This is a genomic window from Sorangium sp. So ce363 (assembly GCF_051520435.1).
GTDB classification, from domain to species: Bacteria; Myxococcota_A; Polyangia; order Polyangiales; family Polyangiaceae; genus Sorangium; species Sorangium cellulosum_B.
This window is the reverse complement of record NZ_CP150333.1, coordinates 12,089,410-12,147,080: the sequence shown is the minus strand read 5'-3', so window position 1 is coordinate 12,147,080 and position 57,671 is coordinate 12,089,410. Positions and strand designations below refer to the sequence as shown.

Annotated in this window: 38 protein-coding genes and 1 tRNA gene (2 of these 39 only partly in view); 9 read left to right on the top strand and 30 right to left on the bottom strand. The window is 72.6% G+C overall.

Going from position 1 to position 57,671, the window contains the following annotated elements:
• The 6 genes from WMF12_RS45625 to WMF12_RS45600 all read right to left on the bottom strand — a co-directional run.
• Positions 1-328, bottom strand: the 5' portion of a protein-coding gene (locus WMF12_RS45625; RefSeq protein ID WP_437855089.1) for a hypothetical protein. It extends 104 nt beyond the left edge of the window; the window shows 328 of its 432 coding nt (coding positions 1-328); it begins with the start codon at positions 326-328; its stop codon lies beyond the left edge, outside the window.
• Between the two features lie 329 nt (positions 329-657).
• The gene (locus WMF12_RS45620) at positions 658-2,082 is read right to left on the bottom strand and encodes an SIR2 family protein (protein WP_437855087.1); all 1,425 of its coding nucleotides are present in this window, start codon (positions 2,080-2,082) and stop codon (positions 658-660) included.
• Positions 2,083-2,183: 101 nt separating this feature from the next.
• Positions 2,184-3,308: a hypothetical protein gene (locus WMF12_RS45615; protein ID WP_437855085.1), complete on the bottom strand. Its 1,125-nt coding sequence runs from the start codon at positions 3,306-3,308 to the stop codon at positions 2,184-2,186.
• Between the two features lie 205 nt (positions 3,309-3,513).
• The gene (locus WMF12_RS45610; protein ID WP_437855083.1) at positions 3,514-5,640 is read right to left on the bottom strand and encodes a biotin carboxylase N-terminal domain-containing protein; all 2,127 of its coding nucleotides are present in this window, start codon (positions 5,638-5,640) and stop codon (positions 3,514-3,516) included.
• A gap of 217 nt (positions 5,641-5,857) precedes the next feature.
• Entirely contained in the window at positions 5,858-7,171 is a 1,314-nt protein-coding gene (locus WMF12_RS45605; RefSeq protein WP_437855081.1) for a FecR domain-containing protein, read from the bottom strand.
• Positions 7,168-7,920, bottom strand: coding sequence for an RNA polymerase sigma factor (locus WMF12_RS45600; protein ID WP_437855079.1), 753 nt, complete (start codon positions 7,918-7,920; stop codon positions 7,168-7,170). The genes WMF12_RS45605 and WMF12_RS45600 overlap by 4 nt, the downstream gene beginning before the upstream one ends.
• Positions 7,921-8,252: 332 nt before the next feature.
• Here WMF12_RS45600 and WMF12_RS45595 point away from each other — a divergent pair, with 332 nt between their 5' ends.
• Positions 8,253-8,471: a hypothetical protein gene (locus WMF12_RS45595; protein ID WP_437855077.1), complete on the top strand. Its 219-nt coding sequence runs from the start codon at positions 8,253-8,255 to the stop codon at positions 8,469-8,471.
• 287 nt (positions 8,472-8,758) lie between these two features.
• On the top strand, positions 8,759-9,844 hold the full coding sequence (locus WMF12_RS45590; protein WP_437743006.1) for a hypothetical protein: 1,086 nt from the start codon (positions 8,759-8,761) through the stop codon (positions 9,842-9,844).
• Between the two features lie 66 nt (positions 9,845-9,910).
• On the opposite strand, the gene WMF12_RS45585 is transcribed toward WMF12_RS45590, so the two are convergent.
• Both WMF12_RS45585 and WMF12_RS45580 read right to left on the bottom strand, forming a co-directional pair.
• Entirely contained in the window at positions 9,911-11,065 is a 1,155-nt protein-coding gene (locus WMF12_RS45585) for a ferritin-like domain-containing protein (RefSeq protein WP_437855074.1), read from the bottom strand.
• A gap of 251 nt (positions 11,066-11,316) precedes the next feature.
• Positions 11,317-12,801, bottom strand: coding sequence for a serine/threonine protein kinase (locus WMF12_RS45580; RefSeq protein WP_437855071.1), 1,485 nt, complete (start codon positions 12,799-12,801; stop codon positions 11,317-11,319).
• Between the two features lie 293 nt (positions 12,802-13,094).
• Between WMF12_RS45580 and WMF12_RS45575 the strand changes: the two genes are divergently transcribed.
• Entirely contained in the window at positions 13,095-13,823 is a 729-nt protein-coding gene (locus WMF12_RS45575; RefSeq protein ID WP_437855069.1) for a hypothetical protein, read from the top strand.
• A 7-nt stretch (positions 13,824-13,830) separates the two neighbouring features.
• The gene (locus tag WMF12_RS45570; RefSeq protein ID WP_437855067.1) at positions 13,831-18,105 is read left to right on the top strand and encodes a serine/threonine-protein kinase; all 4,275 of its coding nucleotides are present in this window, start codon (positions 13,831-13,833) and stop codon (positions 18,103-18,105) included.
• A 28-nt stretch (positions 18,106-18,133) separates the two neighbouring features.
• Here WMF12_RS45570 and WMF12_RS45565 read toward each other — a convergent pair whose 3' ends face one another.
• From WMF12_RS45565 to aceB, 6 genes are all read right to left on the bottom strand, one after another.
• Positions 18,134-22,081: a serine/threonine-protein kinase gene (locus WMF12_RS45565; RefSeq protein ID WP_437855063.1), complete on the bottom strand. Its 3,948-nt coding sequence runs from the start codon at positions 22,079-22,081 to the stop codon at positions 18,134-18,136.
• Positions 22,082-22,092: 11 nt separating this feature from the next.
• The gene (locus WMF12_RS45560) at positions 22,093-22,827 is read right to left on the bottom strand and encodes a hypothetical protein (protein WP_437855059.1); all 735 of its coding nucleotides are present in this window, start codon (positions 22,825-22,827) and stop codon (positions 22,093-22,095) included.
• Between the two features lie 293 nt (positions 22,828-23,120).
• Complete coding sequence (locus tag WMF12_RS45555) at positions 23,121-23,351, bottom strand: hypothetical protein (RefSeq protein ID WP_437855057.1); 231 nt, start codon at positions 23,349-23,351, stop codon at positions 23,121-23,123.
• The gene (locus WMF12_RS45550; RefSeq protein ID WP_437855055.1) at positions 23,351-24,361 is read right to left on the bottom strand and encodes a hypothetical protein; all 1,011 of its coding nucleotides are present in this window, start codon (positions 24,359-24,361) and stop codon (positions 23,351-23,353) included. Before WMF12_RS45550 ends, WMF12_RS45555 begins: the two co-directional genes overlap by 1 nt.
• An 82-nt stretch (positions 24,362-24,443) precedes the next feature.
• Positions 24,444-25,742 carry an isocitrate lyase gene (gene aceA, locus WMF12_RS45545; protein WP_437855053.1) on the bottom strand — a complete coding sequence of 433 codons (1,299 nt, stop codon included), beginning with the start codon at positions 25,740-25,742 and terminating at the stop codon, positions 24,444-24,446.
• Between the two features lie 75 nt (positions 25,743-25,817).
• The gene (gene aceB, locus WMF12_RS45540; protein ID WP_437855051.1) at positions 25,818-27,440 is read right to left on the bottom strand and encodes a malate synthase A; all 1,623 of its coding nucleotides are present in this window, start codon (positions 27,438-27,440) and stop codon (positions 25,818-25,820) included.
• A 210-nt stretch (positions 27,441-27,650) separates the two neighbouring features.
• Between aceB and WMF12_RS45535 the strand changes: the two genes are divergently transcribed.
• Positions 27,651-29,081: a helix-turn-helix domain-containing protein gene (locus WMF12_RS45535; protein WP_437296514.1), complete on the top strand. Its 1,431-nt coding sequence runs from the start codon at positions 27,651-27,653 to the stop codon at positions 29,079-29,081.
• A gap of 72 nt (positions 29,082-29,153) precedes the next feature.
• On the opposite strand, the gene WMF12_RS45530 is transcribed toward WMF12_RS45535, so the two are convergent.
• Genes WMF12_RS45530 through WMF12_RS45520 form a run of 3 tightly spaced genes read right to left on the bottom strand, consistent with a single transcriptional unit; the run spans position 29,154 to position 31,682 of the window.
• Complete coding sequence (locus WMF12_RS45530; protein ID WP_437855049.1) at positions 29,154-29,525, bottom strand: response regulator; 372 nt, start codon at positions 29,523-29,525, stop codon at positions 29,154-29,156.
• Entirely contained in the window at positions 29,525-30,217 is a 693-nt protein-coding gene (locus WMF12_RS45525) for a histidine kinase (RefSeq protein WP_437855047.1), read from the bottom strand. Before WMF12_RS45525 ends, WMF12_RS45530 begins: the two co-directional genes overlap by 1 nt.
• 37 nt (positions 30,218-30,254) lie before the next feature.
• Complete coding sequence (locus WMF12_RS45520) at positions 30,255-31,682, bottom strand: sigma-54-dependent transcriptional regulator (protein WP_437855045.1); 1,428 nt, start codon at positions 31,680-31,682, stop codon at positions 30,255-30,257.
• 839 nt (positions 31,683-32,521) lie between these two features.
• On the opposite strand from WMF12_RS45520, the gene WMF12_RS45515 reads away from it, so the two are divergent.
• Entirely contained in the window at positions 32,522-33,001 is a 480-nt protein-coding gene (locus WMF12_RS45515) for a hemerythrin domain-containing protein (protein WP_437742995.1), read from the top strand.
• Positions 33,002-33,236: 235 nt separating this feature from the next.
• Here the strand turns inward: WMF12_RS45515 and WMF12_RS45510 are convergent, their stop codons facing one another.
• The 4 genes from WMF12_RS45510 to WMF12_RS45495 all read right to left on the bottom strand — a co-directional run bounded on the left by WMF12_RS45510 (position 33,237) and on the right by WMF12_RS45495 (position 34,756).
• Positions 33,237-33,521 carry a hypothetical protein gene (locus WMF12_RS45510; RefSeq protein ID WP_012241329.1) on the bottom strand — a complete coding sequence of 95 codons (285 nt, stop codon included), beginning with the start codon at positions 33,519-33,521 and terminating at the stop codon, positions 33,237-33,239.
• A gap of 15 nt (positions 33,522-33,536) precedes the next feature.
• Positions 33,537-33,755: a hypothetical protein gene (locus WMF12_RS45505; protein ID WP_437855042.1), complete on the bottom strand. Its 219-nt coding sequence runs from the start codon at positions 33,753-33,755 to the stop codon at positions 33,537-33,539.
• Between the two features lie 50 nt (positions 33,756-33,805).
• Positions 33,806-34,363, bottom strand: coding sequence for a hypothetical protein (locus WMF12_RS45500; RefSeq protein WP_437855041.1), 558 nt, complete (start codon positions 34,361-34,363; stop codon positions 33,806-33,808).
• A 228-nt stretch (positions 34,364-34,591) separates the two neighbouring features.
• Entirely contained in the window at positions 34,592-34,756 is a 165-nt protein-coding gene (locus tag WMF12_RS45495) for a DUF1328 domain-containing protein (protein ID WP_437855039.1), read from the bottom strand.
• A gap of 609 nt (positions 34,757-35,365) precedes the next feature.
• On the opposite strand from WMF12_RS45495, the gene WMF12_RS45490 reads away from it, so the two are divergent.
• The 3 genes from WMF12_RS45490 to WMF12_RS45480 all read left to right on the top strand — a co-directional run bounded on the left by WMF12_RS45490 (position 35,366) and on the right by WMF12_RS45480 (position 40,338).
• Entirely contained in the window at positions 35,366-38,212 is a 2,847-nt protein-coding gene (locus WMF12_RS45490) for a PAS domain-containing hybrid sensor histidine kinase/response regulator (protein ID WP_437855036.1), read from the top strand.
• A 75-nt stretch (positions 38,213-38,287) separates the two neighbouring features.
• Positions 38,288-38,704, top strand: coding sequence for a response regulator (locus WMF12_RS45485; RefSeq protein WP_437296506.1), 417 nt, complete (start codon positions 38,288-38,290; stop codon positions 38,702-38,704).
• Complete coding sequence (locus WMF12_RS45480) at positions 38,701-40,338, top strand: ATP-binding protein (protein WP_437855031.1); 1,638 nt, start codon at positions 38,701-38,703, stop codon at positions 40,336-40,338. Before WMF12_RS45485 ends, WMF12_RS45480 begins: the two co-directional genes overlap by 4 nt.
• 6 nt (positions 40,339-40,344) lie before the next feature.
• On the opposite strand, the gene WMF12_RS45475 is transcribed toward WMF12_RS45480, so the two are convergent.
• From WMF12_RS45475 to WMF12_RS45435, 9 genes are all read right to left on the bottom strand, one after another.
• Complete coding sequence (locus WMF12_RS45475) at positions 40,345-40,968, bottom strand: methyltransferase (protein ID WP_437855028.1); 624 nt, start codon at positions 40,966-40,968, stop codon at positions 40,345-40,347.
• The gene (locus WMF12_RS45470; protein WP_437855026.1) at positions 40,965-44,159 is read right to left on the bottom strand and encodes an efflux RND transporter permease subunit; all 3,195 of its coding nucleotides are present in this window, start codon (positions 44,157-44,159) and stop codon (positions 40,965-40,967) included. Before WMF12_RS45470 ends, WMF12_RS45475 begins: the two co-directional genes overlap by 4 nt.
• Positions 44,160-44,175: 16 nt before the next feature.
• Positions 44,176-45,585: an efflux RND transporter periplasmic adaptor subunit gene (locus tag WMF12_RS45465; RefSeq protein ID WP_437855024.1), complete on the bottom strand. Its 1,410-nt coding sequence runs from the start codon at positions 45,583-45,585 to the stop codon at positions 44,176-44,178.
• Positions 45,582-46,838 (bottom strand): TolC family protein, encoded by a 1,257-nt coding sequence (locus WMF12_RS45460; RefSeq protein WP_437742986.1) that lies wholly within the window; start codon positions 46,836-46,838, stop codon positions 45,582-45,584. The genes WMF12_RS45465 and WMF12_RS45460 overlap by 4 nt, the downstream gene beginning before the upstream one ends.
• Before the next feature lie 164 nt (positions 46,839-47,002).
• Complete coding sequence (locus WMF12_RS45455; protein WP_437855022.1) at positions 47,003-47,392, bottom strand: hypothetical protein; 390 nt, start codon at positions 47,390-47,392, stop codon at positions 47,003-47,005.
• Positions 47,393-48,134: 742 nt separating this feature from the next.
• Positions 48,135-48,216: transfer RNA gene (locus WMF12_RS45450), tRNA-Leu, on the bottom strand.
• A 223-nt stretch (positions 48,217-48,439) separates the two neighbouring features.
• Positions 48,440-49,672, bottom strand: coding sequence for an ATP-binding protein (locus WMF12_RS45445; protein WP_437855020.1), 1,233 nt, complete (start codon positions 49,670-49,672; stop codon positions 48,440-48,442).
• 57 nt (positions 49,673-49,729) lie between these two features.
• The gene (locus tag WMF12_RS45440) at positions 49,730-51,505 is read right to left on the bottom strand and encodes a carboxypeptidase-like regulatory domain-containing protein (protein WP_437742983.1); all 1,776 of its coding nucleotides are present in this window, start codon (positions 51,503-51,505) and stop codon (positions 49,730-49,732) included.
• Between the two features lie 474 nt (positions 51,506-51,979).
• Positions 51,980-57,671 carry the 3' portion of a hypothetical protein gene (locus WMF12_RS45435; protein ID WP_437855018.1) on the bottom strand. 2,261 nt of this gene lie beyond the right edge of the window, so only the last 5,692 of its 7,953 coding nucleotides appear in the window; its start codon lies off the right edge, out of view — the gene reads right to left on this strand; the stop codon is at positions 51,980-51,982.

Genomic DNA, 57,671 nt, shown 5'->3' with positions numbered 1-57,671 from the left:
GCTGCAGCGCGGCGCGCTCCTCCCGGAAGCTCTGCGCGACCCGCTGGATCACCTCGTTCACGAGCGCGTCGGCCTGCTCGACCGAGAGGCGGGGCGCTTCGATGAAGCCCGCCTGGATCGCGCTCCAGCGCTCGGACAGCTCGCGCGCCTCTTCCGGCGTGAGCACGGGCGCGCGCTCCGGCCAGGGCTCTCCGGTGGGCCCGCCGCGCGCCGTGTAGACGGCCGGCTGGCGGCCCGACTCGGGCGGGATCTCTTCGTCGGCGAACCGCGCCTCGGGTTGGCCGCTCTCGCGCGCCGTCACCATCCGTTCTCTGTGCAATGGGCTCACGATGGCCACCTCTCCACTAGTTCGCGCTGTGCGCCCAGCGGGCATAGCAAGGCGCATGCGCGTCCCGATGTGCATCCGCGCCCGCTGCGGCGCGCGCAGCGCGACAAGGCCAGAGGCCCGGAAGAGCGCGAGAAAACCCAGAGAGCCCTCCGGGCACGCCGGGCTGCCCGGCGCTGATCACGCGGAGCGGCGATCCTTCACGAGCCGATGAGGCGGAAGAGTACGGAATACACCCGCCGCCGGCCGAGCCGCCGCTCGCGCATGCTCGCGCGTCACAGAGCCGCCGCCCGAGCGCGGCAGGGCCGCAGCGCGGGCGAGGGCGCGCAGATTCACCTCAGCGACGGGCGCAGCTTCGTCACGACCGCGCGGATCTCCCGCACCACCTGGAGGAACGCCTCGTCCTCATCGGGCCACTTGGTCACGGGCTTCTTGTCCCGCGGCACCGCCTGGAGCTCGGCGAAGCGCGTCGTCTCCCAGTCGCAGGGGCGGAGCAGGATCGGAACGACCACGGCCTGCCCCGCCGCGCGCCGCTCCATCGCGCGCGCCACCTGCGCGTCGCCCTGCTCGGACGCGAGGTAGCTCGCGCTCACCAGGAGGAGGATGAGGTCGGCCGCCTCGAGCTGCTCGCCGATCGCGCGCTCCGTGTCCTCGCCCGCGCCGATCTTCCCGCTGTGCCACAGCGCGATCAGCCCCTCCCGCCTGAGCGGGGTCATCTGCGCCTCGAGGCGCGCGAGGAGCTCCTCATCGCGCGAGGCGTAGGAGAAGAAGACGCGCACCGGCCGCGGCGCCGCCGTCGCGCCCACACCCGGCGCGTGTGGCGCCACGGGCGAGGACGGCAACGTGGGCGACGACGGCTGCGCAGCCCGCGGCGCGGCGTGCGGCGGCGCAGCGGCCTGCGGCGGCGCGGGGGCGTGCGGCGGCGCAGCGGCGTGAGGCGGAGGCGCCGCGCCCGGCTCCAGGCCGAGGAGGACCTGGGTGACCTCCGCGTGATCGCCCGCCTGGTTCTCGTAGATGATGAGCCGGACGCCCGACTCCTCGAGCAGCCGGCGGCGGAACGGCGGCACCCCCTTCGGGAGCAGCGCGAAATGCATCGGCGGCTGCCCGCTGGAGAGCGCGCGCACGCGGGCGAGCGTCTGGTCGATGTTGTCGTCGGCGAGGCCGAAGCCCACGAACAGGATGGAGTGCGTGCGGTAGAGGGCGCCGAACGCGTCCTGCAGCAGGGGCGAGCCGAAGATCGCCCGGTCGTACTGGTCGCGCGAGAACACCCAGGTGTCCCACGCCCGCAGCGTGCCGTGCAGCTTCAGGATGAAGCACCTGTCCATGGCGACGTCGCCCGCCGGCCGATCGACCATGCGCCACTCGCCCTGGAACGCGCGCTCCAGGAAGCGGTCGATGTTCGTGGTGAGCACGGCCTTGAGCTTCGGCTTGAGCGCGGCGATCGCCCGCGCCAGCTCCGGCACGTCGCGGCCGGTGTCGTCGAGCTCCTTGTCGACCGTCCAGTTGAAGTCCTGCGGCCCGAGCGCGAGCCTCGCCGCGGAGAGCGCGTTGATGAGCTGGTTCGAGGAGATGTACTGCTGGATCTCGTCGATGACCGCCGGGTCCGCGCTCCGCCGCCGCGCGCGGTCGCGCAGCTTCTCGGCGAGCTGCTTCCAGGTGGGCATGCCCGCAGCCGCCGAGACGCCGGCGCCTGCGAAGACGATCAGATTCCCTGACGTGTAGCGCTCACGCAGCTGCTCGAGGATCTCTTCATCCATCAGCGATCACGATACCGCGGATCTGCGCCAGCGGGCCGCGCCCGGCCGCACCCTCACCGCGCCGCCCCCTCACCGCGCCACACCCTCACCGCGCCACACCCTCACCGCGGCGGCGCGGAGCGCCGCTCGGTGGAGAGCGAGAGGCCGACCCCCAGCCAGGCCCCCTCGACGGCGCCCGCCTCCCCGCGGGCGCCCTCGTAGGGCGCAGGCCGGAGCACGATCCCCGGGTCCAGCGTCAGCCCGAGCCACACCGGGCCGCCCAGCCGGGTCTCCACGCCGAGCCCGAGGCCGGCGCGTGCGGACCACGTATCGCGCTCGCCCGCGATGCCATCGACGGAGACGGCGGCGGGCAGCCTGAGCGATGCGACGGAGGCGGTGGCGCCGATCGAGAGGCGCCACGAGGCCGCCAGCCAGAAGCGGTAGTCGCCCGAGAAGCCCGCCTCGAGCCAGCGCAGCGGCTCGCCGCCGGACGGCGCGGCGAGCAGGCGGGCGAACAGCGACTCCGTGAACCGCAGGCGCCGCAGCCCGAGCGCGAGGCCGGCCCCGCCGAGCACCCGCGGCCCGCCGGAGACGACCGCCGCGTAAGGCCCGGCCGAGACGGACAGGGTGTCGAGATCGCGCGAGGCGAGCTCGACCTCGTCCTGCGTGGGGCGCCGCGGCGACGGCGGCCGCCGCGGGGCGCGCGCGCGGCGCATCTCGGCGACGATCATCTCGGAGGCGGCGATCGCGACGAGCCGCGCGGCCACGTCCGAGGTGAGGCCGGAGACGGCGATCTGCCGTCGCACGACGGCGCGGCCGTCGAGGCGGACCTGGATCTCGAGGCGCGCCGCGGTGGGCCGGTCGACCCACACGGTCGCGACGCGGTCGCCGAGCGGGCCGACCGGCTCGGCGGCCAGCGCCGCGCCGTCCGGGAGCTCGATCTCGAGCAAGCGCCGCACGCGGACGCTGGAGACCTCCTCCGCCGCGCCGCGCGACAGGGCGACGCGCACCTCGATGGGCGCCGCCGCGTCGGGCAGCCGCGGCGCGACGGGCGCGGCGGCGCGGCCGGCGATCGCCACGACGGCGCGCGGCTCGGCGGCCGCGGCCGGGAGGGCCAGGCTCAGCTGGACGACGACCGCGGAGGCGGCGAGCGCGGGAAGATCCCAGCGCGGGGCGCGCGCCGGAGGCAGGCGGCCAAAGCCCGTCCTCTGCGGCGGCGTCCGCGCCGGAGATGATCCGCTGGGCATCCTCGCACGGGCCATCGGGGTACTTGGCCACATACCCTGTTGCGATCTGAATTGCCTCTTTCTTGTGGTCCGAGACCACCTCACCGAGGCTGCTCTGGCCGGACGAATCCACCGCGACGCGCTCTCGAGCGAGAACGGCCGCGCGTTCGCGGATTATTTCGCTGCCAGCGCTCACCCCACAGGGGAGCGCGGCGGCCTGCCCGGCTCACGCCTCCTGGCGGAACGCGGCCACGAGCCAGTTGACGTGACGTCCGGTGTCGTCGTCGCTCGAATGGCGCTTGAACAGCGGCATCCTCAGGATGCGCACGTGATCCTGGAGGTTCGTCTTGAAGGGCGAGCCCTGGATGGGCGTCCCGTCGGGCCGCACCTGCCGCCCCTCGATCTTCATCTTCTTCAGCACCTCGAGGGACGCGAGCCGCAGGAGCTCATAGGCCCTGTCCGGGTCCTTGCAGCTCACGGAGACGATGAGCTTGCCGAACGTGGGGTCCTTGTTCACGAGGACGTCCCCCGCCTCGAAGCCGCAGTCGAAGCGGACCTTCAGGTCGGTGAGGCCCTTCTCCTCGAGCGCCTCGCGGATCGCGTCGGTGTCGGGGAGCGCGATGCGATCGAAGATACCCGCGTTGGGCAAGAACAGCCCTTTGCCGCCGTCCCGCGAGTCCCTGAGATCGGGATTCCAGCTCTCCGCGTTGATGCGGAACTCGCGGCTACAGTGGGTCTGCACCACGTGGTCCTGCTCGAAATCGATGGGTTGCCCGTCCGCGATGCGCATCTGCCACGCGACGAGGTTCACGGGGACGCGGCTGCGCTTCCGCTTGATGGCGTAGCTCTCCTCGCTGACGGGGTGCTCCACCTGGATCCGCGTGTTCATCTCCAGGAAGTAGAACTTCCCTTCCTTGAACATCAGCTCGACGGTGCCCGCGCCCACGTAGCCCACGCGGTCCGCGATCCGCACGGCGAGCCCGCAGATGCGGTCTTCCAGGCCCGGGTACCGCCGGAGCAGGGCCGGCGGCGCCTCTTCCTGGATCTTCTGGCTCGCGCGCTGCTCGCTGCAGTCGCGCATGCCGAAGTGCCGCGCGTTGCCGTAGCGATCCCGCAGCACCTGCACCTCGAGGTGGATCGTCTCCGGGATGTTCTGCTCGAACATCACGCCCGGCTGCCAGTTGTACGCCTTGATCTCGCCAAGGACCTTCTGGATGGCCTGAGGCACCTGCTCCACCGTCGGGATGACGGCCTGCCCGCGGCCGCCGCCGCCGTTGGCGGCCTTCAGCCGGCCCGGGAACGTGAAGCGCCCGGCCGCGTGGGCCTCCAGGACGATCCGCTGGATCTCGCCCGGATCGTCGCTGTCGATGACGATGCCCGGCGTCACCGCGGTCGGGTCGAAATCCTGGGCCATCAGGCGGAATTTGCGCTTGTCGCCGGCGCTCTCCACCACGTCCTGCATCGGGCCGACGAAGACGATGTTCTTCTGGCGGAAGTGCCGGATGGCCGCGGCGTTCTCCGCCAGCGGGCCGTACCCGGGGTAGAGCCCCGCGCGCGACAGCTCCTCCTGCGAGCCGTCGCCGAAGCGCCGCTCGAACTCGGCCCTCACCTTGTCCGCGATCTGGATGAAGTTCGCGTAGCTCTCGCGGAAGCTCCCCTCGAGCCCCACCCCGAACCCGCCGCCCTCCCGCGCGATCCGCAGCTGCAGCGCGTTCGCGTCGTCCTGCAGGCTGTAGAGGACCACGGGGATCTTGCCGAGCGCGATCGCCTCCCGCGTCGCCCGCACGCCCATCTCGCCCTTGTCCGCGACGAGGATGTACTTGAGCTGGCCCGCGCTCACCGTCGTGGCGGGGTAGCTGTCCAGGCGATGCACGGCGGCGTACAGGAGATCCAGCACCTGCGCGTCCTCCCGCAGGAGGTCGCCGGCCCGGGAGCGCAGGAGCTCCGCCGCCTGGTCGCGGAGCGAGGGCTCGTCCTGCTCCAGGATCAGGAACTTGAGGAACCGCTCGTCGTCGAATTCACGGCGCTTCAGCGCCCGGAGCAGCCCGCCCTCCAGGTAGCGAGCGAACCCGTCGCGGTCCGCGGCCGTGATCGATGCGCGCGTGTCCCGGATCCGCGCGAGCAGGCCCTCCGCCGCCGCGAGGAGCTCCTGCACCCGCTCCTCGTCGAGGAGCGCCCTGCGCAGCGCAGCTTCCAGGGGGCGCTGCCAGCCGAAGTGCGTCCTCCACACCTCGCCGTTCGCGATGAGGTACCGCAGCCCGAGGAGGCGGTGCGCGTCCTGGCCGCCGGCCAGCGTGCCCAGATCGAGCAGCACGAAGCCAGGGACGCCCATCGCCGTGGTGAACGCCTCCATCGAGGACACATAGCCGCCTCGGGGCAACACCAACTTCCACGACGGGAGCGATTGAACGTCGTTGCGAGCGGGTAGAGAGCTGGTGCGGACGGCGGTGGTCATCCTGAGCGGTTCTCCGGCGCGGCGAGCGACCAAGCAAGCGCAGAACCGCCAGGGGTGTCAAGCATGTCCACCGCGCTCGGCGGAGCGCGATCGACATGGACGGGCGCCCCCCGCTCTACGGGGTCGGGCTCGCGTCCGGGGCCGGCGGAGGCTGGGGCGGCGGGGCCGCGTGCTCCTCTTGCTCGGCCGCCTCCTCACCGGACTCGCCGGAGACGATCCGCTGAACGTCCTCGCACCGGCCGTCCGGGTACTTGGCCACATACTCCTTGGCCATCTGAGAGGCCTCTTCCTTGTGGCCGGCGACCACCTCGGCGCGGATGCGCTTGCAGAACGAGTCCTCCGCGAGGTTGCCCTCGGGCGACAGCGAGCGCGCCTGCTCGTAGTACCTCGCCGCCAGCGCCTGCTCACCCATGCTCGCGTGCATGTCGCCGAGCTTGTAGGCCGCGATCGGCGCGTTCGCGTCGCTCGGGAAGCCCTCGACCACGCGCGCGAACGCGCGCATCGCCGCGGCGCGATCGCCGCCCTTCCCGCGCAAGAGGTCGCTGAGGTCCATCAGCTCCCTCGCCGTCTTCGCGGAGGCGATGGCGCCGTCGATGCCGCCGCTCTGCTGCTGCAGGCTCTGCAGCGCCTCGGCGACGTTGCCCGCGTTGTACCGCGCGCGCCAGTCCGGCGCGGCGGCGGAGGAGGCCGGCGCGGCGGCCGTCGGCGGCTCGATCGGCGCCACCTCCGCGCTCGAGCGCGGGAGCGACGAGGCGCGGGCGCGCCGGGGCTCCGGCGGCGCCACGACCGCGATCCGCTGCCGGATCGGCACGCCCTCCTCGGCGTCGCCGCGCCCGAGCTCCCGCGAGCCGGCCGGCGACGTGAGCTTGACCGAGCCATCCGCGACGTTGACGTCGATCGCGTCGACGTTGTGCTTCACGCGCAGCACGCTGCCCGCCGCCGCCGCGAGGCGGGCCTCGCCGGCGACGATCGCGAGCGCCGCCGTGCGCGTCCCGCTCACGGTGTCGAGCCACGCCTCGCCCTGCACGAGCCGCAGCGTCAGCGCGCCGCCGTCCGCCTGCTCGACCTCGACGGTCGTGCCCGCCGTCAGCGAGATCCTCCCGCCGCCCGGCAGCTGGAAGGTGCGCCCCTGCGAGCCCGCGGCGAACACGTCGACGAGCGACGGCGCGTCGTCGGCCGGCGCCACGGCGGTGAGCGCGGGCGCCGCGCGCTCGTCGCTCCAGATCGCCTTGCCGAGCCACAGGCCGCCGCCGAACGCCGCGAACGTCGCCGCCGCGAGCATCGCGGCCATGCCCGCGCGCCGCGGCGACGAGCGCTCGCGCGCCCCGAGGTCGTGCTCGATGCGGTCCCAGACGCGCGCGATCCGCTCCTCGGTCGCGTGGTCGCGCAGATCTGCCGGGGCGATCCGGGGTAGCCCTCGCCGGCTCATGATGAGGCCTCGCTGCTGGTTGAATCTACAAAATGACCGTCGAGGAACTGTTGCGCCCGCGAAATCCGCCGCTTGACGGTCGCGAGCGAGCAGTCCGTCATCTGCGCGACCGTCTCGAGATCGTGCCCCTCCACCGAGCGGAGGATCCACGCGATCCGGTCGTCCGCCGGCAACGTCTGGAGCAGGGCGTAGATCTGCGCGATCTGCGCGCGCGCGTGGGGCGACGCGGCCGGGCTCGCCAGGGCGTCGAGATCGACCGGCTCGCTCGACTTGCCCATCCCGAGCACGCCGAGCAGCCGCGCGCGCCGCATCCGCGAGCGGACCTTGTGGACGATGATCGACCCGAGCCAGGCGCGGAACGCGGCGGGATCCACGAGGTCGTCGAGGCGCTCGTAGGCGCGGAGGAACGCGTCGTGGACGATGTCCTCCACGTCGCGCGCAGAGCCCTCGATGCGCGTCGCGAGGTGGATGGCGAAGGCGACGTGCCGCCGGTAGAGCTGCTCGAGCGCGCCCACGTCCCCGCGGGCGCCGAGCACCACGAGCTGCGCGTCCGGAAGCTCCGCGAGGCCCGTTCCGCGCTCGGCCGGCCCGGTCGCGGCGGAGGACCGCCGGTCCTGCGCGCGCGCCCCCCCGAACCGGCCATCGCCGCGGCCGCGCTCCTCCGGAGCGAACGCGGGCCCGGCGTCGCGCATGTCATCCTGGGCCTCCGCGGCCGGGGCAGCCGGGGCGGCCGGTTCGACAAGGCGCAAGCGCCCTCGCTGAGGTCTCAGAGCCATGCGTTCGTACCAGGGGACATGACTGGAAATGTACAGCAGACGGTGATCGCGATGCCCTCGCGGGAGGCGGGGCGGCGGCCCGGGCGGAGCGCCGAGCCCTGAGCTCCTGTCCAGAGCGGCATCAGGAGCGCCCCGAGGTTCCCACACTTTTCTAGACGCCTGGTCGGGCCCGGGCGGCTCATCGAAAAAACTGTGAGCCGTTCTGGCGCCCAGCGGCGTCTGGGTGGTGGCCGCCGGATTTGCGTGCGGTTCACACGCCTGTTGGTTGTGAGGGTGGCCTGACCGCCCTCTTTTCGGAGGATTCCATGAAGAAGCTCGTTCTTGCGCTCGTCGCCGTGTCGTCCCTCGTCGTCGCCTGCGGCGGCAGCGCCCCGGCCCCGACCGACCCGGGCGCGGCTCCGGCGGCTGACCCGGCGGCGGCTCCGGCGGCTGACCCGGCGGCGGCCCCCCCGGCCGACCCGGCGGCGGCCCCCCCGGCCGACCCGGCGGCCCCCGCGGCGCCCGCCGAGGCCCCCAAGCAGTGAGCTCTCTGCGCGGCGCGTCGCTTCCTGGGTGAAGCGCGCACCGCGGAGCGCTTTGGGCGACGCCTCTCCGGAGGCGCCGCCCTCTTTCATTTTGTGCCCCTCGGTCGCTCCTGGCCCGCGGCTCCAGCGCCGGCGCGCCCGTGCTTTGGCGCCATCCGCGGGGCGTCTCCATGTATGTTCCGTCCGCGCGCGTTCCCGTGGACGGCTCATCGCGGCGCCGCTGCAGCCCGCGAGCCGGTCCCGCTCCTTCTGACAACCCGACCTCTCGTGTCCCCGGGGCTGATCGTATGGGTACCACAAGCCGGCTGAGCTTCCTGCTGCGGTCCGGGCGGCATCGCCCTGGCTTCCTCTCCTCGCGCGCCTTCGCCTGGTCTGCGCTCGTCGCCCTCGCGGGGGCCTCGCTCGGGGCGGGCTGCGGCCGCACCGAGACGTGGGAGTACGACAGCTCGTCCGGCGCCGAGCCCCCGGCATGCGGCGACGGCGCCTGCAACGGCGCGGAGGACTGCCGCTCCTGCGCCCCCGACTGCGGCCCGTGCCAGGGCCAGGGGTGCGGCGACGGCGCCTGCTCGGGGACAGAGACGTGCTCGAGCTGCGCGAGCGACTGCGGCCCGTGCGGGGGGTGCGGCGACGGCGCCTGCAACGGCGCAGAGGACTGCGGCAGCTGCGCCGAGGACTGCGGCCTCTGTCCGCGCTGCGGCGACGCCGCCTGCGATCCGGCGAGCGAGTCGTGCTCGACGTGCCCGGGCGACTGCGGGGTGTGTCCAAACTGCGGCGACGGCGTGTGCAGCGGCGCCGAGACGTGCGCGACGTGCGCGGGCGACTGCGGCGTCTGCCAGGGCTGCGGCGACGGCGTCTGCTCGCCGCGGGAGGACTGCCGCTCATGCGCCCCCGACTGCGGCGTCTGCGAGGCCTGCGGCAACGGCGTGTGCAACGGTGGGATCGAGAGCTGCTTCTCTTGCCCGGACGACTGCGGCGCCTGCGCCACGTGCGGCGACGGCATCTGCTCGGGGACGGAGACGTGCGCGTCCTGCCGGCGCGACTGCGGCGTGTGCTCGGTGTGCTCGAACGGCGTCTGCGAGAGCTTCGAGACCTGCGGCATCTGCCCCCAGGACTGCGGCGCGTGCGAGCCCGTGGACTGCGAGGAGGTGGTCACCTGCGCCGCCCGGTGCATCGACAGGGAGCGGATGCCGCCGGAATTCAGCGTCGCGTGCGTCTCGAGCTGCGTCTCGCGGGGCTGCCCCAACGCTCAGTTTTTCGCGGATCAGGTCCTTTCGTGCGCCTTCAGGTCGCTCGCCGCCTGCAACGGCGACTTCGGCTGCATCCAGAGGCAGTGCGGCGTCGAGCTCTCGGCCTGCGTCCGGTCCACCTGCTGATCTCTCCCCGGGGCCGGCGCGGGCGTCCGCTTCTTTCGCCCTCGGACGCCCTCGGACGCCCTCGCCTCACGCGTCGTCGAGCAGCTCCTTGGCCGTCAGCTCGCTGGCCGCCCGCCCGTGCTCGTACTCGAGCAGGCCGAGCGAGGCGTAGCGCGGCCGCATCCGCGCGGACAGCAGGCCGATCCGCTTCAGGTTCGGCACGATCCGCCTGAACATCGTCCGGCGGAAGAACCCCATCAGGTCGCTCTGGAGCATGAGCTCGTCCCACGCGCAGCGCGTCATGCGGTGAGCGTAGAACTCGTCATAGAACTCGTGCGCCAGGAAGCGGTTGCGCAGGAGCACCGACAGGTCGAACGCCCAGTCCTCACGCTCCCTCCGCGCCCGCTCGTCGATGCCCTCACGGTAGAACCTGCTCAGCGCGAGCACCCCGAAGTGGACGTGGCGCGCCTCGTCGGTGATCACCGACCGGAGGACGTCCTTGAGGAGCGGCTCGCTCGTCACCTGTCGAATCGAGCCGAACGCGCCGAGCGCCAGGCCCTCGATCATGATCTGCATGCCGAGGAACTTCATGTCCCACCGGCCGTCGCTCATGATCGCGTCGATGACGACATAGAGGTTGTCGTTGATCTCGTAGAGCTTCTCCAGCTTCTGCGTCAGGTAGGCGTGGAACACCTCGACGTGGCGCCCCTCGTCGGCGACCTGCGTGCTCCCGTAGAGCTTCGCGTCGAGCGACGGCACGCACTCCGTGATCTGCGACGCCGCGAACAAGGCGCCCTGCTCGCCGTGCAGGAACTGGCTCAGCATCCAGGAGAGCAGCCCGTGGCGCTGCGTCGCGCGCTCCCGCTCGGAGAGCCTGCGCCAGGCGGGCAGCTTGGACGGCGGCATCCAGCTGTCGGGCAAGAGCGGCATTGCCGGGTCGAGCCAGTCGACGCTCCGCGACCAGTCGAGGTCTGTCGCAGCGTCCCACTGGGACGTCTTGGCGAGGTGGTAGAGCCTCGCCATGTCGGGGTCGTCCCGCCCGTAACTCCAGTTAAAGCTGGCCTCGTATCCAACCGAGATATCGGTCGAGACCACGCCCTTGCCCCGCCGCTGGACGAAGCCGCGGAAGGCAGGCCCGAGGAGCGAGGCGAGCACACGGACGTTACCGCTGCTCGATGCGTCGCGAAGGAGAGGGGCGGAATCGAGGAGGGTCTGGAGTGCTTGCTGGAGGCGCATGGACATGAGAGCTTTCCGGAGCGGCGAGGCGCGGGCGTGAGGTAGAGCGCCCCGCGGGCGGCCCTTATAATGGCACCTATCATCGAGCGGCAATCGCCTCTCGCTCGTTTTTACGTCGTCATATCGACTCCGGGAGCTCCCGAGTCGGCCAGGGGGTCCACGCCGAGCGCGCGCCCGTCGCCCACCTGACGTCGCGCGTCGCGGGGGCGCGGCGCGCGCATCGCTGAAGGGCCGACGCCGGCCGCGCGCCCTCCGCGTCAGAGCGCGCGGCACCGCAGCGTCGGCGCCGGCGAGGAGCAGTGCCCGGAGAGCTCGCCGATCAGCAGGAGCCCGGGCGGCCCCGCGGAGAGCTCGAGTCCGCCGATCCCGCGGACCGCCGCCTCCGTCGCGCAGAGCGCGTGCACCGCGTCGACGGGCGCCCACGCCCCGACCCGGGCCAGGTCGCCGCCGATGATCTCCGGGTGGTTCGCCGAGCGCACCACGACCTGCCCGGCGTGCAGGCACAGGTTCGTGTGCACGCGCGTGTCCGGGCCGCTCCTCAGCGCGATCTCCTCGTGGAGCGAGGCGGCGATCTCGATCACCGCCGCGCGCTCCAGCAGCGACTCCCGCAGCTCGCTGGAGAGGAGGCGCACGGCGAGGATCTCGCTGCCGGTCACCGAGACCAGCGTGAGCCCGGCGTCCCGGAGGCGCTCCTCCGCGAGGTCGAGCACGAGGCCGAGCTCCTCGGCGAGCGCGTCGTCGAGATCGTCGGCGTCGGTGCGCACCCGGAGATCGAGGTAGATCGCGATCGCGTCGGTCTGGAGCTCCGGCATGCTGCTCCGCCCCGACGTCGGCTCGCCGACCGCCTCGCGCAGCGTGTGGAGGAAGCTCTTCACCGAAGGATAGCGGTGCTCCGGCTGCTTCTCCATGCAGCGCAGCACCACCGCGTCGAGCGCGGGCGGCAGCGGGGTCCGCCGGCTCGGGCGCGGCGCGGGCTCCTCCAGGTGCTGCCGGAGCAGCTCGGTCGCGTCCGGCGAGTAGAACGGGAGCTTGCCCGTGAGGAGCCTGTGCAGCAGGACGCCGAGCGCATACACGTCCACGCGCGCGTCGAGGACGCCGCCGAGGATCTGCTCGGGCGCCATGATCGTGAGGGTGCCGGGCGCCCTCCCCGCCGTGGTGAAGCCGCTCGCCCCCTCGTCCGGCTCCATCAGCTTGGCGATCCCGAAATCGAGGAGCTTGACCGCCCGCGGGGCGCCCCGCGAGACGAAGATGTTGCTGCCCTTCACGTCGCGATGGATGATCCCGGCCGCGTGCGCCGCGTCGAGCGCCGAGCAGACCGGCTCGAGCAGCTCGAGCGCCTGCTCCGGCGAGAGCCGCCCCTCCTGCCGGAGGAGCACGTCGAGCGTCACCCCGTCGAGGTGCTCCATCACATAAAATGGCCGGCCGTCCGCGAGCTCGCCGGCGTCATGAATCTCGACGATCCCGGGGTGATTGAGCAGCCGCACCACCTCGATCTCGCGCAGGAAGCGCTTCACCATCTTCGGCGACGCGGCGAGCGTCCCGTGGAGCACCTTCATCGCCACGCGCTCGCCGGTCCGGAGGTGAATGGCCTCGTACACGGCCCCACATCCGCCCCGGGCGATGGGCGACACAACGGTGTACTCACCCGCCCGCGTGCCGCACGGCAGCTCGCCTCGGGAAAAGGACCTCTCCTCCAGTGAAAATGCCCGCGTCTCGTTATCTCGTGTCGCCAAAGCATCCATCGTCATAACCCCCCCGATGCGACTAAGGACTCACCCGAGCGAGGATTTTCTCCGCGCCAGACGGCCGGGTTGGCGCTACACGCCGCTTCGCCAAGTGGTACAGTAAATCCATCGTTATCCTTACGGTAGCCTATTCCATCTGCTAGCAGAACGGGCGCGGAGGGGGACAGATGAAGAGGCGAATCCGAGCTCTGTGCGCACACACATTTCTGTTGGCTTCAGTGCCGTGCTGCGGTGGCAGCGACGGATTTCCCGCGGAGTGGGGGTCGGTCGACGAGGTCTCAAGTGCGCTCGTGAATCACAACGCGCTGAACCCGAACGCCCTCAACCCGAACGCCCTCAACCCGAACGCCCTCGACCCGATTGCGCTCGCCCCGAACAGACTCGCCTCGAACGCCCTCTCGGCGGCGGTCCGCGCCGCCATCACCCGCCCAGGGGAGCTCGGCGCGATGTCCAGGCAGCTCCTTCAATACATCGTCGGCTGCGCGCTGACCCCGTCGCAATCGTTCAGGTTCTCGTGGCGCGACGAGCGCGGCGAGCTGCGCGAGGAGGTCTACCCGGGTTACCTCGGGCTCGCGGCGAGCTGGGCCATCGCGCCGCTGAGCGAGTCCCGGGAGCAGTGGGTCTCGGCCTGCGTGGCGTCGCGCGCCAACCGGGCCGGCGTCTCCGTGATGATCTCGTCGCGCGCGGCGCACCTCGCCCTCAGGCACCCGGACGCGAGCGAGGTCGAGTCGTATCCGATGGAGGAAGGCGCGTTCTGGGGCGATCTGTTCGCGACCCCGCCCCGCCTCTATGCCTGCTACAACGAATCCAACGTGGAGAGCTCTCGGGCCCTCAGCAGGGACTGCGCCGCGGGGCTCCCCGAGCCCGGAGGGGGCGTCCGAGAATGCCCGAACATTCACATCGTGGGCTCATGCGATCTCGCGTGTGACGCGCTCGGCGCGGCCGACGGCTATCGCCCGAGCTGCACCGACGATCGGGGCGAGTCGTGGCCCGCGGTGATTACGACGTTCCTGCCATGAGGCCCCCATGTTGCCCGATGCTCGTCGAGGCGGAAGCGCGGCTCGCTCCGGGGCGCCCACCGCGCGGTGCAAGGAGTGCGGCAGGCGCGTCGCGCACGCGGATCCGGGGTGTCCGGAGCACGGCCCCGTGGTGCGGCAGGCCAGCCCGGAGCCCGGCGCGCCCGGCGGCGCGGACGAGTCCAGCGGCAGCTGGCTCAGCGCGACCGCTCCGCCCAGCATCGAAGGCTACCGGGGCGTCCGGCTCGCCGGCGCAGGCGGGTTCGGGGCCGTGTTCGCGGCCGAGCCCGAGGAGGGCGGGCCGACCGTGGCGATCAAGGTCGCGCGCGCCGACCAGCCGGACGCGAGCGCGCGCCTCGTCAAGGAGATGCGGGCCCTCTACGACGTCGGGCCGCCCCACGTGCCCGCCGTCTACGGGTGCGGCCAGCTCGCCTCGGGCGCGCCGTACTTCGTCATGGAGTACCTCGACGGCCCCACGCTCGCCGACCGCCTCGTGGCGCGCGGGGTCGCCGGGCCGATGCCGGCGCGCGAGGCGTGCGCCCTCGCGCGCTCCGCGCTCCGGGCCCTCGAGGCGATCCACGCGCGCGGCTACGTGCACCGCGACGTCAAGCCGGAGAACATCTTCGTCTCCGGCGCGCCGCTCGCCGCGCGCGCCGGGGACGGCGGGCACCGCGCCACCATCATCGATCTCGGCCTCGCCGCGGGGCACCGCGAGCCGTCGCCCCGCCTCACCGCCGACAGCGACGCGCCCGGCACCGCCGAGTACATGGCCCCCGAGCAGTGCGACGGCCGCGACGACGTCGACGCGCGCGCGGACGTGTACGCCCTCGGCGCCGTGCTGTTCGAGCTGCTCACCGGCAAGCCGCCCTTCTGGGGACCTCCCGCCCTGGTGCGGCAGGACCACCTCAGCCGCCGCCCCCCGCGGCCCTCCCAGATCGCGCCGATCTCGCGCTCGCTCGAGGAGATCGTGCTCCGGTGCCTCGCGAAGGACAGGGGCCAGCGCTTCGCGAGCGCCGCGGCGCTCATCGCCGCCCTGGAGAGCTTCGAGCGCGGCCAGGAGCGCCGCCCCTCGCGCCTCAGGGGCCCCACCACCGATCCGCCGCCGCCGAGCGCCCGCAGCGTCGAGCGGCGCGCCGTTGCGCTCCTCTTCTTCGAGGCCGAGCTCGACGTCGTGGCCCTCCAGCGGAGGCTCAGCGCGCTGGGCGGCGAGCTCGCCCACGCCGCGGGCGGCCGCTTCGTCGCCGTCTTCGATCACGCGGACGGCGCGAGCCCGCTGCGCCGCGCGGTGCACGCCGGCCGCGAGCTCGAGCAGCAGCGCGTCCTCTCCCGCGGGCTGCTCGACCTCGCGACCGTGTCCGTCCAGCCGCGGCCCGACGGCACGCGGCGGTTCCTGAGCCCGCTCTTCCACCGGGCGGACCGGCTCGCGGCGGGCGGCCCTCTGGGCCTCACCCTGTCGCCGGCGGCCGCGGCGGCGCTCGGCGACGACGCCTCCCAGGCCCAGGGCGACGGCCTCCCCCCGCCAGGACCGACCTCCGCCCGGCCCGGGCTGGCCGCCGCCCAGCCCGACGCCGACACCGCGTTCGACTCGAGCTCCCAGCCGCTGTTCGGCCGGAGCGACGTGCTCGACGCGCTGGTCGCGGGCGCGCGCGACGCCGTGGCGACCGCGACGCCCACCATCGCCAGCGTCATCGGCGTGGCCGGCCACGGCAAGAGCCGCCTCGCCGGCGCGCTCGCGCAGCGGCTGCGCGCGCTCGAGGGGCGCGCCGAGGTGATCGAGCTCCGGACCGGCGAGCCGGTCGCGGGCGGGGCCGATCGCGTCGTCCGGGAGATCCTGCAGCGGGCGCTCGCGCTGCCGTCGTCCCCTCCGGCGGACGGCGGCAGCGCGCTCCTCCGGCGCCGCCTCGCGGGCGCGCAGCAGGCGCGGCTCGGGGCCGCCGTGGCGCTCGCGCTCGGCTGGATCAGCGACGACCCGCTCGCCGAGGAGCGCTACCCGGAGCTCCGCGCGCTCTCCGCGGCGCCCGGCGCGCTCCGCGCCGCGCTCTCCGTGGCCGCCGGCGAGGCCCTCCGCCGGCGATCGCGCCGGACGCCGCTCTTCGTGGTGCTCGACGACGCGCACGTGGCCGACGACGCGGCGCTCGCCGCGCTCGAGTACGCGGCGCTCGCCGAGGCGCAGGCGCCGCTCTTCATCTGCGCGTTCGGGCGGCCGAGCTTCGAGAGCGCGCGCCCCTCCTTCGGCGAGCGCGCCGCGCGCCGCGAGACCTACCGGCTCGAGGCGCTCGACCGCGAGAGCGCGATCGCCCTGTGCCGGCGGCTGCTCCTGCCCGCGGAGGACGTGCCCGAGCCCGCGGTCGCGCACCTCGTCGAGCGCGCGCAGGGCGTCCCGCTCCTCCTCATCGAGCTCGTGCGCGGCCTCAAGCGGGGGGGCGTCGTGCGCCGGCACCCGCGGGGCGACGCGTGGTACCTCGCCACCGACGAGCTCGATCGGCTCCCCGACATGCCGCTCCTCGACTGGCTGGCCCTCGGCGAGATCGACGCGCTCCCGCCCGCGCTGCAGGCGCACGCGCGGCTCATCGCGCTGCTCGGCCCCGACGTCGCGGTCGCCGAGGTGGCCGGCGTGCTCCACCGGCTCGACGAGCACGGCGAGGCCGACGACCTGCCGCTCGACGCCGCGGTCGCCGTGAAGCGCCTGATCGCCGCGGGCCTCCTCGTCCAGGACCGGCGGGGCCGCATCGGCTTCCGCCACGCGCTGGTCCGCGAGGCGGTGGCCCGCGGCGCGCCCGAGCCGCTCCGCCGGCGCGTCCACCTCGCGGCCTTCAAGCTGCACCGCGACGCCGCGAGCGACGAGGCCGGCGAGCGCGACGCGCCGCACCTCAAGGACGCGCGCCTCATCCCGTTCGCGTACCACGCCGCCCAGGCGGGCCTCGGCGAGATCGCGGAGATCGCCTACCTCACCCTGGCGGAGCGCGCGCGCGCCCGGCACGCCTACCTCGACGCGGAGACGCTCTACACCCGCGCCCTGGAGCAGCCGATCGAGCCGACGGCCCCGGGCGGAGGCCCGCCCAGCCGCCGCGCGCCGGGCGGGGTGCGCCCCGACCGCGCGGCCGCGCACCGGGGCCGCGGCCTCATGCGCTACCGCCTGGGCCGCTACCACGACGCGCTCGCCGATTTCGCCAGCGCGCGGGCCATCGCGCGGGCGCGCGGCGACATCCGGGCGCAGATCGACATCCTGCTCGACGAGGCCACGGCGCTCGACTGGATGGACGAGTTCAAGAGCTCCGAGGAGCGCGTCGAGGAGGCGGGCGTGCTCGCCGACGAGATCACGCTGTCGCCGGCGCTCACCGCGCGCCTCGCGCTCGGCGCCGGGCGCACGCTCCACCGCTTCAGCCGGGAGGAAGAGGCGACCGCCGCGCTCGAGCGCGCGGCGGAGTCGGCCGCCTCGCTCGGCGACGAAGGGTACGAGACGCTCGTCATCTCGCTGCTCATGCTCGGCTTCGTCCTCCAGGGGCTCGGCCGGCTCGACGACGCCGAGGACGCGCTCGGCCGCGCGATCGCGCTCTGCGAGGCGCACCACGACACGCTGCACCTCTGCGTCGTGACGAACAACCGCGCGCTCCTCTGGGCGTGCCGCGGCGACAAGGCCCGGATGATCGCCGACCTCGAGCGGGTGCTCGCGCTCGCGCGCGACCTCGGCCAGGGCGCGCTGGAGCGGGTCGGCGAGTACAACCTCGGCGAGTACCTCTACCTCATGGACGACCTCGCGGCGGCGGGGCCGCACATCGATCGCGCGCTCGAGATCGAGCGGCACCGGTTCTGCGGGGCGTGCCGGCCTGTCGCCCTGCTCCTCAAGACCCGGTTCCTCTTCTTTTGCGGCGAGCAGGCCGAGGCGCGCGCGCTGTTCGAGCAGATGCGCGAGATGCAGGAGCGCGCCCGCGCCGAGGGCCAGGCCGACGCGCTGATGGTCCCCTCGGAGGAGGTGCTCTGCGCCATGATCGATCTGGCCACGCAGGACAGGGGCGCCGCGGACGACGCAGCGTGGGACGCCCTCGTGGACCGCTCGGCCCAGAGCTCCGTGGGCCAGGAGCACATCGAGGTCCTCGAGATCCGCGCGGTGACCGCGCTGCGCCGCGGCCGGCTCGCCGCCGCGCGCGGCGCGCTCTCGGCCGCGCTCGAGGCCGCGGAGCGCATCCCGAACGTGATGGGCGACCGGCTGCGCCGCCACGCCGCCGCCATCGCCGAGCGCGAAGCGGCGGAGGCCGCCCTGGATCAGCCGACGCAGCCGGCGTAGGCAAACCGCGCCGCCGCCCCGTGAAGTGTCACTCGGCGGCGGCGAGCGCGAGGGTCTTCGCGTTGTCGGGTACGCACGTCAAGAACCGCTCCCGCCAGGCCGCGTCGCTGATCTTCGCCGCGCGGTCGAGCAGGTGCTGGCGCGCGACGGCGAGCGCCTCCGCCGCCTCGCGCGCGGCGCCCGCCGCCGCGAGCGCCTCGGCGTAGGCGAGCCGCACCAGCGACTCGCCCTCCTCGAGCGAGCCCGCCTCCTCGAGCTGCACGAACGCCTCGCGCGCGGCCGGCAGCGCCTCTTCCGGGCGGCCCTGCGCGAGCAGCGCGCGCGAGAGCACCGCCACGGCGGCGGCGCGGAGCGGAGGCGCCACCACCAGCGCCTCGACCGCGGCGCGCGCCTCGCGCTCGGCGGCCACGGGATCGCCCGACAGGAGCATGATCTTCGCCATGTACGTCAGCGTCACGCCCTCCATGCGCCGGTCGCCCTGCTGCTGGAACGTCGCGGCGGCGCGCTGCTCGAGGAGCTTCGCCTCCTCGAGCTGCCCCAGGTGGGCGATGACGTAGCCGAGGTTCTGGAGCGCGGCCGTCTCCAGGTCGTCGAGGCCCATGCGCTGCGCCGCGGCGAGCGCCGTCCGGAGCTCCGACTCGGCCACCTCGAAGTCGCCGAGCTCACCGTACAAGAAGCCCAGGTTCGAGCGCGCCGCGCAGGCGTTCCGGCGGTCGCCGGCCTGCTCGAACGCCGCGCTCGCCGCCGTGAACCCGCTCAGCGCGGCCCCGGTGTCGCCCCTCGTCTGCGCCCGGACCGCACGCGCCTGCTGGTAGAGCCCCGCCGCCTGCGGCTCGAGCCCGGCGGGCTCGCTCGCGACCGCCTCGAGCATCTGGATCAGCGCGTCGGCCGCCGCGTAGCGGCCGCCGAAGCTCAGGAACGTCGCGGCGTCGCACAGGCACATGATCCGCGCGCTGATCGCGCCCGCCGCCTCGGCCGCCCGCGTCGCCCACGCCTCGACGCGATCGAAGTGACCGAGCTTCCCCTCCGCGATGATCACCTGCCCGATGGCGCGGAACCACGGCGAGCTGCCGGTCCGGACGAGGCTCGCCGCCTCGGTGCCGCGCTGCGCGGCGAGCACCGCCTCTCCCTGCCACAGGCCGATCTCGGCCTCCACGAGCCGCAGCCGTCCGAGCTCCTCGTCGGCCGCCCCGCACTGGACGCCCATCTCGGCGCGCGCGAGCGCGCTCGCCAGATCGTTCGCCTCGAGCGCCTGCTCCGCGGCCCTCCGGTACCACCGCACCGCGCGCGCCGGCTCGCCGCCGCGACGGAAGTGCTCCGCGAGCGCCATCGCGTCGGTGTGCCCGCTGCGCTCGAGCCACTCGCCGGCCAGCTTGTGGCCGAGGGCGCGGTCCGGCTCCGTGAGCATCGCGTACGCGGCCTCGCGCACGATCGCGTGGCGGAACACGTAGTCCGTCGGGATGAGCCACCCCGGCGTCGAGACCGGGGCGATGAGCTCCCGCGCCGCGAGCGCGTCGAGCCACGTCTCGGTCTCCTTCACGCGCGTCGCGCCGCCGAGCAGCGCCGCCACCGCGAGCTTCGAGAAGCGGTCGCCGAAGATGCTCGCGGCCCGCAGCACGCGCTTCGCCTCGTGCCCCTCGGCGTCGAGCCGCGCCTCGACCGTGCCCAGCACCGAGTCGGGCAGCACGTCCCCCTTGCCCGTCGCGACCGCGCGGATGAGCTCCTCCAGGTAGAACGGGTTGCCGTCGGCCCGGTCCACGACCCGGGCCACCGTCTCCGCGGGCGTGTCTTCGCCGAGCGCGCTCCGCACCATGCGCTCGCTCGCCTTGGCGGGCAGCGGCCCGAGCTTGATCGTCTGCACCTCCCGGTCGGTCCACAGCCCGGGGAACTGCTTGCTCACCTCGGGCCGGGCCAGCGCGAGCAGCATGAGCGGCAGGTCCCGGAGGTTCCGGAGCGTCTGATCGATGAGGCGCACGGTCGCCGGATCGCCGAAGTGCAGGTCCTCGAGCACGAGCAGCACCGGCTGCGCCGCGCACTCGGCGGCGAGCCAGTCCTCCCACGCCGCGCGCGTCGCGTCGGCCATGAGCATCGCGTTGTCGCGCGCCGCGCGCAGCCCGCTCGTCTCGCCGTCGGGGAACGGCGTCCGCGAGAGCTCGCCCAGGAAGGCCGCGATCCGGCTCAGCGCCTCGCCGCTCAGGTGGCGCCCTAGCCGGCGCGTCAGCTTGCGCCGCCGGGCCTCCACGGGCTCGCCCTCGCGCATCCCCGCCGCCTTGTGGATCGCGTCGGCGATGAGGCCGAACGGGGACCCCGCGGCCATCGACTCGGCCCGCCCGGAGAGGATCTCCACCGACCCGAACTGGCGCCGCGCCCGGGTGAGGAACTCCAGGCGGAGCCTCGACTTCCCGGACCCCGCCGCGCCGATCACGAGCACCGCGCTCGCCAGCGACTCGCTGACGCACCCGGAGAACACGCCCTCCAGCATGGACAGCTCGCGGATGCGGCCGACCCAGACGCTCGGCTTGCCGAGGAGCACGGGGACGCTCTCGTCGGCCGCCGTCTCGGTCGCAAGGAACGGCCCGTTCTCGTCGGTCTCCACCTTGAGCCGGCCGCCGACCACGCTGGCCGTCACGTCGTCGAGCCGGACCGCCCCGGCGTGCGCGGCCCGCAGGGCGCGCACCCCCCGGTCGATGACGTCGCCCTCGATGAGCTTCGCCGACGACACCCCGCGCCCCGTGGCGACGGCGAGCGGAATGCCGGGGAACCGCGCGCGCAGCGCGAGCGCGCACCGCGCCGCCCGCTCGGCCCGGTCCACGGCGCTCCCGGCGCCGGCGAGGATCGCGATGAGCGAACCTCGCGAGATCTCCGTGATGTGGGCGCCGTAGGGCTCCACCGCGGCCCGCACCTCCGAGCGCGGCACCGCGGAGCCCGGGCCCTCGCTCGAGAGCTCCTGCAGCACGCTCGAGACGTCCGAGGCGCTGGGCACGCCGCCGGCCGCCGCGACGCTCATCTGCACGTCGTCCGGCTCGCCGGCGAGCACGAGGGACACGAGCCGCTGCTCGCTGCGCGTGAGGAAGCCATCGGGCCGCGCCGAGCGCATGGTCGCGTCGCGCGGGGAGGCCAGCGTGGCGGGCCGCGGCGAGGCCCAAGCGTCGAGCACCTCCGCGATGTGCGCGAGCTCGACCCCGACGTCGCCGCAGTCGCGCGGCCGATCCTCGGGGTTCTTCGCCATCATCCGGTCCATGAGGCGCTCCAGCGGCTCCGGGACGTCCGCGCGGACGTCGCGCAGCCGGGGCGTCTGCTGGAACAGGAGCTTGGCGAGCGCCGCCATGACGTGCGCCCCCTCGAAGGCCGGGCGGCCCGCGACGCACTCGTAGTAGACGCACGCGAGCGAGAACACGTCCGCCCGCGCGTCGAGCGCGCCCCCGCCCTCGATCTGCTCGGGCGCGATGTACCCCGGCGTCCCGAGGATGCCGCCCGTGTAGGTGAGCCGCCGCGACTCCCCGTCGGGGCGCGCGATCCCGAAGTCGACGAGCTTGAGCTGGCCGACGTCACCGGCGACGAGGAAGATGTTGCTCGGCTTGACGTCGCGGTGGATGATCCCGCGCGAGTGCGCGAAGGCGAGCGCGTCCGCCGTCCTGCGCAGCACCGCGAGGCTCTCGGCGAGCGCGAGCTGCCGACGCGCGAGGCACGCCGCCAGGTCCTCGCCCTCCAGCCACTCCATGGCGAGGTAGTGGTCCCCGGCGCTGGTTCGCCCGTGCGCGACGTACCGCACGATCCCCGGGTGGCTCAGCTCAGCGAGGATCTGCGACTCGCGCTCGAACCGCTCGACGTCGAATGCTTCGCGGCTGTGCAGGACCTTGATGGCGACCGGGCGGGCGTCGAGGCGGTCGTGCGCGCGATAGACCGTCCCCATCCCCCCTGCTGCGACCTGCTGCTCGACGACGAAGCGGCTCGCGAGGACTACGCCGGAATCCACACGGCTCGATGCTACTCGAGGAAGACGGAGACCGAAGCCTTGTAGCGGTCGGTGCCGCGCGGAAAGACGCGGGGGCCGCACGGAAGGTCGAGCGGCTCACGATCGCGGCAGTTCAAGAAACTGCCGTCCGATCTCGGCCCATCGCACACATCCTCACATTCGCCCACGACATCGATCGGGCAGTCGTCAATCGAGGGCCCGCAGACGCGCGGGATCTGCCTCTTGCCCGGCGCGAGGCAGGCGAAGCGGCGCTGCGGCTTCTGGAAGACGTTGCCGAAGTAGGTCGCCTCCGGGATGTCGTAGCTCGCCCGCTCCCGCTTCGTGGACGAGAGCGCTTCGTGCTTTCCGCGGAGCGAGATCATGACGTGCTCGCCCCGGTAGTTCACGCGCGCGAGCAGGCACGCGGAGACCCACTCCTGGCAGTCTTCATCGCACGAGCCGCGCTTCGAGCCCCACTCGGGCGCGAGGCCGAGATCCCCGTCGAAGCTGTAGGAGACCCCATCAATCTTGACGTTGAGGCGGGCATCCTCGGGGAGAGCGCAGCTCACAATGAAGCTGAGGAGCTCCCTCGACTCTGGATCACGGAGCGCATCCCTTGTCAGCGCGTCGGCGACCAGCGCGTTGGCGGTCAACGCGCTGGAGACCAACGCGTTGGCCGTCATCGCGTTGGCCGTCATCGCGTTGGCCGTCATCGCGTTGGCCGTCATCGCGTTGTGAATCATGACCTCCTGCTGGACCTCCGCCACCCCCTCATCATCCCCATCGAGCTCGGCAGACGCTACACAAGCGGCCTGCGAGAACGACACAGCCACGCAAGCGAGGAGAGCGAACTGGCGTGCAGATTCCATAGTACCAATCAGATCTACACCACTCCAGCTATCAAGTTCAATTATTTTATGGACATTTTTCTGGACATGTTTCTGCACACCGCCACGACACGCATCACCTAGTCAGGTGCCGGGAGTGGGATAACGCAGAGCGCAGCACTCGGGCGCACCCCGCGTCGGGGGGGAAGCGAAACAGCGCGTGGGTGGGAGATTTACGCCAGCTTCCTGGCCAGCAGCGTAGTGACCAGGTCGGGGTTCGCCTTGCCGCCGGAAGCCTTCATGACCTGACCGACGAAGAGCCCGATCCGCTTCGAATTCCCCGCGCGGAAGCGGGAAGCCTCGCCTGGATGGCCGGCGATGATCTGGTCGACGACGCGCTCCAGGGCGACCTGCCGGAGCCCTCGCCGCGCGACGATCGCCTTCGGACTACCGCCCTGCTGCATTATCTCAGCGAGGACATCTCTTGCAATCTTCCCGGAATCGTCCCGTCATCGATCAGCGCCAGGGGCTCGCCGAGCTGCGCGCCCGAGACGGGGAGGTCGCCTGTCTTCCTGTCCTTCAGCTCGCGGGCGAGCGAGTGGATGACCCAGTTGGCGGCGCCCCGGGGGTTGTCGTGCACGGCGGCCGTCTCCTCGAAGAGCCGGAGGAGGCCGTCGTCGTCGGCCAGGACCACCGCGTCATCGCCCGGTATCCCACGTGGTTCGATGAGGTGTCTGGCCCTCTCGGCCCGCGCCGGGTCGAGCCGCGCGAGGCGCTCCTCGAAGGGCGCGCGCTCGCGCCGAGGCTCCGGCGGCGGCGCCTTCGCGGCCGGGCGCTCGGGCGCGGGCCCAGGGGCCCGAGCGGGCTTCTCGGCCGAGAGCCTCGACCACGAGTCCTTGAGCGCCGCCGGGCGGTTGAAGACGGGCGCGCCGGGCGCGGAATCGAGGGGGTCCACGAAGAAGAACCCCTGGCGCTCGAACCGGACATGGCTCCCCTTCTCGACCGTGGACAGGCTCGGTTCCACCTGACACCCGCTCAGGAAAACCAGCGAGCCAGGATTCAAGCTCTCCAGGAAATCCTTTCTCTCTTCGACCCCGTTGGGCCGCTCGGCCGCGAAGAGCCGGTCGTGGAGCCGGACCTCGGCGGTGAGCGCGTGGGCGGCCGAGACCCAGTGCAACGTTCCCTTCGGCTTGCGGCCGTCGGGCGCCTCGCCGCTCTTCGCGGGGCGATCGTACGTGCAGCGGAGCTCGACGACCTCTCCTGTGGCCTCGTCTCTCACCTCGTCGCGACAGGTGTTGAACCCGGCGTAGCCGAGCCGCACCTGCTGCCCGGGCGCGAGCCGGAACCACTTCTTGGGGGGGTCCTCGAGGAAGTCGTCGCGCTCGATGAGCTCCACCGCGAGGGCGTGAAGCCGCTCGAAGTACTCCGACGCGAAGAAGAGCTTGTCGCCCCAGCCGCCGCCGAGCCTACTCAAACGGCAGGAGGGCGGCGGCGGGCGGCGCCGCGGCGGACAGGCGCGGGCGTGCGCGACGGACGGCGCACGCCCGCGCGGGCGCTCAGAACTGGGCGGCCTCGGTGGACTCGTGGAGGGCCAGCGTGGACGCAGCGCCGCCCGAGATCACCTGGGCGACCTCGTCGAAGTAGCCCGTCCCGACCTCGCGCTGGTGGCGGGTCGCGCTGTAGCCGAACTGCTCGCCGGCGAACTCGGCCTGCTGGAGCTCGGAGTACGCCGCCATCCCCCGGCGCTGGTACTGGCGGGCGAGCTCGAACATGCTGTGGTTCAGCGAGTGGAACCCGGCGAGGGTCACGAACTGGAACTTGTACCCCATCGCGCCGAGCTCGCGCTGGAACCGGGCGATCGTCGCGTCGTCGAGGTGCTTCTTCCAGTTGAACGAAGGCGAGCAGTTGTAGGCGAGCAGCTTGCCCGGGAACTGCTTGTGGATCCCCTCCGCGAAGCGCTTCGCCTGATCGAGGTCCGGCGTCGAGGTCTCGCACCAGACGAGGTCCGCGTAGGGCGCGTACGCGAGCCCGCGCGCGATGGCCGCCTCGAGGCCGCCCTTCAGCACGAAGAAGCCCTCGGGCGTGCGCTCGCCCGTGACGAACGGCTTGTCGCGCGGGTCGACGTCGGACGTGATCAGCTTGGCGCTGTCGGCGTCCGTGCGGGCCACGAGGACGGTCGGTACGCCCATGACGTCGCTGGCGAGGCGGGCCGCGATCAGGGTGCGGATGAACTGGCTGGTCGGGACGAGGACCTTGCCGCCCATGTGCCCGCACTTCTTCTCGGAGGCGAGCTGATCCTCGAAGTGAACGCCCGATGCGCCCGCCTCGATCATGGCCTTCATCAGCTCGAACGCGTTGAGCGGCCCGCCGAATCCCGCCTCCGCGTCGGCCATGATGGGCGCGAGCCAGTAGCGCCCCGCCTTGCCCTCGGCGTTCTCGATCTGGTCGGCGCGGAGGAGCGCCTGGTTGATGCGGCGCACGAGCGTCGGGACGCTGTTCGCCGGATACAGGCTCTGGTCGGGGTACATGGTCCCGGCCTCGTTGTTGTCGGCCGCCACCTGCCACCCGCTCAGGTAGATGGCCTTGAGCCCGGCCCGGACCTGCTGCATCGCCTGGTTGCCGGTGAGGGCGCCGAGCGCCGCCACGTAGGGCTCGGAGTGCATGAGGTTCCAGAGCCGCTTGGCGCCGAGGGTCGCGAGCGTGTAGTCGATACGGACGGTGCCGCGGAGGCGCGCGACGTCCGCCTCGGAGTACGGCCGGACGACGCCGCTCCACCGGCCCGAGACGGTGTCGCTCGGCGGCGCGTGCAGGGAGTCGGCGGAGATCGGCGTGTTCAGCGGGAAAGCAGCGGACATGACTGGGCTCCTAATGCGTTGGGGTTGGGGGCGGCAGCGGCCGCTGTGTCGACGTCAAACGAAGCGCGCCGGGCGTCACGAGCGCCGCTCTCCGGCGCTGGAGATCAAGAGCTCGTAAGCAGGCAGCGTGAGGAACTCCTCGAAGGTCTCTCCGATCGACAGCCGCTCGAACAGCGCGCGCGCCTCGGCGAAGCGGCCGCCGTCGAAGCGCGCCGGGCCGAGCGCGCCGCGGAGCGCGGCCATCTCGCTGTCCACCGCCGCGCGGAAGCGCTCCACGGTGAGCGGCAGGCCGTCGTCGAGCGTCGCCCCGTGGCGGATCCATTGCCAGACCTGGGTGCGGGAGATCTCCGCGGTGGCCGCGTCCTCCATCAGGTTGTAGAGCGGGACGCAGCCGAGGCCGCTGATCCACGCCTCGAGGTACTGGACGCCGACCCGGATGTTATGGCGCAGGCCGGCCTCGGTGCGCGCGCCCTCCGGGACGCGCAGCAGGTCGGCCGCCGAGACGCGGACGTCCTCGCGCTTCCGCTCGATCTGGTTCGCAGCGGGCATGTGCGCGTCGAACACCTCGCGCGCGAGCGGCACGAGCCCCGGGTGCGCGACCCAGGTGCCGTCGTGCCCGTCCTTCACCTCGCGCAGCTTGTCGGCGCGCACCTTGTCGAGCGCCGCGCGGTTCGCCTCGGGGTCGCTCTTGATCGGGATCTGCGCCGCCATGCCGCCCATCGCGTGGACGCCGCGGCGGTGGCACGTCTTCACGAGCAGCTGCGTGTACGAGCGCAGGAAATGCTGCTCCATCGTCACCTGCGAGCGGTCCGGCATCACGCAGGCGGGGTCGTTCCGGAGCTTCTTGATGAAGCTGAAGATGTAGTCCCAGCGACCGCAGTTGAGGCCGGCCGAGTGCTGCCGGAGCTCGTGGAGGATCTCGTCCATCTCGAACGCCGCGGGCAGCGTCTCGATGAGGACCGTGGCCTTGATCGTGCCGATGGGGAGGCCCAGCGCCTCTTGCGCGAACACGAAGATGTCGTTCCAGAGGCGCGCCTCCAGGTGACTCTCCATCTTCGGCAGATAGAAGTAAGGCCCGGTACCGCGGCGGACGAGCTCACGCGCGTTGTGAAAGAAATAGAGTCCGAAATCGAAGAGCCCGCCTGGCAGCGGCTTGCCGTCGAGCTCGACGTGCTTCTCGGGGAGGTGCCAGCCGCGCGGGCGCACGAGCAGGGTCGCCACCCTCTCTCCGAGGGCGTAACGCTTGCCGGTCGCCGGGTCCTCGTAACGGAGCTCGCGCCGCGCCGCGAGCCTCAGCGCCGCTTGCCCCTCGATGAGGTTCTTCCACGTGGGCGACGTGGCGTCCTCGAAATCGGCCATGAACACGCTCGCGCCCGAGTTCAGCGCGTTGATGATCATCTTGGGATCGACCGGACCCGTGATCTCCACGCGCCGGTCGAGGAGGTCCTCGGGCAGCGGCGCCACCGTCCAGTCGCCCCCGCGCACATCCCGCGTCTCGGGGAGAAAATCGAACCGCTCGCCCGCGTCCAGCCGCTCTTGCACGGCGCGCCGCCGGGCGAGCAGGGCGGGTACCCGGTCAGCGAACTTGCGCCCAAGACCGGAGAGGAAGCGAAGGGCCTCTGGCGTGAGGACGGACTCGTCGCCCCCGACCCGAGGAGCGAGCAAGCGGACGCTTGCGGTCTCATGATTCTGGCTCATCCACATCTCCTGCAACGCTGCGCGTCGTTACAAGCAACCTATGTTTGTCGACGAGGTTTCAGCGTCAACTTCGCTCTGAAATGCAGGCGGATAACGATGTAGACGAAAGGGCTTTACAGCGTGTTAACGTGTAAACTATTGTAAATTTCCACCAGGCGAGCTGCGCCTACATTTCATCCAGGTTGTCCTGGTCACGTCGGGAGGGTCCCCATGGCCGATGCACCTCTTCTCGGAGCCAAGGTCCGCGCGCTCCGGCGTCGCGAGCACATGACGCAGGTCGATCTGGCGGAGCGCCTCGGTGTCTCGGCGAGCTATCTGAACTTGATAGAGAACAACCGGCGTCCGCTGACTGCGCCGCTGCTCATCCGGCTCGCCCAGATATTCCAGCTCGACCTCCAGAACTTCGCGTCGGAAGAGGACGTCCGGCTCACGGCCGATCTCCATGAGGTGTTCGGCGATCCCATCTTCGAGAGCCACGGGCTGACGAACGCGGATCTGCGCGAGCTCGTCGCGGCGTCCCCGAACGTCGCGCGCGCGGTGCTCACGCTCTACCGGACCTACGCGACGACGCGCGAATCGCTGGATACGCTGGGAGAGCGGCTGGCGGGGGACGGGTTCGTCGCGGTCGACAACTCGCGGCTACCGTCCGAGGAGGTCAGCGATCTCATCCAGCGCCGGATGAACCATTTCGCGGAGCTCGAGGAAGGCGCCGAGGCGCTCTGGCGTGAGGCGGAGCTCGACGCGGACGACGTCTACCGCGGCCTCGTCCGGTACCTCCACGCGACGCGCGGCATCGAGGTGCGCATCGTCCGGGTCGCGGACGAGCGCCAGGCGATGCGGCGATACGACCCCGACAGGCGCGTGCTGAGCATCTCCGAGGTGCTGCCGCCCCGGAGCCGCAGGTTCCAGCTCGCGCACCAGCTCGGCCTCTTGACGCAATCGACGGCCATCGACCGCATCCTGCGCGACGAGAACCTCACGACCCCGGAGTCCCGCGCGCTCGCCCGCGTCGCGCTGGCCAACTACTTCGCCGCCGCGATCCTCATGCCGTACCAGCCGTTCCTGGAGGCGGCGCGCGCCGAGCGCTACGACATCGAGCTCCTCGCGCACCGGTTCGGCACGAGCTTCGAGCAGGTGTGTCACCGGTTGACGACGCTCCGCCGCCCGGGCGCCGAGGGGGTGCCGATGCACATGGTCCGCATCGACATCGCGGGCAACATCTCGAAGCGCTTCAGCGGCTCCGGCATACGGTTCGCGCGGTTCAGCGGCGCGTGTCCCCGCTGGAACGTCCACGCCGCCCTGATGACGCCCGGCATGATCCGGATCCAGCTCTCGCAGATGCCCGACGGCGCCGTCTACTTCTGCATCGCGCGCACCGTGCGCAGCGACCGCGGCGGCTACCACGTCCCCCACACGGTGCAGTCGATCGGCATGGGCTGCGACGTCCGCTATGCCCGCGAGCTCGTCTATGCCGACGGGATCGACCTGGACAACATCGGCGCGGCCGTGCCCGTCGGCGTCACGTGCCGGACCTGCGAGCGCCTCGACTGCGCCCAGCGCGCGCTGCCGGCGCTGCAGCACCCGCTCCGCCTCGACGAGAACCGGCGGGGCGTCTCGTTCTACGCGTCGGTCGACAAGTGAGGCGAGGCCGCGGCCGCCCTGCGCCGCGCGCCGGGGCGGCCATCGCGCGGCGCGGGATCGCCGGCGGCCCGCTCAGCTGGGCCGCCCGAGCAGCTCGTTGAGCGTGGCCACGAGCCGGGCCACGTCGATGGGCTTGACCATGTGCGCGTGAGCGCCGGCCGCCCGGCTCTTCTCACGATCGTCGTCCCCGCCGAATCCGCTCACGACGATCACCGCCCGTGGCCTGTCCGCGAGCGACGCGACCAGCTCGACGCCGCTGCCGTCGGGGAGCGACACGTCCGTCACCAGGGCGTCGACCGCGCTCCCGGCGAGCATCGAGCGCCCTTCCTCGCACGAGCGCGCCACGAGCACGCGGAAGCCGCGGCGGCGGAGCGCCATGCCGAGCAGCGCCGCCGTGTCGTCGTCGTCGTCGAGCACCAGCACCTGCGGCAGCTCCGCGCTCATCAGGCCCCCGCCTTGCGGTCGGCCGCGTTCAGCGGCCACTCCAGGGTGATCTGCGTCTCCGCGCCGACGCGGTCGGCCCGCGCCTCGCCGCCGTGCGCCTTGAGCACGCCGTCGATCACCCGGACGGGCAGCCCGCCGTCGGCGAGCGGATCCGCGTCCGGCGCGAGCGCCGCCTCGAAGAGCTTCTCCACCGAGGCCGCGCTCGAGTCGCTCGTCAGCACCACCCGCGCGCGATCGCCATGGGCCGCAAGCGCCACGACGACCCGCGCGCGGGCGACGTTCAGGGCGAGCATGAGCGCGTCCGAGAGCGCCGCGGTCATCGACGCGGCGTGCGCGAAGCCGCGCACAGGGGCGAGGTCGAGCGCCACCGTGACGTCGCGCCGCCCGTAGACGAACGACGCCTCCGCGACGGCCTTCTGGACGAGCGCCTCGAGGTCGAGCGGCTGCGCCGGGGCGTCGAGCTGCCGCGACAGCTCGGACGCGGCGGTGTAGCGGTCGGCGAGGCGCAGCAGGCGGCGCACGCCCCGCCGCGCCATGGTGAAGTACGCCGCGTTCTGGGCGGTGGCCTCGCCCCCGAGGACGCTCTCCAGCTCGTTGAGCGCCGTGGCCACGACCCCGGCGGGCCCGCGCACGTCGTGCCCCGCGCGCGCGAACAGCTTGTAAATCGAGTCGGACAGCGCCTTTTCGCTCATTCGTTACGCCTCGCCTCGCCTCGCCTCGCGCCCCGTCTCAGCTCAACGAGGAGCTCGCCGAGCCCGGCGAAGAGGCCGCCTTGTCTGGGCCCTCGTCCCCGCCCGAGCCGTCCTGCTCCCCGTAGCGCTCCAGCTTGCGGTAGAGCGTCCGCCGGTCGAACCCGAGCATCTGGGCGGCGCGCGATTTGTTGCCGCCGACGAGCGCGAGCACGCGCTTGATGTAGCGCTTCTCGAGCTCGTCCATCGTCATGATCTCCGCCGGCTCATCGACGGCGACGACGAAGCGGTCGGGCCGGTAGGCCTGGACCTTCTCCGGCAGGTCCTCGACCGTGATCTGCTCGAAGCGGGCCAGCGCCACCGCGCGCTCGATGCTGTTCTCGAGCTCGCGCACGTTGCCCGGCCAGTTGTACGCCGTGAGCTTCTCCGCGGCCGCGGTCGAGAGCGAGAGCACGCCCTTGCTGCTGCGGGACGAGAACTTCTCGAGGAAGTGCATCGCGAGGTGGAGCACGTCGGTGCCGCGCTCGCGCAGGGGCGGCAGGTCGATCTTCACCACGTTGACCCGGTAGTAGAGGTCCTCGCGGAACCGCTTCTCGTACACCTCGGTCTCGAGGTCGCGGTTCGTCGCCGTCACGATGCGGGCGTCGAAGGGGATCTCGGCGTTCGAGCCCACCGGCCGCACCTTGCGCTCCTGCAGCGCGCGGAGCAGCTTCGGCTGGACCTCGAGCGGCATCTCGCCGATCTCGTCGAGGAAGATGGTGCCGCCGCTGGCCTCCAGGAACAGGCCGGTGCGCTGGGTCTTGGCGTCGGTGAAGGCGCCGCGCGCGTGGCCGAAGAGCTCGCTCTCGAGGAGCGCCTGAGGCACCGCGGCGCAGTTGACCGCCACGAAGGGGCCGGACCGGCCGCTGGCCTCATGGATCGCCCGCGCGATGAGCTCCTTGCCGGTGCCCGTCTCGCCGTGCACGAGGACCGAGGCGTCGCTCCGCGCGACGCGCCCGATCAGATCGTAGACGCGCTTCATCGCAGGGCTGCGCCCGACGAGGCCCTTGGTCTGCTGGACGTCGTGGGCCGCCTCGCGCAGGCGCTTCACCTCCGAGCGGAGGCGCCGATGCTGGACGGCGCGCGAGACCGTCAGGCCGAGGAGGTTCGCGTCGAGCGGCTTCGTGACGAAGTCGAACGCCCCGGCGCGCATGGAGGAGATGGCGGTCTCCATGCTCCCGAGCGCCGTCATGACGATGACGAGCATGTCGGGGCGCGCGCCGAGGATGCGCTCGCAGAGCTCCAGGCCGCTCATCTCGCTCATGCCGACGTCGGTCAACACGACGTCGAAATCGTCATCACTCACCAGCTCGAGCGCGCTCTTGGCCGAAGTGCGCGCCGCGACGGAGAACTCCTGCCTCTTGAGGAGGGCTTCGACCAGATCGCACGTCGCTTCGTCGTCGTCGACGACGAGTATCCTGCCGCTCATCGCGTGTCCTTCCCCGGCAGCTCTTCTAAAGGTCGACCGCTGCCTGCAGTTGCAGGGAACGTGCCACGGAGAGTTCGCGCCATCAAGCCCAGTCCGCTCCGCGCCGACGTCCTTCCAACGTGACGTTTCGCCACAGGTGCGCGTTCTTGCCCCATCCTGGATGGCACCGGCCGCGCGCAGCGGCCGAGCGGTCCGCCGCCGACGGGGGCCAGCCAGCGCCGCCGCGCCCGAAGCGCCACGGCCGGTAGGGGGCTCACCGACCCGCCGTTCCTCCACGGATCGGCGCGGGCCGGCAGCACGCCTCGTCGCGGCGCGTGTCGCGCCTCCGATGGGCACGCGGGCGAGGGGCCGCCACCGAGGCATCGCCGCGGTCCCCCGCGGACGCCCGGCGCCTCTCTCGATCAGACGGCGCCGCCTGCCGGCAACAGCCAGACGGCGCCGCCTGCCGGCAACAGCCGAGTTCGCCCGAGCTCCGGGAGCCATGGTGAGAGGCGAAATTCCACATCGATATTCCCTGTCCGGCGTCCAGCGTCTCTTCGCATCCGGAATAAACCCCAATCGGCACGGTGATTGCTTGAGTGCGCGTCATGCAGAAGAGGGGGGCGGGAGGGGGGCTCGCGCGCTCGCGGGCCTTGCCGCTGACGCTGCGCGCGCTGCGCGATGGCGCGATGTCACCCCGCTGAAGGCTCGGCGCGTCGCCGCGGGCCCTCGGCCGAGGCCGCTGCGTGAGCTGGTCGCTAGCGAGCGAGCGCGACGAGCTCCTTTTCCCCCTCGATGAACGGCAGCCCAGCCACCTCGATGAACAACAACCTGACGTCCGGTCCTTGAGAGGAGAATGCATGAAGGCGACACAGCTCTTGAAGGGGCAACACCGCGAAGCCGAGAGGCTGTTCGATCTGGCCCTCTCGACCACAGGCGATGTCCGGGGAGCGACGGACGAGCTGACCAAGCACCTCCTCGCCCACATGCTCGCCGAGCAGGTGGTCCTCTTCCCGGAGCTGCTCGCCGTCGAGCCGGACCTCGTCGGCGGAGCCTGCGAAGAGCATACGGTCACGCGGTTCGAGATCCGCCGCGTCGTCGGCACGGCGCCGGAGGACCCGAGCTTCAAGGCCAGGCTCGCCACCCTGAGGGAGCTCGTCACGCACCACGCCGAGGAGGAGGAGCGGGACCTCTTGCCGAGGATCGAGGCGGAGCTGACCGAGGACACGAACGAGCGCCTCGGCCGGCAGATGCTGGAGCTCTTCGAGGCGCTCATCGCCCACTCCCGCCGCCCCCACGCCTCGAGCCACGCCCCGCTCCGCACAGCGAGGGCGGCCTGACGGCCAGCGCCCTCCCTCCGGCGGGTGGTGGTCAACGTTGCCCGAGAAGGATCACAGGGAGACGGGGAGACAGGGAGATTTGCTGAGTTTTTTCTCCTTGCCTCCCCGTCTCCCTGTTCCAATTTGACCAGCGCTCTCCGGCGTCCCGTCGTTCGCCCACCGCTCTCCAGCGGCCGCCACAGGCGCTCTGCGAGAGCGCCCGCGGCGCCCTGCGCGCGAAGTGAGCTCGGTTGGATCAGGGGCCGGTCGCGGGCGCGTCGCCGGGGCCCGTCGGGCCGCCGTGCGCGGGTCCGTATCCATGGGACTCGCCGTAGCCGAGATCCTCGGGGACCATGGGGTCCGCCGGGCTCGACGGAGCGGTCGAGGCGGGGCTCCGCGCGTCGTTCGTGACGAGCTCGTAAACGCCGCGCTCGAGCTCCACCTCGTCGAGGGCCGAGCCGCAGGCCCGGCAGGGCGTGGCCGCCGTCGATACGAAGACGTACCGGCGGCCACAGGCTTTGCATCGGAGCTCGCGGATCATCGCTGCTCACCCGGTTCAGTTGGGTTGACCTCGCCGCGCCGCTTCCTCGGCTTCGCGCAGCTCGTCGCCCTCGGGTCCGTCGAGCGCGCGGGCGGCCTCCTCGGCGTGCTCCTTGATCTTGCCGGCCTTCACCGACTTCTCCACCCCTTCTCGGTAACGCCGATCGGCCGTGCGGTTGCCCTCTCCCTCGATCTCCGCCGATGGGGTCTGCTGAGTCGCCTTCTGGTTCGCCATCATGTCCTCCTCGTGTCGAGCTTTGCTGGGCCCAGGCGAGCGAGCTTGCATCAAACGCGCCGCTTCACCGCCTGGATCGCGCGATCCAGCTCCTCCACACGCTGGTAGACGCCTTGTTTCACCTGGTCGAGGGTCTCGCCGGTCGCCGCGTCGAGGTCGCGCAGGCTCCTGCGGACGGCCTCCGACTTGTCCTCCACGTCCTTCATCAGCCTGACGACCTCGTCCTTGGGCAGCTTCTTCTCGGCCTTTTCGCGGAGCTCGACGGCATCCTTCTCGAGGTCCTCGATCCTGCGCGACGTGGACGCGCGCACGTCCGCGCGCGCCTTCACCAGCTCCGCCTCGGCCTCCGCGGTCTTCTCCTGGGCCTCGACGGCGGCGTTGTTGAGCTTCTCCGCGGCCTCGCGGAGCGCGTCGTCGGTGGCCCGCTCGGCCTTCTGGTCGATCTCGGCGACCTTCTTGTCGAGCTCGGTGGCGACCTCCGCCGCCTTCTGCTGCGCCTCGCGCTGCGCGCGCTCGGCCTTGGTTTGCGCGTCCGCCGTGGGGGACTCGCAGCCCACGACGGCGCTCATGACGATGGCGATAGGCAGGAATGTTCGGACGGTCAACATGATGATCTCCTCTGGTCTGCGGTCGACGCGCGACCTCGCGTCCGGGCGAGCGCCCGGCGCGACACGGACGCCTTATCGACGCCGCCCGGGATGGGCCTCATGGCGCGATAGATGGGTCGATCCGCGGGTATTGCGACAGACGTGCCATGCGGAAGCACGGATACCGCTCGGCCCGACGAGGCATGTCGCCCCGATCGTGGCCTCCGAGCACGTGCAATCGGCATGGCGTCAGGCCGGGGCGCGTCGGCCGAGCGCGAGGGAGACGACCGCCAGGACGAGGAAGATGACGAAGAGCAGCTTCGCCACCGAGGCGGCGCTCGCCGCGAGGCCGCCGAAGCCGAGGATCGCGGCGATGATCGCCACGACGAAGAACGCGACACTCCAACTGAGCATGATAACCTCCTCATCGGGTGAATCACTGGGTGAATCGGTGTTCCAGCGCTTCGATGCTGCGTTGTTGCAGCGATTGCAGCGGTTGCGTCGTTACGTCGTTACGTCGCTACGTCGCTACGTCATTGCAGCCGACGTGCCGCGACATCGCGAGTTCCCCGGATCGCGGAGCGCCCGGGCGCCCCGGCGGCTCGCTGCAGATGCCGCCGCACGACACGGGCGGGCGGGGTAACTGCGGCAAATTGCCTCACTCGTGACGTCGCGCACCGCGCATCATCTCGTTCATCGGCTGGCCGATCTCGGCACAACGCTTGCTCGCGCCTGGGCTTGTGCTGGCGAGGTGGAAGTCAGGCTCAGCTCAAGGCCGGTGTCGAGATCGACGCCGACGGAGAGCCGGCCGCGGCTGTCTCAGGAGGGTGGCGGCCGGCCGTCCGAGGCCGGGTGAGCCGCGCTGGCAGTGCGCCTTGTGGCGCTCGGTCAGCTCTCCGAAGATACCGTGCTCGCCGATGCCACCCGCGCCGCCGATCGCCCACCGTCGCTCGGCGCTCGCTGCCGAGGCCCCCTGACGGCGACGTCTGCCGAGGTCGGGCTCCCGACGCGAACGATCCGATCATGACGATCCCGCTCTCCACGCTCATCAGGACCCGCCGCGAGGCCATCATCGAGCGGTTCGTGGGCGAGCTGCGCAAGCGAAGCGCGGCGGTGCGCAACATGCCGAAGCCGCTCATCATCAACTCGCTGCCGAGCTTCCTCGACGAGGTGGCCGCCAGCCTGGAACAACGCGCATCGACGGCCGGCAGCAAGGAGGCCGCGCGCGAGCACGGCGAGATGCGCTGGGAGCACGGGCTCGACCTGGGCGTGATGGTCCGCGAGTACGGCGTCCTCCGGCAATCCATCCTCCGCGAGCTGGAGGAGGCGGGGATCACGCCGGATCCGCGGGAGATCGAGGCGCTCTCCGAGCGCGTGGACGCGGGCATCGCCCAGGCGGTAAGCGAGCACACCCGACTCCAGCTGGAGGCGATCGAGACCGAGCGCAGGCGCACCGAGATCGAGCGAGGCAGGAGCGGCTCGCTGCTCTCGCAGGCGCCCGCGCCGATCTGCTTCCTCAAGGGCGCGGCGCTCGTGTTCGAGCTCGCGAACCCGCTCTTCTGCCGCATGGTCGGCCGCGACGATCTCCTCGGCAAGCCGCTCGTCGAGGCGGTCCCGGAGCTGCGCGGGCAGCCGCTGCACGCGCAGCTCGAGGCCGTCCTGGCGAGCGGCGAGCCGAGCGTGGCGAGCGAGATCCCGGTGCGGATCACGCGCTGGACCGGCGAGACGGTCGAGCGGCTGTACAACGTCCTGTGCAAGCCGGTGCACGACGTGAGCGGCGCCGTGGAGGGCGTCATGGTGACGGCGTTCGACGTGACCGAGCAGATCGGCGCGCGCCGGAAGGCCGAGCGGCTCGCGCTCGAGCTCCAGCAGAGCGTGGCCCAGCGCCTGCGCGCGGAGCAGGCGCTCCGCGTGAACGAGGAGCGCTTCCGCAAGGCGCTCCGGGGGTCGCCGGTCATGGTGTTCACCCAGGACCGGGACCTGCGCTACACGTGGATGCACAACTCGTTCGGCAAGTCCGAGCGCGAGGTGCTCGGGAAGACCGACGGGGAGGTGCTGGAGGACCCGGAGGCCGCGAGGTCGCTCGATCGGACGAAGCGCGACGTGCTCGCCAGCGGCGTCGGCCAGCGGCGCGAGATCGCGGTGCGCGCCGGCGGGCGCACCCAGCACATCGACGTCTCGATCGAGCCGCTGGCCGATGACACGGGCGAGATCATCGGCATCACCTGCACGGCGACGGACATCACGGAGCGGAAGTCGATCGAGCAGGCGCTGCGGGCGAGCGAGGCGAGGTTCCGCACCGTGCAGGAGGCGTCGCCCGACGGGTTCATGATGCTGCGCAGCGTGCGCGACGCGTCCGGGGCGATCTCCGACTTCGAGTGGGTCTACGTGAACCCGGCCACGGGGCCGATCGTCGGGGGCCGGGGCAAGGATCTGGAGGGCAAGCGGCTCTTGATCGAGGTCCCTGGCAGCGCGCTCGCGAGCGCGTTCGACGCGTGCGCGCGCGTCGTGGAGACCGGGGAGCCCGCCCGGGTCGAGCTCTTCTGCGCGCACGAGGGCGCTCCGCGGACGTTCCGCGCCATCGCCGTGGCGCTGGGCGACGGCGTCGGCCTCTCGTTCCACGACATCACGGAGCAGAAGCGCACCGACGCCGAGCGCGCCCAGCTCCTCGAGCAGGAGCAGCGCGCGCGCCAGCACGCCGAGCAGCTGAACCGGCTCAAGGACGAGTTCCTCGCGACGGTGTCGCACGAGCTCAGGACGCCGCTCCAGTCGATCCTGGGCTGGGCGCGGATCCTCCGGACGGGCGAGGTGGACGCCGAGTCGCTCGAGCGGGGGCTCGCCACGATCGAGCGCAACGCGAAGGCGCAGTCGCAGCTCATCGAGGACGTCCTCGACGCCTCGACGATCATCGCGGGGAAGCTGCAGCTCCGGACCGATCCGGTCGACGTGCGGCAGGTGCTCGCCACGGCGCTCGACCTGGTGCGCCCGGCGGCGCTGGCGAAGGGCGTCGCGGTCGACACCTCCGTCGCCGACGACGTGGGCATCTTCCTCGGCGACGCGGAGAGGCTCCAGCAGGTCGTCTGGAACCTGCTGACGAACGCGGTGAAGTTCACGCCGTCCGGGGGCCGGGTGCGGGCCCTCGCCCGGCGCGTCGAGGCGACGCTCGAGGTCGAGGTGGAGGACAACGGCGAGGGCATCCCGAAGAGCTTCCTGCCGTTCCTGTTCGAGCGGTTCCGGCAGGCGGACGGGGGGATGACCCGGGCCCACGGCGGGCTCGGGCTCGGCCTCGCCATCGTGCGTCACCTGGCGGAGGCGCAGGGCGGCAGCGTGCACGCCGAGAGCGACGGAGAGGGCAAGGGCGCGCGCTTCCGGGTCCGGCTGCCGATCCGCGCCGATGCGCCCGCGGCGCCGCCGTCCCCGCAGCGCCGGGGCGGCGAGGCGCCGGGGGGCGCCGCGCGGCGCGTGCTCGAGGGCATCCGGGTCCTCGTGGTCGACGACGAGACCGACGCCCGCGAGCTGCTCGGCATCATCTTCGTGCGCGCCGGCGCGACGGTGAGCGAAGCGGCCTCAGCAGGCGCGGCGCTCGAGGCCCTCCACATGGGCGAGTTCGACGTGCTCGTGAGCGACATCGGCATGCCGGGCGAGGACGGTTACGCGATGATGCGGCGGCTGCGCGCCCTGGGGACCGACGTCCCCGCGAGCGGCATACCGGCGCTCGCGCTCACCGCGTACACGCGCATGGAGGACCGCCGCCAGGCGATCGCCGCCGGCTTCCAGATGCACCTGGCCAAGCCCATCGAGCCGAACAGCCTGGTGACCGCGGTCGCGCACCTCGTCGGCCGCGCGGGCAAGCGTGGTAGCTGGCCGTAGCGCCGTAGCCCCTGCGCGCGGCCTCTGGTTGATGCTATCAACGAGCCTCCGCTTTGCCCCTCCACGAGGACGAGGATGGACGGTAAATTCCTGAATATTATCCTGGTCGAGGACGACACCGTCGACGTGATGAACGTCCGGAGGGCGTTCGAGAGGGGCAAGATCACGAACCCGCTCTGGGTGGCGGGCGACGGCGTGGAGGGGCTCGATCTGCTGCGCGGCAACCAGGTGCCCAGGGATCGGCGCCTCGTCCTGCTCGACCTGAACATGCCCAGGATGAACGGCATCGAGTTCCTCCGCGAGCTCCGGGCCGACGTCTCGCTGCGGGCGACGCCCGTCGTCGTGCTGACGACCTCGAACGACGATCGGGACAAGGTGGATGCGTACGATCTGAACGTCGCGGGCTACCTGCTCAAGCCGGTGACGTTCATGAGCTTCGTCGAGCTCATGACGGCGCTGAACCGGTACTGGACGCTCGTGGAGATGCCTTGAGCCCGAGGTCGGTTCGCCTCCTCGTCGTCGACGACGACACGGTCGATCGGATCGCGATCTTGCGTGCGCTGCGGAGCGGCCGCGTCGACGCCGAGATCAGGGAGGCCGATTCCGTCGATTCGGCGCTCGCGGTGCTGTACGAGCAGCAGGTCGACTGCGTGCTGCTCGACTATTACCTCCCCGGGGGCGACGGGCTCGCGGTGATCGAGGCGGCACGCAAGGCGAAGCTCACGGCGCCGTTCATCATGCTGACCGGGCAGGGTGACGAGTCGCTCGCGGTCGATCTGATGAAGCGGGGCGCGGCGGACTACGTGCCGAAGAACCTGCTGACGCCCGAGCGGCTGGTGCAGAGCCTGCGCCACGTCCTGCGGCTGAGCGAGGCGGAGCGCCGCGAGGAGGAGGCGCGCAGGGCGCTCGCCCGCCACGCGAACCAGCTCGCGCAGCTCACCGAGGCGACGCTGCGCATCCACCGGTCGCTCTCGCTGAACGAGCTGATCCAGCGCACCACCGACGAGGCGCGCGCGCTGCTCGACGCGGGCGTCGCGGCCTCGCGGCTTTCGGCGCGGGGCGTGGAGCAGCGGCCTCTGACGGGCATCTCGCTGTCCGAGGAGTACGCCGCGCGGGAGGACCGCGACGGCATCCGCGAGGTCGCGCTCGGCCTGATCGAGCGGAGGAGCACCGGCGTCCGGCTGACGGGCGACGAGATCGCGAGCGATCCGACGTGCGCCGACGTGCTCTCGCGCGCGCCGGCCGAGCTCCACCCGCGCTCGCTCCTCGCGGCGCCGCTGCGCGGCCGGGACGGCCAGTGCATCGGGAGCATCCAGCTGCTCGATCGGCGCGACGGCCCCTTCGTGGAGAGCGACGAGGTGCTGCTGACCCAGCTCGCGCAGTCGGCGTCCGTCGCCCTGGAGAACGCGCGGCTCTACAACGAGGCGCAGGCCGCGACGCGCGCCCGGGACGACCTCCTGGCGATCGTGTCGCACGATCTCCGGAACCCGCTCAACACGATCGCGATCACGGCGTCGCTGCTGCGGAGCGATCTGCTCCAGCGGAAGGACGGCGACGACGACGACGCCGTCCAGCTCGTCGACCGCATGGACCGCGGCATCCAGAGCATGACGCGGCTCATCGAGGATCTGCTCGACGCGTCGCGCATCGAGGCGGGGCGGCTCGTTGTGTCGCCGAGGGTGGAGCGGGGCGGGACGCTCGTCCGCGAGGCGCTCGACGCCGCCGCGTCGCTCGCGGAGGCGAAGGGCTGCCGGGTGACGCAGGGGCCGCTCGACGCGGGCCTGGAGGTCCTCGCCGACCGGGATCGCGTGCTCCAGGTCTTCTCGAACCTGCTCGGCAACGCGCTGAAGTTCACGCCGAGGGGCGGCGTCGTGAGCGTGTCGCTCTGCCGGGTCGCTGACAGCGCGCGCTTCTCGGTGGCCGATACGGGCCCGGGCATCCCTCCCGAGCACCAGCCGCACCTCTTCGATCGCTACTGGAAGGCCGCGCAGGAGTCGCGCACCGGGGCGGGGCTGGGCCTCTACATCGCGCGCGGCATCGTCGAGGCGCACCACGGGACCATGGCGGTCGAGAGCGCCCCGGGCCAGGGGACGACGATCCACTTCTCGCTGCCCCTGGCGAGCTGAGGGGCGTCAGGGCGACGGCGGCGCGCTCCCTCGGCCGATCCCGGGCAGGAAGCGGCCGACCTTCGCGCAGTAGGCCGCGTACGCGCCGCCGTGGGTGCGCAGGAGGTACGGCTCCTCGACGAGGCGGACCTGCAGCTCGATCGCGATGACCAGCGCGACGAGCGAGGCGAGCGCGGCCGCGTTCGGGAGGATCAGCAGCAGCCCGAGCGCGGCCAGCATCATGAAGCTGAAGACGGGGTTCCGCACCACCGCGAACGGGCCTCCGGTGACGAGGCCCGTGCGCTCCGCCTCGCGGACGCCGACGCGCCAGGACGCGCCCATCGCGCCCTGGGACCAGAGCGTGCCGAGCGTCCCTGAGATCGTCATGGCCGCGCCGAGGCCGACGAGGGGCGAGCCGGGATCGGCGAAGGGCCCGATCCAGGCCGCGAGCTCCGCGACGGGGGCCAGCGCTCCCAGGACGAGCGCGATCACGAAGAGCACGCCGCCGAGCCACGGCAGCGACCCGGGTGGCCCCGAGATGCCACGGAAGCCCGCCGATCCTGTCGCGCGGAGCTGCCTGAGCGAGCGCCATCCGAACGCGAGCGCAAGGTAGATCCCGTAGAGAACGAGGGCGAGCCAGGGTCGGTTCATGTCGAGCTTTCCTGTCGATGGGTCAGCCGGTAGAGGACCGGCAGGACGACGAGCGTGAGCGTCGTGGACGAGAGGATCCCGCCGATGACGACCGTCGCGAGCGGGCGCTGCACCTCGGAGCCGGTGCCGGTGGCGAGCGCCATCGGGACGAAGCCGAGCGCCGCGACGAGCGCCGTCATGAGCACGGGGCGGAGCCGCCCGATCGAGCCGTGGAGCACGGCGTCGTCGAGCGCCTCGCCGCGCTGCCGCAGGTTCTCGATGAACGTCACCATCACGAGCCCGTTCAGCACGGCGACGCCCGAGAGCGCGATGAAGCCCACGGCCGCCGAGATCGAGAGCGGGAGCCCGCGGCCCCAGAGCGCGAGGACGCCGCCGGTGAGCGCGAGCGGGACGCCGGTGAAGATCAGCGCGGCGTTCCTGAGCGTCCCGACGGAGAGGAAGAGCAGGCCGAAGATCAGCCCGAGCGCCCCAGGGACCACCACGGCGAGGCGCCGCTGGGCGGCGAGCATGTTCTCGAACTGGCCGCCCCAGGACATCCAGTAGCCCGGCGGGAGCTTGATCTCGGCGTCGATCCGCGCCTCGGCGTCGGCGACGAAGCCGCCGAGGTCGCGCCCGCGCACGTTGCACTGGACGACGACGCGGCGCTTGCCGCTCTCCCGGCTGACCTGGTTCGGGCCCTCTTCCACGCCGATCTTCGCCACCGCGCCGAGCGGCACGAACGCCGCCCGCTCGAGCGCGCCGGCCGCCGCGGCGATGGTGGGGCCGCTCGGCCCGGTCGCGTGGCCCCCCTTGCTCCGGAGCGGGATCGGGAGCCGCTCGAGCGCCCCGATGTCGCGGCGGATGGAGTCGGGCAGCCGGAGCACCAGATCGAAGCGCTTGTCCCCCTCGAAGACCTCACCGGCGCTCACGCCCCCGATCGCTGCCTCGACGACCGCCTGCACGTCGGCGACGTTGAGCCCGTAGCGGGCCACCATGCGCCGATCCACGTCGATGGTCAGCACCGGCAGGCCCGTGACCTGCTCCACCTTGACGTCGGCGGCGCCCGGCGTCGCCCCGAGGAGCGCGCCGATCCTGCTGGCCTCCTCGAGCATCACGTCGAGGTCGTCGCCGAAGACCTTGACCGCGACGTCGCTCCGCACGCCGCTGATGAGCTCATTGAACCGGAGCTCGATCGGCTGGCTGAACTCGTAGTTCTGCCCCGGCAGCTCGTGGATGACCGCCTCGATGGCCTCGGCGAGCTCCTCCTGCGTCTTCGCCTTCTTCCACGCGCTCCGCGGCCGCAGCATCAGGTAGGTGTCGGAGACGTTCGGGCCCATCGGATCGGTCGCGACCTCGGCCGTCCCGGTCCTCGCGAAGACGTGCTCGATCTCGTCCGGGAACCGCTCCCTGAGGAGGCGCTCGAGCTGCGCCTGCATGGCCACGCTCGTCGTGAGGCTGATCGACGGGATGCGCGCCGGCTGGAGCGCGAGCGCCCCCTCGCTCAGCTTGGGGGCGAACTCGCTGCCGAGCCCCGCGGCGACCAGGCCGGAGGCGGCGAGGACGACGCCCGCGATCGCGACCACGATCGGCCTGTGGGACAGCGCCCAGGCGAGCGCCCTCCCGTAGGCGCGCTTCGCGTGGTGAAAGAGGAGGTTCTCCTTCTCCGACACGTTGCCCTTGAGGAGCAGCGCCACGAGCGCCGGGATGAACGTCATCGACAGGATCGTCGCCCCCGCGAGCGCCAGGACGACGGTCTGCGCCATCGGCCGGAACATCTTCCCCTCGATGCCGGTCAGCGTGAGGATGGGCAGGTAGACGATCGCGATGATGAGCTCACCGAAGATCGTCGCCTGACGGACCTCCTGGGACGCCTCGTAGGCGAGGTCGAGCCGCTCTTCCCGGGTGAGCACCCGCCCGAGCCGGCGCTGCTCCTCGGCGAAGCGCCGCACGCAGTTCTCGACGATGATCACCGAGCCGTCGACGATGAGCCCGAAGTCGATGGCGCCGAGGCTCATCAGGTTGCCGCTGATCTTGCTCTCGACCATGCCGGTGACGGTGATCAGCATCGAGAACGGGATCGCGAGCGCGGCGATGAGCGCGGCCCGGAGGTTGCCGAGCAGGAGGAAGAGCACCACGACGACCAGCGCCGCCCCTTCGAGAAGGCTGTTCCTGACGGTGCTCAGGGTGGCGTCGACGAGGTAGGTGCGGTCGTAGACGGTCTTGACCGTCACGCCCGCGGGCAGCGACTTGTTGACCGCCTTGATCTGGTCGTCCACCCGCCTGGAGACGGCGCGGCCGTTCTCCCCGACGAGCATGATGGCCGTGCCGATGACCGCTTCTTCTCCGTCCTCGGTGGCCGCCCCCGTGCGGAGCTCCTGGCCGATGCTGACCTCGGCGACGTCCTCGATCCGGATCGGCGCCTCGCGGTGGTTGCCGACGACGATGCCCCGGATGTCGTCCTCGCTCTGCACGAGGCCCGTGGCGCGGACGAGGTACTGCTCGCCCTTGTGCTCGATGTACCCTCCGCCCGCGTTGGCGTTGTTGCCCGCGAGGGCCTCGAGCACGTCGCGGAACGAGAGCCCGTAGCCGACGAGCTTCGCCGGATCCGGCGAGACCTGGTACAGCCGCTCGTGGCCGCCGATCGAGTTGACCTCCGTCACCCCAGGCACGGTCCGGACCTGCGGCCGCACGATCCAGTCCTGGATCGTGCGTAGGTCGGTGAGGTCGTACGGCTTGCCGTCGGGCCGCCTGGCGTCGGGCGCGGCCTCGAGGGTCCACATGTAGATCTCGCCGAGGCCGGTCGCGATGGGGCCCAGCTGCGGCTCGCCGAGCCCTGGCGGCAGGCTCTCCTTCGCGGCGCCCAGGCGCTCGGCCACGAGCTGCCTCGCCCAGTAGATGTCGGTGCCGTCCTCGAAGATCACCGTCACCTGGGAGAGCCCGTAACGGGACAGCGAGCGCACCTGCTGGACGCCCGGGATCCCGCCCATGGCCCACTCGATGGGGAAGGTGATCTGGCGCTCGACCTCCACGGGGGAGAGCGCCTTGACCGACGTGTTGATCTGCACCTGGACGTTGGTGATGTCCGGGACCGCGTCGATCGGCAGGCGGGTGAAGTTGTAGGCCCCGAGCGCGCCGACCGCGAGGGTGATGGCGACGACGAGAAAGCGATGGCGGATCGAGACGGACAGGAGCCGCGAGAGCAAGGTGAGCATGGGGTCCTCGCGCTCCTCAGTGCTGGTGTCCGGCCTCGGATTTGCCGAGCTCCGCCTTGAGGATGAAGCTGTTCTTGCCGACGTAGCGCTCGCCGGCCGCGACGCCGGCCTCGATCTCGACGACCGGCGCGCCGCGCGGCGATTCGACGGCGGGGGCCGCGGGCCGCCCGCCTGCGCCCTCCGGTTCGGCGTTCGGGGCTCCGGGTCGCCTATCGGCGCCCTGCGCCCCGAACCCCACCCCGCTCGTGCCACGGCGCCCGATCTTCACGGGGCGGGCCTCGAAGGCGTCGCCTTCCTCGACGAAGACGACGTCCTTGCCCTCGACCCGCTGGATGGCCTCCTCGGAGACGACCACGGGCGCGGCCGCCTCCTCGACGGCGATGTCGGCGGTCGCGAAGAGCCCGGGGCGCCACGCAGCGCCCGGGCTCTGGAGGACGAGGCGGGCCACGGCGGAGCGGCTCTGCTCATCGACGACCTGCCCGAGGTACGCCAGCGTGCCCTGCGCGCTCTGCTCGATCCCCTCGGCCTTGACCCAGGCCGTCTGGCCGATCCGCGCGCGGCTGAGGTCCTTGGCGTAGACGGTGACGTTGACCCAGATGGTGGACAGGTCGGCGATCACGAAGACCTGGGTGTCTTCCTTGAGCACCTCGCCGATGGCGATGTGCTTCTCGATGATGGTGCCGTCGATGGGGGCGACCAGCGCGTAACCGCTGCCCTTGCCCGCGCCCGAGCCCGCGGCGGCGTTGAGCTTCTGGGCGGCGCTGCGGTGCTCGATCCGCGCCTCGGCGACGGCCTGCCTGGCCGCGAGGTACTCCTTCTCGGCCGAGATGCGCTCCTTCCAGAGCGCCTCGTGGCGCGTGAAGCTCGCCTCGGCGAGGGAGAGGCGCTCCTTGGCCGCCAGGAGCTCGCGCTGGAGCTCGGCGAGCTCGCGGCTATCGAGCACGGCGAGCACCTCTCCTCGCGTGACCGTGTCGCCCAGCTGCTTCTTCACCGCTCGCGCCGTCCCCGGCACGCGGGGCGTGACGTGCGCGATGGCCTCCGCGTTGAGCGCGACCTCGCCGGGGAGGGTGACCGTCACCGCGACATTGCCCGGTCCGGCGGTGAGCATCTCCAGCCCGGCGTTCTGGATCATCGCGGGCGACAGCTTGAGCCTGTCGCCGTGGGCGTGCGCTTCCCCGGGCTCGTCCGGCGCGTGCTTCTCCGCGTGGTCGTGATCGCGGTCGTGGCCATCGCCGTGCGCTCCCTCCTCCTCGCCGTGCTGATGCCCGTCGTGCTCCTCATGGCCGGCCTCGCGGTCGTGCCCGTGGCGTCCATGCTCGACGCGCACCGTGATGGCGACGGCCGCGACGACGAGCGCCAGGGCCGCGGCGGCGATCGCGGCGATCACCTTCGGGGAAAGCTCTATCTTCCGCGGAGGAGCGCTCATCGGGGCGCCCTCCCCGCGGCGACCAGGAGCTCGATCTTGGCCGCCGCGTGGGCGTGCTCGGCCTCCAGCAGCGCCGCCTCGGCGTCGATGACCTCACGCCGCACCAGGAGGACGCTCGCGAGATCTTTCTCGCCGAGCTCGTACCCTCGCGCCGAGATCGCGGCCGCCTGTTCCATCAGGGTGGCCGTCGGTGTCAGCGCGTGGAGGGCCTCTTTCGTCGCCTTGTAACGCGCGTAGAGCTGGGTGATGTGGCCCGCGGCGCCGGTCCGCGCGGCCTCGGCGCGGGCCTGGGCGACATCGATCTCCGCGGCGGCGGTCGCGGCGCCGGCGCGGTTGGCGTTGAGGATCGGCAGCGGGATCGCGAGGCCGAGCATGCCAATGTTCGCGCCGTCGTCGCGCTCGACCTGGGCGACGACGTTGACGGTGGGCCACCCGGCCGCCCGCTCGCGCTCCGCCCTGGCCCGCGCGGCGTCGACCGAAGCCTCGGCGGCCCCGACATCGGGGCGACGTCCCAGGTCGCCGAGGATCGACGCGAGCGGCGGCGGATCGTCAGGCGGCACGAGGGGCCCCTCCACCGGGGGCAGCTGCTGCGCTGCTCGCAAGGGGAGGCCGAGCAGGCCGAGGAGCGCCGCCTCGTCGGCGTCGCGTGTGCCTTCCGCCGCCTTCGCGGCCGCCTGGTCGCGCCCTTTCTGGAGCGACGCCAGGGCGACATCGACCTCCGGCACCTCGCCTGCCTTGCGCTGGCGCTCCGCGGCGGCGTGGAGCCGCTCTGCGAGCGCGACGCGGGCGCGGGCGAGCTGCACCTGCCGCTCGCCCCGGAGCACGAGGGCGTGCTGGAGCAGGGCGGCGAGCAGGACGCGACGCCGGCCGTCCTCGGCGCCGATCTCGGCGGCGCGCTGCTCGGCCTTCGCGGCTGCGATGCGCTCGCCTCGCTGGCCGCCGAGCTCGATCGGCCACGCGAGGGACGCCGAAACGGCCACTGGCTTGCTCCCGTCGGGGTTGAGCCGAACGCCGCCCATGCCGGTCAGCACGGGGTTCTCGAGGGAGATCGCGCCAGCGGCCGAGGTCGCGGCGCGGGCGACGCCGGCCTCCGCCGTGGCCACGCGCGCGCTCGGGGCTGCGCGGGCGAGGTCGGCGACGCGGGCGCGGGTGAGGGGCGGCTCTGCGGCGAGGGCCGCCGGGGGCGCGATCGACAGCAGGTGCAGGGCGAGCGAGGTAGCGACGAACAGACGACGCACGGGGGGACGGAACATGGACGGACAGCCCTCGAGCGCGTGGAGCGCTCGCGCGAAGAACCGCGGTTGTGCCCGGTCAGGATCGCGTGAGAGGGCCGAGCTCACGGCGGCGCGGCGCAGGGGCGCTCAAACGCCTGTGCGCTGCTGCCGTGCTCGCGGGTGCGACACCTGACGAGGGCGCCTCAGGCGCGCGGGTGTCGGGGTGGCCGTTCGAGGCGGTGAGGGAGGCAGCGCCCTGGCATTTCCGGCAGCGTCGACGCGGCGATCTCGTACGCCTCCAGGAGGATGTAGGGCACCGCGGCGCCGACGGACAGCGTCATGGGGATACGACCACAAGCGCAGTCGCTGCAGCTGGGCGGACAGTCCTCGTGGGAGCTGTCCGGCGCCGCGTCCTCCTCGTGATGGGCCGACGACGCCTCGAGCATCGGGTGCTCGCAAGCGATCGTCATGCCGAGCGCCTGGAGGGTGTGGCCCTGCGCCAGGAGACCGACGACGAGCAGCACCGGGAGCGCGGCGCGGATCCAGCGAAGGATCGCGCTGCGGTCACGATGGGGTCGCCGGAGGCGGAACATCCGATGCGAGCGTGGGGGAGGACCAGACGGGCGTCAAGGAAGGCGTTCGATCGAGCCCGACCAGGCCGCTCGGCGACCGATGCAAGCCTGTGCACGCCGTCGACGCGCGCCCGAACGGAGGATTGAGCAGGAATGCGCACGACACGGCCATCGTGGCCCCCTGGACTCCACGCTGGAACATGCTGAGTGGACCCTCCACGAACAGCATGGGTCCGCGTTCAAAGCGCCCCTGCCGCGGACACCTCGCGCGCACAACCGATGGATCGATTGGCGTCAACGCCAGTGCGATAGGGACATGCACCATCGTCCGTCTCGAGCGAGTCTGCGAGGATCACCTGGACCCGACAGCCAGCGAGAAGCCTCGGGGGCAGCCACCGAAACAACACGTCGGCCAACCGCTCGGAGGAGCCCTGAGGACTCCCAGGCGCGCTCTCCTGTGCATCCCCGGCGCGAGCTCGTGTGACATCCGCCCCGAACAGGCGGTCTGTCGCACGCCCCCCGGAGCGCCACTCCCCACGCGGCATGTGCTGCCCGCATGCATCGCCGTGCGTCCAGCTGGGCGCAGACGAGCGCTCAGCGGTGCCAGGGCAAGCCGTCGAGACTCAGACGCGCGCTCCGAAACCGGGCGGCCCCGTCAAGACACAAGGGCAGCGTCACCGGTACCACACACGAGCCGAGGCAATGCGCTCAGCCACGTGTGCACAAGGAGTGGAGAACGAGGCGTCGAGAGAGAGACAGGGAGTGCGAAGGGGGGGACTTGAACCCCCACGGTGTTACCCGCTAGCACCTCAAGCTAGTGCGTCTGCCAATTCCGCCACCTTCGCGAGTGCGGTTGCGGGACGGAACCTACCCAGCTGGCCGGGGAAGTCAAGCTAATCCTCACAACGTCGTCACACGGCGCAGCGCCCGCGCTGATCAGCCCGGCGCGGCGGCCTCGCGGCCTCGACCGATCGCCGGTTGCCACGGCTGCGCGCGCGACCGGAGCGCGCACCCGAGGAGCACGCCCGCACCGCACGGAGCGCTGCGCGCACCTCGCCCGCGAGCTCTTCAGCGGACGAGCGCCTCGACGATCTCGCGGATCTCGAACGGCTTGCGCACCCAGGAGACGCCGGCGTTCGCGGGGAGAGGATCGGCGCCGGCGCTGCCGGACATGACCACGAGCCGCACGTCCGGGTTGGCCCTGCGCACGGCGGAGACGGTGCCGAGGACGTCCTGCTGGATGGGCGAGATGTCGAGCAGCGCAGCCTGGAACGGCCCGGAGGCGAGGGCCCCCGGGAGCTCGACCGCGCTCTGCACGCTGACGATGCTCGCGCCGCGCGCGGTGAGCGCCGTGTCGAGCAGATCCACCACCGCGTCGTCGTCCTCGACCACCAGGATCCTGACGCCATCAAGGATCGTCCCGTGCTGCGGCAGCGACGTCATGTTCCGCGGCACAGGCGGCTTTTCCTCGGCTCCTGCTTCGCCGGGCAGGGCGTCGGCGGGCGGCGTGTCCTCGACGGGCCAGCGCAGCTCGAAGCGAGCGCCTTCCTCCGAAGGCACGAGCGCGAGCGCGCCGCCGGCAGCGCTCGCCAGCGCTGCGGAGTGGCGGAGACCGATGCCCGCTCCGCCAGGCCGCGTCGAGACGCCGGAGCTCAGCAGCGTCGCTCGGCGCGACGGCGGGACGCCGGGCCCCTGGTCCGCGACGCCGATGACGACCGCGGCGCCCTCCAGCCTGGCATCGACACGGACGGACGAGCCGCGGGGCGACAGCGCCACGGCGTTGAGCAGGAGGTTCGTCAAGATCTGCACGACCGCAGCGCCGTTGCTCACGCCGGTGCGCGCGACCGCGGGCTCGATCACCGCGCGGAGCGCGATCGCCGAGCGGCGCGCCTCGGGCTCGAGCCCCATCACGGCGTCGTCGATGACGTCGGCGATCAGGCGCGCCGGCTCCCCCAGCGGCCTCGACGCGACCTCGCCGTCGCCGGCCGGACGCCCCTCGGCGCCGATGGCCCGCCGGATCAGGCGGCGAGCGTCGCGCGCGCGGGACGCGGCGACGCCGAGCGCGCGGCCCAGCTCGGGGCCTTGCTCGCCCTGCGCGCGCTCGATGCACCCCACGATGACCGTGAGCGCGTTGGAGACCTCGTGCAGCGCGATCGCGAGCTCCTGCGCAGACGGAAGCGAGGTCCCGGTCGCGCGCTCCTCGTCGGCGCGCTGGCCCAGGTCGCCGCGTAGAGGAGGCGCGAGGGTCAGGCCATCCTCGGTTGAAGGCTCCGATGTCCCACCGCGCGTCGGCTGCGCCACGGGCGTTAGCCTATCTCGCTCCGCGCTGAGCTGGTACCGCCCTTTTTCGCTCCGACTTCACCGGGACATCGATGGGGGGAGCGGCAGTACATAGGAGCCATCGGCCGCCGACCGGGTCTCGCCGATCTGGATGCCCCTCGTCTCCGGCGCGGTCGCGCCCTGGACCGGCAGCCAGGCCACGACCGTGGCGTCGCCGAGCCGGGCGCCCGACGCGTCGCGGACGACGCCCTGGAGCACGGCCGGGAACGAGATGGCGAGCTCGAGGTCGGTGACCGCGGCGTCCATCGCAGAGACCGTTAGGCGCGGCCTGACGAGCCACGGGAAGGCGGAGCCGGGCGTCGGGCGGACCGAGAAGTCGAACTCCCCTGGGTCGATGCCGATCGAGAACGCGCCCTCACGGAGGACCCCGGACGCCTGCCGGGGCAGCAGCGGCCCGGGCGTCAGCACCTGGCCGATGTAGGGCGTGACCTGGCCGCGGGCAGGGACCGCGAACACGCTGGCGCCGTCCATCAACTCGCCCATGGGCCCCTGGACGCGGCCGCGCAGCGTCCCGGCCTCGGGGATGACGACCGACTGACCGCAGTAGCAGTCGTCGCCGGCGGCGAACTTGAGCGGCTGCTTGACGGCCGCCTTGGTGGTGTCGTTGATCGGCTGCGCGAAGAGGACGTACTCGCCTGGCGGGAGATCGGCACGGAAGAGGCCGTTCGCGTCGGTCTCGGTGTCCAGCTTGTAGGCGGCGGTGGGCGCCCTGTCGATGATGGCGCTCTGGATACGGACGGCGGAGAGCACCGGGTTGCCGTTCACGTCGAGCGTCTGACCTTCCACGCGGCGCGCCGCCGCGTCGAGCTGGAGGAGCGACAGGTCCAGGTTCCCCGTGGAGCCCTGGAGCGCGAGCGCAGCGAGCTCCCAGTAGACCGTGGGCCTCGGCACGCCGTCCTTCGGACGCAGCCGGATGAGCGGGCTCCTGTCCTTGTCGGTCCAGTAGAACTTCACGCTGAACCCGACCTGCGTCGCGGTCGCCGGCGGGTCGGGCTCGGCCTGTTCGAGCAGGCCTACCTGGGAGAGGACGCTGCCTGTCACCGGGTCGACGAGATCGAGCTTCCACCCGTCGACGCGCACGCCCTCAGGCACCTGCAAGCTGCCCTGGAGCACGGCGGGCGCCTCGGCGTTGATGCCGAGCGTCCACTGCTCGGGGACCACCTGGTTCGGCAGGAAGATCGGCGGGGGGATGTCGTCGAGGCAGTCGGCGCGCGCCTGCGGCATCAACGAGATGTGGTAGTCGCCTGCGGGGATCGAGAGCTGGAATCTCTGGCCGTCGATGCCGTCCGGCTCCGAGAGCGTCGAGTAGCTCTGGGTGGGCAGGCCCAGGATCGGCGCGATGCGCCGGAACTCGACCTTCACGGGGAACTGCCCGCCGGTCAGGGGAGGCAGCCCGCCGGTGCGGTTCTCGCAATAGGAGCCGCCGAGGCGCACCGTGGCCTTCACGCTCGCGGGCATGGGGATCGTGAGATCGACGGAATGCACCTGCCCGCCAGGGTCCTGAGGAGGGAAGCCGCTCGCTGCATCGATGGCGAGGAGATGGGAGACCTCCGCGCCCAGCTCGGGCGAGGCGCGCGGCCGGATCTCGAGGATGAGCCCGTCGAGGTTCGCGCTCGTCGAGACGCACGCGCGTTGCCCGCTGACATCGGCGCAGGTCGCCCCCGGGCCGCACTCGACCGACCTGTCGCAGGCGTTCAAGGGGGCGGAGTCCGCCATTTCGAGGGGAATGCCGCAGGCCACCGAGGTCGGTAGGCAGGCGAGCAGCGCGGCGCACACGACGTGTCGCGCGCTCACGACGCCCTCCTCGCCAAGGACGCAGCGCGGAGCAGAAACCGCCCCCGTGGCGGTGCGGCGGGAGAGCGCCGCGGCTCCGCGGAGACGCCGGCGACCGGTGGCCGCCGAGCTGAGGAGAGCGACACACGGAGCCCGAACGGGTCCGCACCCGAGCAGGCGCAGGGGAAAATCACACCCGAACGAGAAGGCGATGTTCGTGCCAACCGACAGACGGCGTTCCGGGCAGCGTGTGGCGTGCATCCGCTCGACAGGGCGCCGCGCAACCAGCGGCGGCGCTGTGACAGCGCTGTCGCGTCGAGACGGATGCGCCGATGCGGCCACCCCGCACTCATCGCAAAAAGGCGAAGCGCGGACATGCACACGGGAAAGCTCGGGTGAGACGGGATACGAACGGGCTCCGGTCGGCGCTGCGGGGGCGCGAGGTCTGCGAGGAACATGACGCCACCGACGTCCGCGCAGCGGGTGCCGCGGCGCCTATGTGCCTGCACGGAAGCGCGAGCTTCCCGTGTCGACCCGCCGGAGTGAAGGCACCGTACCAGGCTGCCATCGCGCTTCGGCGTACTCCATCCGCGTCGCGAGGCGTACGAGATCGGCGATCTCGGGGACCGCCGCGCAGGCCGCGGCGAGCCCTTCGGGGTCGGAGAGCGGGACCACCAGCTCCAGGCCGCGCTCCTTGAGGGTCGCGCGCACGGCCGTGGCGACGTTGCCCGCGGCGAAGAGGCCAGCGCGGCGCATCGCGGTGCGGGTCGTCTTGACGGCCCCCTCGTAGGTGATCTTGTCGGCGCTGTCGCAGATCTCGCGGAGGCGACGCTCTGCGCGCGGGGGGATGAGCTGCCAGAGGTTCTGCTCGAGCCGCACCACGGCCGGATTGCCGCGGGCGCTGTGCGCGGTGGCCTCCAGGGGCCCGAACGCGGCGACGATGGCGGAGAGCAGCGTGCGGAGCTCATCCTCCGAGCTGGTGTTCACCAGGACATGGTCGGGCATGGCGCCAGCGAGCTGAGCGCCGAGCAGGTAACGCAGCTCGGGGGTGTCCTCGCGGACCTCGCCCCGCAGCAGCACGGCCGGCGGGTTGACCCGGACGACCTGCCCCTCCGGCGGCGACGGAGCAGGCAAGGACGCGCGCTGGTGGAAGAGCGCAGTGCGCAAGAGGCCGAGGTGAGCGGCCATGACGCCGTAGATCTCTCCGAGGAGGGTGGGCGATGTCGGCTGGATCCGCTCGGAGGGGACGAGCCCGGACTGGCCTGCGTCGCGGCGGTAGAGGCCCGTCTCCCAGACGATCGCGAGCGCCTCGTTGACCGGCGATTCCAGATCGCGGAAGAGCAGCGCGCTCACGAGCTCCGGCGCGTCGCGCTGCGCGGCGAGGGGCGGCGGCGTGACGACGCCCTCGCCGGGCCGATCGGACGGCTCGTCACCGTCGAAGGCGCGCAGCACGTGCTCGATGGCGCGGGCGTAGGTCATGTTCTTGTCGGCGATCGCGGCCGCCTGGAGGCGCTCCAGGGTGCCCCGATCGCCGAGGCGCAGGTGGGCCTGCATCCGTCGGACCGCCAGCGCCTCCCGGGAGCGATCGTCGCGCGGAGCGAAGCTCTTGATGAGCCGCTCGCCGGCGTCGTACGAGCCCGCGGCGAGCTCGCGGAAGAGCGCTGCCTCCTCGAAGCTCTCGGCCGCGGACGGCGACCACGCGGCCACGAGCCGCGTCGCGGAGGAGGGCGGCTGGATCGACGCCGGGGCGGAGACCGGGGGCCCGGGCTGCGGCGCGCCGACGCTGGAGCGGCCCGACGCGGCGCCGCCGCGCGCGGCGTTGCTCTCCGCGGCACCTGACACAGCGCTCGGTGACGGCGCCGGCGAGGCGGCGGTGCTCGCCGCCCCGTCGAGCAGATCGTCGTCCGACACCGCGGAAGAGGTGGATTGCGACGGGTCGTCGGCGATCAACCCCTCGTCGAGCGGGTCGTTGAGCTCGACGAGATCGATGTGCTGGTTGCTCGAGGCCGGCGCGCCGCCGCTCGACGGCGCGCGGCTGCTCGCCGGCCCGACCCCGCTCGACGGCGCGCGGCTGCTCGCCGGCCCGACCCCGCTCGACGGCGCGCGGCTGCTCGCCGGCCCGACCCCGCCCGACGGCGCGCGGCTGCTCGCCGGACCGACCCCGCTCGACGGCGTACGGCTGCTCGCCGGACCGACCCCGCTCGACGGCGTACGGCTGCTCGCGGGTCCGGCGCCGTTCGCCGCCGACGCAGCGCTGGGCGGCGCCTCTGGTGCCGCCTGGACCGGCTCCGCCGCGGCTGCCCGGAGCGTCGCAGCCTGGGGCACGTCCTCGGGAGGCAGGGTCGCCCGCTCGCTGGCCAGCTCGGCGTTCAGCTCGGCGATCTTCAGCCCCAGCGAGCGATCCGAGCCCGCGAGCGCCGTGGCCTGCGAGAGGATCTTCGCTGCGCGATCCGGGTCGCTCGACACGTGCAGGCGCGCGAGCTGCATCAGCGCGCGCGCGCGATCGATCCCCGAGCTCTGCGCGGCGAGCTCTTCGAGCGCCTTCCGGGCGGCCTCGGGCTCACCTCGCGCAGCCGTGAGCTCCAGCTGGCGGCGCAGCGCCAGCGTGCGCGTCTCCGGCTCCGCCGCGGCCTCCTCGAGCAGGCGCGCGGCCGCCTCGAGATCGCCGGCGTTCTGAGCGGTCTCGGCGGCGGCGAGCGCGACCCGACCGCGCGCGCGCATCCCCTGGAGATCGCCGCCGAGCGCACGATCGAACAGCGGGAGGGCGGCAGAGAAGTTCCGCTTCAGGGCCAGGCGCTCCGCCATGCCGAGCGCGACCAGCGTGCTCGGGCCGACCTCGGCGTGGCGCCGGGTCAGCTCCCGCATGCCGGCGCCGTGGCCCTGGATGACGTCGAGCGTCTCGGCGAGGAGGAACGCGTGCAGGTCGACGTGAGCCGGGCGCAGGCGCGGCGCGATGCGGCCGAGCTCCTCCACCGCGGCCTGCGCGTCGCGCGGCGTCCCGGTCCCGCGCAGGCGATACTCGATGCGGCGCGCCTCGAGGACGGCGTCGGGCGACTCCGGGGCGAGCTTCACGGCGCGGCGAGCGCGCTCGAGCGCCGTCGCGTCGTCCCCGAGCATCGAGGTGGCGCGCGCCGCCTCGACCAGCAGCTGCGCGCGCCGGTCGGGGGCGTCGCGCGACGCGCTGGCGAGCTGATCGAGCGCCGCGGCGAGCGCGTGGCCGTCCCCCTCCCGGCGGGCGATCTCGACGCGGAGCTCGATCACGGCCTCGCGCGGCGCGATGCGAGCGACGCTCTCCAGCGTGTCCTTCGCGGACTCGACGTCCCCGCCGCCGAGGTAGCTGCTGCACGCGCGGAGGCTGTACTCGGCCCGCTCGTCGGTGGTCGTCGCGAGATCGCCCAGCCTGCACCAGAGCGGGGCGGCGCGGAGCGGCGTCCCGAGCCGCTCGTGGATGTCCGCGAGGAACCTCAGCGCGCTCACGTCGTCCGGTGACGCCGCGAGCAGGGCCTCCAGCTCGGCGCACGCCTCGTCGAGGAGGCCGAGGCGCTGCTCGAGCAGGGCGGCGCGCCGGAGCCGCAGCGCGCGCCGCGTGTCCGGCAGCGGGGCCGCCTCGATGCGGCGCGCGAGGAGGGCGGCGACCGCGGCGTAATCGCCGCGGTCGCTCGCGTCCTGCTCGACGACCTCGACGGCGTGCATGTCGGTGAGATCCAGCCGGGCGATCGCCTCGTAGAGCGCCACCGCGGCGCCGCGATCGCCGAGCTCCTGGGCCAGCGGCGCGAGCTCGCGGAGCACGACCAGCCGCTCCTCGTCGCCGCTCAGGATGCCCTGGAGGCGCGTGAGCACGTCGAAGAGCCGCTGGCGATCGTCGGTGCTCCGCGCGAGCCGGATGAGCTCGTCGATGTGCGCCTTGTCGAAGGGCGTCCTCTGGGCGGCCTCCAGGAGGAGCTCCACCGCGCCATGGAGATCGCCGCCGGCGGCGAGGATGCCGGCGTGCTCGCGCGTCAACCCGAGGCGGACGGCATCCGGCAGATCGATGCGCGCGAGCTCGGACTGGACGAGCGTCTCGAGATCGGCGCTGCGACGTTCGGCCGCGTACAGCCGGCGCAGCCGGGTGACGACCTCGTTGCGCGTCTCGCCCACGAGCTGCCCGCCGGCGAGCGCCCGCTCCAGGGCGACGGTGGCCTCGGCGCGCTGGCCCTCGCGCTCGTGTTTGTCGGCGAGGTGCAGCAGCGCCTCGAGGCGCCGCGCGACCGGCAAGGCGTCGTCCAGCGAGCGCTTCAGCGCCTCGTCCCCGCTGGCCTCGACGGCCCCCTCCGCCTCGTACGCGAGCGCGTCGTCCTCCGGCGCGCGCCGGGCGGCCTCCACGAGCAGCGCCGCGGCGACCGGCGGCACGTTCAGGGCGCCAGCGAGCTTGCTCGCCCACCTGAGCAGGCCCGGACCGACGCTCGAGTGCGGCCTCATCGCTGCGGCGTACACCGCCGCGACGAGGTGCGACGCCGGCTCGGTCTGCCGCGCGAGCTCGCCCACGATGTCGAGGAGCGTCTGGAACTCGTCGACGTCGCCGTCGGCGAGCATCGCGCGCTCGATCGCGGCGAGCGCGAGCGCGGGCGAGTCGAGGACGGCGACGGCGATGCGCGCCATCGCGAGCCCCGCGCGGGCCCCCTCGGGGCCGTCGAGCTTCGCGATGCTCGCCTTGACCGCGCGGTCGAAGCGGATGGCCTCGACCTCCGGCTGCCCCGTGCACGCGATGAGATCGCGGATGGCCGCGCCGACGTCCTCGACGAGCGCCGCGTCCGGGCGTACGACCAACGCGCGGAGCAGGATGTCGAGGCGCAGCCGGAGGCCCTCCTCCGTGCGGCCGGTGAGGGCCGCGGCGCGCTTCAACCACGCGTTGCGCGACGCCGGATCGGCCGTCGTCGCCACCCGCTCGAGCGCGCGCACGGCGTCCGACGGCTCGCCGACGTGCTCGGCGAGCCGAGCGAGCAGCACGTACGAGGTGCCCTCGGTCGGGACCGCCTCGAAGCTGGCCACGGCGTGCGCGAGCGCGAGCTCGAACGCGCCGCGCCTCTCCAGCTGCCGCGCCGCGCGGTAATGGGCGGCGCGGCGGCCGTAGCAGCCCAGGGCCGCGTCGGCGAGCAGCCGGTAGGTCTTGTCGAGGACGACGACGCCGCCGTCGGCGTCCGCCGATTTCTCGACCAGCGCGACGGCGTCCGCGCGGAGGGGATCGAGCTCGATCGCGCTCGCCGCCGCGGAGAGCGCGCGCTCGGGCAGGCCGTGCTCGTGCGCCAGGTTGGCGGCCTCGATCAGCAGGTTGGCGCGCCTGCGCCGCTCGGGCCCGACGTCGCCCGACCACCTGTTCTCGTCCGCGGCGGGCTGCGCTCCCCTCTCGCTCCGCGCCTCCGCGGCGCGCGCGACGATCGCCTCGATCGCCGCCTCGACGCCCGCGAACTCGCACATGTCCCGCGCGTAACGCTCGGTGCCGCCGCTCGGCGCGAGCTCGCTCGCGCGGAAGAACGCCTCCTCGGCGCCCCGGTGATCCTCCGCCAGGTCCCAGCGCAGGCTGCCGAGCTCACGCCACGCGGCCGCGGCCTCCGCCGCCGCGCCGGCGCCCTGCGCGGTGAACGCCCGGGCCTTCGCCTCGGCCAGCGCGATGGCGCCGTCGGAGCTGAGCCCCTTCGCGTCGACCAGCGACGACTCGAGGCGCTGGACCCGCGCGAGGATCTCGTGAGGATCCGCCTGCACCGCGGCTGCGCGCGCGAGCTCCTGCGCTGCCCCGTCCGGATCGCCGCCGTCGAGCCGGCAATCGGTGAGCATGAACATCAGCTCGGGGGCGTGCGCTGCCGTGATCTCGACGGCCAGCCACCGCTCGAGCACGGTCACCGCGAGGTGAGGGTCGCCCGCCCGGCGCGCGAGCTCCAGCAGCCGCTCGCGCAAGAGCGGGTTCTGCGGGCCGAAGACGTCGAGCGAGCGCCTCGCGAGCGCCGTGCCGCGCTCGGGATCGAGGTCGTAGAGGGCGTGCAGCGCGCTCGCCAGCGCCGCCGCCATCTCGCCGAGCGGCTTGGGCTGCGCCAGGATCCACGCGAGCGCGTCCGAGAGCCGGGCCGCGTCGCCGGCGGCCGCGGCGCGGCGGATGAGCTCCGCGGTCGCCTGGGGGCACCCTGGCCGCAGCGCGAGCCAGCGCTGGGTCCAC

Coding starts and splice junctions, on each gene's coding strand:
- WMF12_RS45610 (WP_437855083.1), bottom strand. CDS start 5,640: ATGGAGGCGTTCACCACGGCGATGGGCGTCCCTGGCTTCGTGCTGCTC.
- WMF12_RS45585 (WP_437855074.1), bottom strand. CDS start 11,065: ATGTCCATGCGCCTCCAGCAAGCACTCCAGACCCTCCTCGATTCCGCC.
- WMF12_RS45475 (WP_437855028.1), bottom strand. CDS start 40,968: ATGAACCGACCCTGGCTCGCCCTCGTTCTCTACGGGATCTACCTTGCG.
- WMF12_RS45535 (WP_437296514.1), top strand. CDS start 27,651: ATGGCCGATGCACCTCTTCTCGGAGCCAAGGTCCGCGCGCTCCGGCGT.
- WMF12_RS45595 (WP_437855077.1), top strand. CDS start 8,253: ATGAAGAAGCTCGTTCTTGCGCTCGTCGCCGTGTCGTCCCTCGTCGTC.
- WMF12_RS45555 (WP_437855057.1), bottom strand. CDS start 23,351: ATGCAGCAGGGCGGTAGTCCGAAGGCGATCGTCGCGCGGCGAGGGCTC.
- WMF12_RS45605 (WP_437855081.1), bottom strand. CDS start 7,171: ATGAGCCGGCGAGGGCTACCCCGGATCGCCCCGGCAGATCTGCGCGAC.
- aceB (WP_437855051.1), bottom strand. CDS start 27,440: ATGAGCCAGAATCATGAGACCGCAAGCGTCCGCTTGCTCGCTCCTCGG.
- WMF12_RS45525 (WP_437855047.1), bottom strand. CDS start 30,217: ATGAGCGAAAAGGCGCTGTCCGACTCGATTTACAAGCTGTTCGCGCGC.
- WMF12_RS45615 (WP_437855085.1), bottom strand. CDS start 3,308: ATGCCCAGCGGATCATCTCCGGCGCGGACGCCGCCGCAGAGGACGGGC.
- WMF12_RS45620 (WP_437855087.1), bottom strand. CDS start 2,082: ATGGATGAAGAGATCCTCGAGCAGCTGCGTGAGCGCTACACGTCAGGG.
- WMF12_RS45460 (WP_437742986.1), bottom strand. CDS start 46,838: ATGTTCCGTCCCCCCGTGCGTCGTCTGTTCGTCGCTACCTCGCTCGCC.
- WMF12_RS45495 (WP_437855039.1), bottom strand. CDS start 34,756: ATGCTCAGTTGGAGTGTCGCGTTCTTCGTCGTGGCGATCATCGCCGCG.
- WMF12_RS45500 (WP_437855041.1), bottom strand. CDS start 34,363: ATGTTGACCGTCCGAACATTCCTGCCTATCGCCATCGTCATGAGCGCC.
- WMF12_RS45580 (WP_437855071.1), bottom strand. CDS start 12,801: ATGGATGCTTTGGCGACACGAGATAACGAGACGCGGGCATTTTCACTG.
- WMF12_RS45485 (WP_437296506.1), top strand. CDS start 38,288: ATGGACGGTAAATTCCTGAATATTATCCTGGTCGAGGACGACACCGTC.
- aceA (WP_437855053.1), bottom strand. CDS start 25,742: ATGTCCGCTGCTTTCCCGCTGAACACGCCGATCTCCGCCGACTCCCTG.
- WMF12_RS45470 (WP_437855026.1), bottom strand. CDS start 44,159: ATGCTCACCTTGCTCTCGCGGCTCCTGTCCGTCTCGATCCGCCATCGC.
- WMF12_RS45465 (WP_437855024.1), bottom strand. CDS start 45,585: ATGAGCGCTCCTCCGCGGAAGATAGAGCTTTCCCCGAAGGTGATCGCC.
- WMF12_RS45530 (WP_437855049.1), bottom strand. CDS start 29,525: ATGAGCGCGGAGCTGCCGCAGGTGCTGGTGCTCGACGACGACGACGAC.
- WMF12_RS45490 (WP_437855036.1), top strand. CDS start 35,366: ATGACGATCCCGCTCTCCACGCTCATCAGGACCCGCCGCGAGGCCATC.
- WMF12_RS45515 (WP_437742995.1), top strand. CDS start 32,522: ATGAAGGCGACACAGCTCTTGAAGGGGCAACACCGCGAAGCCGAGAGG.
- WMF12_RS45510 (WP_012241329.1), bottom strand. CDS start 33,521: ATGATCCGCGAGCTCCGATGCAAAGCCTGTGGCCGCCGGTACGTCTTC.
- WMF12_RS45570 (WP_437855067.1), top strand. CDS start 13,831: ATGTTGCCCGATGCTCGTCGAGGCGGAAGCGCGGCTCGCTCCGGGGCG.
- WMF12_RS45505 (WP_437855042.1), bottom strand. CDS start 33,755: ATGGCGAACCAGAAGGCGACTCAGCAGACCCCATCGGCGGAGATCGAG.
- WMF12_RS45455 (WP_437855022.1), bottom strand. CDS start 47,392: ATGTTCCGCCTCCGGCGACCCCATCGTGACCGCAGCGCGATCCTTCGC.
- WMF12_RS45590 (WP_437743006.1), top strand. CDS start 8,759: ATGGGTACCACAAGCCGGCTGAGCTTCCTGCTGCGGTCCGGGCGGCAT.
- WMF12_RS45520 (WP_437855045.1), bottom strand. CDS start 31,682: ATGAGCGGCAGGATACTCGTCGTCGACGACGACGAAGCGACGTGCGAT.